Origin of the sequence: Microseira wollei NIES-4236, from assembly GCF_020521235.1 — a bacterium.
GTDB lineage: Bacteria > Cyanobacteriota > Cyanobacteriia > Cyanobacteriales > Aerosakkonemataceae > Microseira > Microseira wollei.
Genome location: NZ_BLAY01000058.1, coordinates 1 through 52,706 on the forward strand (window position 1 = coordinate 1; position 52,706 = coordinate 52,706).

At 45.2% G+C, this 52,706-nt stretch carries 42 protein-coding genes, 3 tRNA genes and 4 pseudogenes; 33 read left to right on the top strand and 16 right to left on the bottom strand.

The annotated features are described in order from the left end of the window. Positions 1–379: 379 nt before the first annotated feature. From MiSe_RS19575 to MiSe_RS19605, 7 genes are all read left to right on the top strand, one after another. Positions 380–1,891, top strand: a complete 1,512-nt coding sequence (locus MiSe_RS19575) for a DUF445 domain-containing protein (RefSeq protein WP_226583954.1) — start codon at positions 380–382, stop codon at positions 1,889–1,891. Positions 1,892–2,682: 791 nt separating this feature from the next. Next, a complete protein-coding gene (rimP, locus tag MiSe_RS19580) occupies positions 2,683–3,144 on the top strand; it encodes a ribosome maturation factor RimP (RefSeq protein ID WP_226583957.1) in 462 nt (153 codons plus the stop codon). A gap of 157 nt (positions 3,145–3,301) precedes the next feature. Then, positions 3,302–4,600 carry a transcription termination factor NusA gene (gene nusA / locus MiSe_RS19585; RefSeq protein WP_226583960.1) on the top strand — a complete coding sequence of 433 codons (1,299 nt, stop codon included), beginning with the start codon at positions 3,302–3,304 and terminating at the stop codon, positions 4,598–4,600. Beyond that, complete coding sequence (locus MiSe_RS19590) at positions 4,590–4,871, top strand: YlxR family protein (protein WP_226583963.1); 282 nt, start codon at positions 4,590–4,592, stop codon at positions 4,869–4,871. The genes nusA and MiSe_RS19590 overlap by 11 nt, the downstream gene beginning before the upstream one ends. Before the next feature lie 332 nt (positions 4,872–5,203). Further along, positions 5,204–8,260 carry a translation initiation factor IF-2 gene (gene infB, locus MiSe_RS19595; RefSeq protein WP_226583966.1) on the top strand — a complete coding sequence of 1,019 codons (3,057 nt, stop codon included), beginning with the start codon at positions 5,204–5,206 and terminating at the stop codon, positions 8,258–8,260. A gap of 77 nt (positions 8,261–8,337) precedes the next feature. Further along, positions 8,338–8,958 (top strand): low-complexity tail membrane protein, encoded by a 621-nt coding sequence (locus tag MiSe_RS19600; protein WP_226583969.1) that lies wholly within the window; start codon positions 8,338–8,340, stop codon positions 8,956–8,958. Positions 8,959–9,014: 56 nt separating this feature from the next. Beyond that, positions 9,015–9,215 (top strand): hypothetical protein, encoded by a 201-nt coding sequence (locus tag MiSe_RS19605; RefSeq protein ID WP_226583972.1) that lies wholly within the window; start codon positions 9,015–9,017, stop codon positions 9,213–9,215. Between the two features lie 349 nt (positions 9,216–9,564). Here MiSe_RS19605 and MiSe_RS53875 read toward each other — a convergent pair. Beyond that, positions 9,565–10,842, bottom strand: a pseudogene (locus tag MiSe_RS53875) (RNA-guided endonuclease InsQ/TnpB family protein). Between the two features lie 49 nt (positions 10,843–10,891). Between MiSe_RS53875 and tnpA the strand changes: the two are divergent. Next, positions 10,892–11,305 (top strand): IS200/IS605 family transposase, encoded by a 414-nt coding sequence (tnpA, locus tag MiSe_RS19615; protein WP_226583975.1) that lies wholly within the window; start codon positions 10,892–10,894, stop codon positions 11,303–11,305. Between the two features lie 39 nt (positions 11,306–11,344). On the opposite strand, the gene MiSe_RS19620 is transcribed toward tnpA, so the two are convergent. After that, positions 11,345–12,061, bottom strand: coding sequence for an alpha/beta hydrolase (locus tag MiSe_RS19620; protein ID WP_226583978.1), 717 nt, complete (start codon positions 12,059–12,061; stop codon positions 11,345–11,347). A gap of 93 nt (positions 12,062–12,154) precedes the next feature. Between MiSe_RS19620 and ybiA the strand changes: the two are divergent. The 7 genes and pseudogenes from ybiA to nadB all read left to right on the top strand — a co-directional run bounded on the left by ybiA (position 12,155) and on the right by nadB (position 16,881). Then, positions 12,155–12,622 (top strand): annotated as a pseudogene (ybiA, locus tag MiSe_RS53880) (riboflavin biosynthesis intermediates N-glycosidase). An 8-nt stretch (positions 12,623–12,630) separates the two neighbouring features. Continuing rightward, positions 12,631–12,993 carry a flavodoxin family protein gene (locus MiSe_RS19630; protein ID WP_226583981.1) on the top strand — a complete coding sequence of 121 codons (363 nt, stop codon included), beginning with the start codon at positions 12,631–12,633 and terminating at the stop codon, positions 12,991–12,993. A gap of 23 nt (positions 12,994–13,016) precedes the next feature. Beyond that, positions 13,017–13,229 carry a hypothetical protein gene (locus MiSe_RS19635; RefSeq protein WP_226583984.1) on the top strand — a complete coding sequence of 71 codons (213 nt, stop codon included), beginning with the start codon at positions 13,017–13,019 and terminating at the stop codon, positions 13,227–13,229. A 55-nt stretch (positions 13,230–13,284) separates the two neighbouring features. After that, complete coding sequence (locus MiSe_RS19640) at positions 13,285–13,923, top strand: competence/damage-inducible protein A (protein WP_226583986.1); 639 nt, start codon at positions 13,285–13,287, stop codon at positions 13,921–13,923. Positions 13,924–14,380: 457 nt separating this feature from the next. After that, entirely contained in the window at positions 14,381–14,632 is a 252-nt protein-coding gene (locus MiSe_RS19645; protein WP_226584060.1) for a cysteine hydrolase family protein, read from the top strand. An 80-nt stretch (positions 14,633–14,712) separates the two neighbouring features. Next, positions 14,713–15,192, top strand: a complete 480-nt coding sequence (locus MiSe_RS19650; RefSeq protein WP_226583988.1) for an isochorismatase family protein — start codon at positions 14,713–14,715, stop codon at positions 15,190–15,192. A gap of 9 nt (positions 15,193–15,201) precedes the next feature. Beyond that, on the top strand, positions 15,202–16,881 hold the full coding sequence (nadB, locus tag MiSe_RS19655) for an L-aspartate oxidase (protein WP_226583990.1): 1,680 nt from the start codon (positions 15,202–15,204) through the stop codon (positions 16,879–16,881). 175 nt (positions 16,882–17,056) lie between these two features. On the opposite strand, the gene MiSe_RS19660 is transcribed toward nadB, so the two are convergent. Then, complete coding sequence (locus MiSe_RS19660) at positions 17,057–17,380, bottom strand: O-antigen ligase family protein (RefSeq protein ID WP_226583992.1); 324 nt, start codon at positions 17,378–17,380, stop codon at positions 17,057–17,059. Between the two features lie 167 nt (positions 17,381–17,547). Here MiSe_RS19660 and MiSe_RS53885 point away from each other — a divergent pair, with 167 nt between their 5' ends. From MiSe_RS53885 to gntT, 4 genes are all read left to right on the top strand, one after another. Next, positions 17,548–18,168 (top strand): RNA-guided endonuclease InsQ/TnpB family protein, encoded by a 621-nt coding sequence (locus tag MiSe_RS53885; RefSeq protein WP_307731473.1) that lies wholly within the window; start codon positions 17,548–17,550, stop codon positions 18,166–18,168. Between the two features lie 19 nt (positions 18,169–18,187). Continuing rightward, positions 18,188–18,655, top strand: coding sequence for an RNA-guided endonuclease InsQ/TnpB family protein (locus MiSe_RS53890; RefSeq protein ID WP_307731474.1), 468 nt, complete (start codon positions 18,188–18,190; stop codon positions 18,653–18,655). Positions 18,656–19,026: 371 nt separating this feature from the next. Further along, positions 19,027–19,767: a hypothetical protein gene (locus MiSe_RS19670; protein WP_226583996.1), complete on the top strand. Its 741-nt coding sequence runs from the start codon at positions 19,027–19,029 to the stop codon at positions 19,765–19,767. Positions 19,768–19,887: 120 nt separating this feature from the next. Continuing rightward, positions 19,888–21,267 (top strand): guanitoxin biosynthesis MATE family efflux transporter GntT, encoded by a 1,380-nt coding sequence (gntT, locus tag MiSe_RS19675; protein ID WP_226583999.1) that lies wholly within the window; start codon positions 19,888–19,890, stop codon positions 21,265–21,267. A 161-nt stretch (positions 21,268–21,428) separates the two neighbouring features. Here the strand turns inward: gntT and solA are convergent, their stop codons facing one another. After that, positions 21,429–22,568, bottom strand: a complete 1,140-nt coding sequence (solA, locus tag MiSe_RS19680) for an N-methyl-L-tryptophan oxidase (RefSeq protein WP_226584003.1) — start codon at positions 22,566–22,568, stop codon at positions 21,429–21,431. A gap of 403 nt (positions 22,569–22,971) precedes the next feature. On the opposite strand from solA, the gene MiSe_RS19685 reads away from it, so the two are divergent. Further along, a complete protein-coding gene (locus MiSe_RS19685) occupies positions 22,972–24,018 on the top strand; it encodes an L-histidine N(alpha)-methyltransferase (protein WP_226584006.1) in 1,047 nt (348 codons plus the stop codon). A gap of 717 nt (positions 24,019–24,735) precedes the next feature. On the opposite strand, the gene MiSe_RS19690 is transcribed toward MiSe_RS19685, so the two are convergent. Further along, positions 24,736–25,161 carry a hypothetical protein gene (locus MiSe_RS19690; protein ID WP_226584009.1) on the bottom strand — a complete coding sequence of 142 codons (426 nt, stop codon included), beginning with the start codon at positions 25,159–25,161 and terminating at the stop codon, positions 24,736–24,738. Between the two features lie 8 nt (positions 25,162–25,169). Here MiSe_RS19690 and MiSe_RS19695 point away from each other — a divergent pair, with 8 nt between their 5' ends. Then, a complete protein-coding gene (locus MiSe_RS19695; RefSeq protein WP_226584012.1) occupies positions 25,170–25,685 on the top strand; it encodes a helix-turn-helix domain-containing protein in 516 nt (171 codons plus the stop codon). Then, a pseudogene (locus tag MiSe_RS19700) lies at positions 25,655–26,068 on the top strand (transposase family protein); the annotation flags it as partial. The gene MiSe_RS19695 and the pseudogene MiSe_RS19700, both read left to right, overlap by 31 nt. Before the next feature lie 51 nt (positions 26,069–26,119). Here MiSe_RS19700 and MiSe_RS19705 read toward each other — a convergent pair. Then, positions 26,120–26,488 carry a hypothetical protein gene (locus MiSe_RS19705; RefSeq protein ID WP_226584014.1) on the bottom strand — a complete coding sequence of 123 codons (369 nt, stop codon included), beginning with the start codon at positions 26,486–26,488 and terminating at the stop codon, positions 26,120–26,122. A gap of 465 nt (positions 26,489–26,953) precedes the next feature. Here MiSe_RS19705 and MiSe_RS19710 point away from each other — a divergent pair, with 465 nt between their 5' ends. After that, the gene (locus MiSe_RS19710; protein WP_444980523.1) at positions 26,954–28,612 is read left to right on the top strand and encodes a DUF1565 domain-containing protein; all 1,659 of its coding nucleotides are present in this window, start codon (positions 26,954–26,956) and stop codon (positions 28,610–28,612) included. A gap of 861 nt (positions 28,613–29,473) precedes the next feature. Here the strand turns inward: MiSe_RS19710 and MiSe_RS19715 are convergent. From MiSe_RS19715 to galT, 4 genes are all read right to left on the bottom strand, one after another. Then, positions 29,474–29,848, bottom strand: coding sequence for a signal peptidase I (locus MiSe_RS19715; protein WP_226584018.1), 375 nt, complete (start codon positions 29,846–29,848; stop codon positions 29,474–29,476). Next, positions 29,848–30,918 (bottom strand): galactokinase, encoded by a 1,071-nt coding sequence (gene galK, locus MiSe_RS19720; protein ID WP_226584020.1) that lies wholly within the window; start codon positions 30,916–30,918, stop codon positions 29,848–29,850. The genes MiSe_RS19715 and galK overlap by 1 nt, the downstream gene beginning before the upstream one ends. Before the next feature lie 229 nt (positions 30,919–31,147). Next, a complete protein-coding gene (locus MiSe_RS19725) occupies positions 31,148–32,251 on the bottom strand; it encodes a M24 family metallopeptidase (protein WP_226584022.1) in 1,104 nt (367 codons plus the stop codon). 467 nt (positions 32,252–32,718) lie between these two features. Further along, on the bottom strand, positions 32,719–33,819 hold the full coding sequence (gene galT / locus MiSe_RS19730) for a galactose-1-phosphate uridylyltransferase (RefSeq protein ID WP_226584063.1): 1,101 nt from the start codon (positions 33,817–33,819) through the stop codon (positions 32,719–32,721). 334 nt (positions 33,820–34,153) lie between these two features. Between galT and MiSe_RS19735 the strand changes: the two genes are divergently transcribed. Continuing rightward, positions 34,154–37,051, top strand: a complete 2,898-nt coding sequence (locus MiSe_RS19735; protein ID WP_226584023.1) for a response regulator — start codon at positions 34,154–34,156, stop codon at positions 37,049–37,051. A gap of 402 nt (positions 37,052–37,453) precedes the next feature. On the opposite strand, the gene MiSe_RS19740 is transcribed toward MiSe_RS19735, so the two are convergent. The 3 genes from MiSe_RS19740 to MiSe_RS19750 all read right to left on the bottom strand — a co-directional run bounded on the left by MiSe_RS19740 (position 37,454) and on the right by MiSe_RS19750 (position 41,368). Further along, positions 37,454–38,572, bottom strand: coding sequence for a glycoside hydrolase family 1 protein (locus MiSe_RS19740; RefSeq protein WP_226584026.1), 1,119 nt, complete (start codon positions 38,570–38,572; stop codon positions 37,454–37,456). Between the two features lie 250 nt (positions 38,573–38,822). Further along, the gene (locus MiSe_RS19745; protein ID WP_226584030.1) at positions 38,823–40,733 is read right to left on the bottom strand and encodes a glycoside hydrolase family 2 protein; all 1,911 of its coding nucleotides are present in this window, start codon (positions 40,731–40,733) and stop codon (positions 38,823–38,825) included. Between the two features lie 326 nt (positions 40,734–41,059). Beyond that, on the bottom strand, positions 41,060–41,368 hold the full coding sequence (locus tag MiSe_RS19750) for an STAS domain-containing protein (RefSeq protein ID WP_226584032.1): 309 nt from the start codon (positions 41,366–41,368) through the stop codon (positions 41,060–41,062). A gap of 681 nt (positions 41,369–42,049) precedes the next feature. Between MiSe_RS19750 and MiSe_RS19755 the strand changes: the two are divergent. Together MiSe_RS19755 and glf are read left to right on the top strand one after the other, a co-directional pair. Then, positions 42,050–43,276: pseudogene (locus MiSe_RS19755) on the top strand (glycosyltransferase family 1 protein); the annotation flags it as partial. Positions 43,277–43,554: 278 nt separating this feature from the next. After that, positions 43,555–44,787, top strand: coding sequence for a UDP-galactopyranose mutase (gene glf / locus MiSe_RS19760; protein ID WP_226584039.1), 1,233 nt, complete (start codon positions 43,555–43,557; stop codon positions 44,785–44,787). Between the two features lie 210 nt (positions 44,788–44,997). Here glf and MiSe_RS19765 read toward each other — a convergent pair whose 3' ends face one another. Continuing rightward, positions 44,998–45,294 carry a DUF3493 domain-containing protein gene (locus tag MiSe_RS19765; RefSeq protein WP_226584042.1) on the bottom strand — a complete coding sequence of 99 codons (297 nt, stop codon included), beginning with the start codon at positions 45,292–45,294 and terminating at the stop codon, positions 44,998–45,000. A gap of 877 nt (positions 45,295–46,171) precedes the next feature. Between MiSe_RS19765 and MiSe_RS19770 the strand changes: the two genes are divergently transcribed. From MiSe_RS19770 to MiSe_RS19795, 6 genes are all read left to right on the top strand, one after another. Next, positions 46,172–46,555 (top strand): hypothetical protein, encoded by a 384-nt coding sequence (locus MiSe_RS19770; RefSeq protein ID WP_226584046.1) that lies wholly within the window; start codon positions 46,172–46,174, stop codon positions 46,553–46,555. Positions 46,556–46,760: 205 nt separating this feature from the next. Next, on the top strand, positions 46,761–47,276 hold the full coding sequence (locus MiSe_RS19775; RefSeq protein ID WP_226584047.1) for a L,D-transpeptidase: 516 nt from the start codon (positions 46,761–46,763) through the stop codon (positions 47,274–47,276). 220 nt (positions 47,277–47,496) lie between these two features. Continuing rightward, positions 47,497–49,314, top strand: a complete 1,818-nt coding sequence (locus MiSe_RS19780; RefSeq protein WP_226584051.1) for an ABC transporter ATP-binding protein — start codon at positions 47,497–47,499, stop codon at positions 49,312–49,314. A 96-nt stretch (positions 49,315–49,410) separates the two neighbouring features. Beyond that, complete coding sequence (locus tag MiSe_RS19785) at positions 49,411–50,559, top strand: hemolysin family protein (RefSeq protein WP_226584054.1); 1,149 nt, start codon at positions 49,411–49,413, stop codon at positions 50,557–50,559. A gap of 63 nt (positions 50,560–50,622) precedes the next feature. Then, positions 50,623–50,708 (top strand) — tRNA-Tyr (locus MiSe_RS19790). 54 nt (positions 50,709–50,762) lie between these two features. After that, positions 50,763–50,834: transfer RNA gene (locus MiSe_RS19795), tRNA-Thr, on the top strand. A 230-nt stretch (positions 50,835–51,064) separates the two neighbouring features. Here MiSe_RS19795 and MiSe_RS19800 read toward each other — a convergent pair. Together MiSe_RS19800 and MiSe_RS19805 are read right to left on the bottom strand one after the other, a co-directional pair. Next, positions 51,065–51,244, bottom strand: coding sequence for a hypothetical protein (locus tag MiSe_RS19800; protein WP_226584057.1), 180 nt, complete (start codon positions 51,242–51,244; stop codon positions 51,065–51,067). A 160-nt stretch (positions 51,245–51,404) separates the two neighbouring features. Continuing rightward, positions 51,405–51,478, bottom strand: a tRNA-Arg gene (locus MiSe_RS19805). A 1,115-nt stretch (positions 51,479–52,593) separates the two neighbouring features. Here MiSe_RS19805 and MiSe_RS19810 point away from each other — a divergent pair. After that, positions 52,594–52,706: reverse transcriptase N-terminal domain-containing protein (locus MiSe_RS19810; RefSeq protein ID WP_226584065.1), on the top strand; the 113-nt coding region annotated here is incomplete at its 3' end.

Below are 52,706 nucleotides of genomic sequence, written 5' to 3' on the forward strand. Positions count from 1 at the left end.
CAACAACCAAGGGCATCCATAGACTTTGCCCCTAACTCGAAGGTTTTAGGACGCCCTGCCCCAAAAACCAAGGGCATCAATAGACTTTGCCTTTAACTCGAAGGTTTTAGGACGCCGTGCCCCAAAATAGGCGTTTTCCATCCCGTCAACGATCCTGGTAGGGAACATCAATAGACTTTGCCCCTAACTCGAAGGTTGGAGAACGCCGTGCCCCAAAAACCAACTGCATCGCACCCAATGGAAAACCGCTCTAAACAGGGGTTGGGGGGGTGAGCTTTTTTAAACCAAGATTACATCACCGATGCAGCTGCGGAAGATCCTCAACATATCTTGTAGTCTGTATTTGGCGCACTTTCAGAAAAAAATTCCCCACTCAATCATGTCATCGCTACAAAAACTAGCCAGAAGAAATTCCCTGGCGCGTCGGAACCTGTGGTTTGAAAGATTGATGGCGATCGCAGCCACCGCTAACTTAGGTTTGCTACTATTTGACCTAAGTTACATACCACTGCGCGACTTCTGGCTACACCGCACCCTACAGGTTTTGGACTTAAAAATACAAATTCCCCTGCCTCCCATTACAAAATGGTACGATCCGCTCAAAGGCATCGAACCTTATCGAGAAACACAAGCATATCTTAAAACAGTAGATCGGTTACAAGCACAGTTGAAAGCACCCAATGCCTTGCAGTCGCCCCAGGTAGAACAAACGCTGCAAGAACTGCGTCGCCAAAGCAGCGAAATGATCGATACAAATCCGTTTCAGATAGCGAACAAAAGCGGCATCCTGGAAAAAATTAAAAATCGGATGCGCGATCGCCTCGACCGAGAATCCGCCCGCCAGTCTTTCAGAATATTTTGGACTCAAGATCATTTCTCGAAGTTTGGGACGCAACAGGAACTCGAATTTTTTAACAACCAAATCCGTCCTTTAATCGAAACTAACTATTTTCGTCAGCTCGGGGAAAACAGCGAATTTGTTGACCTCTTCTTTTGGAGAATCGACCAGTGGTTTGCCCTCTTGTTTGGCTTAGAATTTTTAGCGCGTACCTTATATATCAGCCGCCGCTATACAGGCGTCAAATGGACAGATGCCATGCTGTGGCGCTGGTATGACCTATTCTTAATCTTACCGATTTACTGGGTACAACCCTGGATGGGATTGCTGCGAGTTATCCCGGTAATGATACGCCTTGACGACGCAAAATTAATCAACCTGGAACGGATACGCGATCAAATCAACCGGGGGGTAGTTGCCAATTTCGCCGAAGAAATCACCGAAGTTGTAGTTGTTCAAGTAATAGACCAAATGCAGGGGTCAATTAAACGGGGTGAAATATCCCGGTGGTTGACGCAATCGGAAAATCGGCCTTACATCGATCTCAACAATACTAACGAAGTCGAAGCGATCGCCGACATCCTCACCAAACTCGTCGTCTACCGCATAGTCCCCAAAATCCAGCCCGATATCGAAGCCATCCTGCGCCACAATATCGAAAGCATCCTCAGCAACTTGCCCGCTTACCGCAGTTTACAAGGTATACCGGGTTTAGGCAGCGTCCCGACGCAGCTAACCGATAAATTAGTTACGGAGATATCCCAAGCACTTTACGAAGCTCTCAAAGGGGGCGTAGAAGACCCAGTGAGTGCTAAACTAACCGCGCAACTGGTACAACACTTAGGGGAAGCGATCGCATCGGAAGCCAAAAACCAACATACCCTAGACCGACTGCAAAGCCTGCTTGTAGACATGCTCGAAGAAATTAAAATTAATTACGTCGAGCGCTTATCTCAAGAAGACGTAGAAGCAGTCCTAGAACAGACTCTCAAACTGCGTCAGAGCGCCCATGCCGACGAAGAAAAGCGAATTACCCCTTCAAAACTCGTTTGAGTCGCGCTCGCGCCTGCTGCCCTTTTGGGTGGCAATCCGAACAGCGTCCCCTGGTCAAAACCGATCTGGCCTATCGTGGGTAGGTTAGGATAGACAAAGCGGTGGTAGCCTTTGCTTTTTAACCCGCAGCGCAAACCCGACGCGGCGAATTTATTCGCCGTCAATGCCTGCTAAAATAGGATAGTTAGGTTGGGATCGCCAAAAAATTGGGTCTAAAGCCTCGTCCTTCTAGGACGACTTTATCCACAACTTCTGCTATAATTTAGTTGGTTTCAGGTAGGATATCCGCCAAAACTTGCCCGAAAAATATGGCGCAAACAGTGCCACAAGACAGGTGGGAAAATAGATTTGACCACGAGCAACGATAACTCGTTAAACAGTGCAGTAAGTCAAGATCCAGACTGAACGATCTGAGAAAAAACAATTTGGAGTAATCCAGATAGCGTAGGGCATACGCAAATCTCTTCGGAAATGGAGAAAAGGCTCAGAGATCCAACCATAAGTGGGAGTCTAGATAGCAAGTGATATTCTAGTGTTCTCGGTTGGGACATAATCGTGTAAGACCTAAGTAGGAGCAAATCGAACGGGCAGCGATTAGCTTGGGAACCTAAATGTTTGAGGTGAGGAATATCCTCACTTCAGGCAGGAGAGGATGTCAAAGGTATGGTGGTAGGTACTTCACAATCCCCAATCGTTTAGGTGGGGGAGTGTCAAGTTTCTGGGAAAGGAAGTGGGTGTAGCCCACTTTTTTTATTGCAGTTGTTTCGTAAATTAAACATTGTAACAGGACAATGGCTCATCCTCTGATACCACAAATTATTGACTTGGCAACCGCCGTTGCCGAAGGTTTAGGATTGGAGGTGGTAGGAGCTGTATTTCAGACAAATCAATCACCGCCAGTCCTGCGCGTGGACATCCGCAACCCCGAACAAGATACGAGTTTGGATGACTGCGAGCGGATGAGTCGAGCCTTAGAAGCCGCGCTCGATGCCACAGATATTATCCCCGATGCGTATATCCTGGAGATCTCAAGTCCGGGAATTTCGCGCCACCTGAGTTCAGACCGAGAGTTTATATCTTTCAAAGGATTTCCCGTTCTGATCGAGACGACTGAACCCTACGAAGGTAAAAAATCCTGGCAAGGGAAACTGCTAAAACGGGACGAAGAAGCGGTTTATATCAATCAAAAAGGTCGATCGATCGCGATTCCCCGCTCCTTGATTACCAGGGTGCAACTAGAAGAACAAAGCTAACAGTCAGCCGTCAGGGGATAGGGACTGTTGGCAATTGTGCCAATCGAGGCAGAGCAGCTAAATCCGGTGGTTGTATTTACTATTGCCAACAGCCGCGAAACAACTACTCAAAACTGAAAACTGACAACTGAGTAATAACAAAAGGAGGTTTGTGCCTATGACAATGGTTAGTTTACCAGGACTTAAAGACCTGATCGACAGCATCAGTCGCGAACGAAATTTACCCAGACATGCCGTCCAAGCAGCGTTGCGAGAAGCTCTCTTAAAAGGATACGAACGCTACCGGCGCACCCAAAACCTAGAAAAGCGCCATTATGACGACAACTACTTCGATAATTTAGAAGTCGAACTAAATGTAGACGAAGAAGGCTTTCGCATCCTCGCCACCAAAACCATCGTCGAAAAAGTCAGCAACACCGACCAGGAAATTGGCCTCGACGAAGTTCAATTAGTCGCCGCTGAAGCCCAAGTAGGCGATACGGTTGTCTTAGACATTACACCCGACCAAGGGGAATTTGGTCGCATGGCGGCGATTCAAACCAAACAGGTACTGTCGCAAAAACTGCGCGACCAGCAGCGCAAAATGATTCAAGAAGAATTCCAAGATCTGGAAGGAAGCGTCTTGGAAGCTCGGGTGCTGCGGTTTGAGCGGCAATCCGTCATCATGGCTGTTACCAGCGGCTTGAATCAGCCAGAAGTTGAAGCTGAATTACCCAAGCGCGAACAATTACCCAACGATAACTATCGCGCCAATGCCAAGTTTAAGATTTATCTGAAAAAAGTGCGCGAAGGCCCGCAGCGGGGACCCCAACTGCTCGTTTCCAGAGGCGCCGCCGGATTAGTCGTCGAACTGTTCAGCAACGAAGTCCCAGAAATTGAAGATGAAGTCGTGCGGATAGTCGCCGTAGCGCGGGAAGCCAACCCACCCTCCCGTTATTTGGGGCCGCGGACTAAAATCGCCGTAGACACCCTGGAACGCGATGTGGATCCGGTGGGTGCTTGTATCGGAGCGCGGGGTTCCCGCATTCAAGTCGTAGTCAACGAATTGCGGGGAGAAAAAATCGACGTAATTCGGTGGTCCCCCGATCCAGCTACCTACATTGCCAACGCCCTCAGTCCTGCTAGAGTCGAACAGGTACGTTTGGTCAATCCAGAAGGCCGTCAAGCCCACGTTTTAGTCACAGAAGACCAGCTCAGCTTGGCAATTGGGAAAGAAGGACAAAACGTCCGCCTCGCCGCCCGCCTGACGGGGTGGAAAATAGACATCAAAGATGCAGCCAAGTACGACGCCGCCGCCGAAGAGCAAAAAATAGCCGCCGAAATAGCCAGTCAGGTTGCCCAAAAAGGCGCTACCGATGCAGAAGACTTCGATTCAGACAGAGTGTCAACCTCCTCTCTTGCCGATTGGGAGCGAGAAGACTCTGCAGATCTGAGTGAAGAATCTGATGAAACCTAACTTCCGGCGTTGTGTGAGTTGCCGCCAAGTAGCACCCAAAGAAGATTTTTGGCGCTTGGTCAGAGCTTACCCATCTGGGCAGGTACTATTAGATCAAGGCATGGGACGTTCGGCGTACCTTTGTCGAGACTCACGTTGCCTGTTGGCAGCACAAAAAAAAGATCGACTGGGACGGGCGCTCAAAGCCCCTGTACCCCCAGAAATCTACCAGAAGCTATGGCAACGCTTATCCACCCAGCCAGATGGAGCCAATCCAACCCCATCCACCTGAAGCGATTGAGGAGGAAATAGAAACTGGATTTGGGGTCAGCACCCCATCCAGGCGGGTCAGTGCCACAATAGTAAATAGGTAAAGTGCGATCGTCCGCAGTTGCTTAAAAGTTGGTGCGACATCATAATAACAGCAGCCAAAACCTTGTCTCAACTGACCCGCTTGCTCAAAAGGTGAGCTTCATTAGCAAGGCGGCTAAAACTTTTGTTGTAGTATCCGTTGCACCAAGCAATCTCAACTCCCACAAAGGAGGCAGCATGAGGATGATGTAGATCCAGTTAAAACAGCAGGTCATGGAGCGACCACTGGTAGGACACAAGGGGTAAGCGTGGATGAACAACGGCAAAGTCAGAATTTACGAGTTATCACGGGAATTGAATTTGGAAAATAAAGATATCCTTGCTATTTGCGACCAGCTGCGAATTCCAGTCAAAAGTCATAGCAGCACAATTGGGGAAGCTGATGTCGAACGCATTCGAGCAGCCGCAGAAAAATATACACCCGAACCGGCTGCTTCGGGCAAGTCAGTATCAGCTAACGTGAAACCAAGCTCTCCAGCGATCGCGTCCGGCCCTCGGCCTGTAGCACCTAAAAAACAGCAGCAAATTTTGGAAATAAGACAACACCAAACACCTATCAGCGCAAGCCCGAAACCGTCGGGGGCAACTGTTGCCGTCCCCCCCAGACCACCAGTAGAAACGAAACCAGTTGAGTCTGTACAGCTTGTTTCCTCGCAGATGAAGCCAACTGCACCCAAGCGACCCGTTCGCCCCGAATCGAACAACCCTGTTCGACCAGTCCAACCCCCAACCCCAGCCGCAGAAAAAACTGAAGCTCCCAAGGTTGAAAAACCTGAAAAACCCGAGAAGCCTGAAAAACCACAGGCTGTCGTCCCTCCATCCCCACCGGCTAGGCCAGAAAAACCAAAACTCGTCGAACCACCGTCGAAACCAGCAGCCACGGCACCCAATCGACCTAACAAGCAAAGCTCTTCTACCGATCCAGCCGTTTTACTCAAAAAGCCCAGCAAACCAGTAACAACACCCCAAAAGCCAGGGGAAAAATCAGCAACCGTCGGCAGTGAAAAACCGACTAGACCGAGTCCATCGGTACCGGAACTTCAGCGACCCAAACCAGCGGTTGTGCTGACACCACCCAAGGGCGGCGAGAGGCGAAAGGTAGGGAAAGTAGCAGAAGAAGCTTTACCCCCACCCGACGAATCAGAAACCCTGACTCCCCCTCCCATAACAGAACTGGAACTGAAGCGACCCACGGCGCTGCGTCCGCCTAAGAAAAACAAAAACTGGGAAGAAGAAGTTGAAGAAGAGTCGCCCAAGGCGGCTAAGGCGGCTAAGTCGAAACGCGGCGGGCGGTCGCAAACCATTCTCGATGAGGACGAGGATGTGCTTGATGAACTCGATCTCAACGTCCTGCCAGCAGGAGTTCAGGTCAGCCTTTCCATCGCTCGTCCACCCAAGCCAAAAGGACGGACTGCAACTGCTGCACCCGCAGCAACGGTGGCGTCTCCGGCAATGGCTAAAACTAAAAAGGCTGCGACCAGTCGCGAGCGCTCAAATCAATCTGGCTTTGGCAAGCGCGAAGAAGTCCCACCCAAACGTCCCGACAAGCTGGTGTTAACCGGAAGCATGACGGTTCAGGAACTAGCACAAGAACTAGCTATCCCAGATACCGAAATCATCAAGCGGCTGTTTATGAAGGGAATAGCCGTTAACCTGACTCAAAACCTGGATGTGCCAACGATTACAATGGTGGCGACGGAGATGGGCGTGCCAGTAGAAACGGCTCAAAAAGAAGCCGAAGCTACTAAAGGCACCGAAATGCTCGACGCGGAAGACCTGGAATACCTGCAGCACCGTCCACCCGTGGTCACGATTATGGGTCACGTAGACCACGGCAAAACCAGCTTGCTCGATGCTATCCGGGAAACCAAGGTGGCGGCAGGGGAAGCAGGTGGTATTACGCAGCACATCGGTGCGTACCACGTGGACGTGGAACACAATGGCGAAATGCAGCAAGTGGTGTTCCTGGATACGCCCGGTCACGAAGCCTTCACAGCCATGCGGGCGCGCGGGGCGCGAGTGACCGACATAGCCATTTTGGTGGTAGCAGCAGATGACGGCGTGCAACCCCAAACAGTTGAAGCCATCAGCCACGCCAAGGCAGCAGAAGTGCCGATTGTGGTGGCAATCAACAAAATCGATAAGCCGGACGCCCAACCAGAACGTGTCAAGCAAGAATTAACAGAATATAGCCTGGTACCGGAAGAATGGGGCGGCGACACGATTATGGTGCCCGTGAGTGCCATCACCAGGGAAAATCTGGATACACTGCTAGAAATGATTCTGTTGGTAGCCGAAATAGGAGAACTATCGGCTAACCCAGATCGTGCGGCTAAGGGAACGGTGATTGAAGCCAACCTCGATAAGTCGAGAGGCCCGGTTGCCACCCTGCTGGTACAAAACGGTACGCTCCACGTGGGCGATATCCTGGTCGCAGGCTCCACCTTTGGTAAGGTGCGGGCAATGATCGACGACCGGGGTAAGCGGGTGGAAGCCGCAACGCCGTCTTTCGCCGTGGAAGTGTTGGGACTTTCCGATGTACCCGCCGCAGGGGATGAGTTCGAGGTATTCGCTGATGCAGGGGAAGCCCGGGCTTTAGCCGAAGGGCGTGCGGAACAGCAGCGGCAAACTCGCTTGAGACGAGGCGTCAGCCTGACAACCCTGTCGGCTCAAGCTCAAGAAGGAGAACTCAAAGAACTCAACTTGGTGTTGAAAGCAGACGTGCAAGGCTCTCTGGAAGCAATTCTGGCAGCCCTGCAACAGTTACCGCAAAATCAGGTGCAAATCCGCGTACTGCTGGCTGCACCGGGTGAGATTACCCAAACCGACGTGGACTTGGCAGCAGCTAGTAACGCCGTGATCGTTGGGTTTAGCACGACCCTGGCGAGTGGGGCGCGGCAAGCCGCCGATCAGGCGGGTGTAGATGTACGCGAATACAACATCATCTACAAACTGCTGGAAGACATCCAAGGCGCAATGGAAGGCTTGCTCGAACCAGAACTGGTGGAAGAAGCCTTGGGGACTGCCGAAGTGCGTGCCGTCTTCCCCGTGGGACGCGGTGCGGTTGCGGGTTGCTACGTGCAATCCGGCAAGGTGGTTCGCAACAGCAAAGTGCGCGTGCGCCGTGGCGGTCAGGTAATCTACGAAGGCAACTTGGATTCGCTCAAGCGGATGAAAGATGATGCCAAAGAAGTCAACGCTGGATTTGAATGCGGTATCGGCATTGACAAATTCAACGATTGGATTGAAGGAGACATCATCGAATCGTTCAAGATGGTCACCAAGCGCCGGACACTTACACCTAATTAGGGAATTGCAGATTGCAGATTTTAGATTGCAGATTGAATCTGCAATCTAAAATCTAAAATCTAAAATCTAAAATCGCTATGCGCTCTTTTTGGTCTGAACCTTTTTTGTGGATTCACTTGGCTGGGATAGCGGTTTTACCGCTGTGCCTGGGAGTTTGCCTGTTGGGATTGGCAAGTGGTGAGCCGTTGCTGCCGGTGTGGATGGAGATTTTTTTAGTGGCAGCCGTGGGGATTGTTCCCGTGCTGTGGATGCAACTGATGCGTCCGTTTAACATTTTTAGCGTTTTAATATTCGCCCTCAAGCCAGAGCAATTGACAAGCCAGCAAACACAAATATTAAGTTTGTTTAAAAAAACTGGCAATAAAGTAATGGCTGTGATAGGAGCGATTTTGTTGGGTTGGGTTTTGTGGCAAATCTACAGTCTAGCCCCTAGCGTCCCAGCGCTGGCGCGATTTGCACCGGGATGGCGAGGTGCAGGGTTGTTGGTGGCAGCAATCGCATTTCTGTTGAGCAATCTATTCCTGCAAGTGCCGCTGAGCGTTTGTGGCGTTTTGGTAACAAGCGATTCAACATTTTCTCAGACAGAAGCTTATCCTGGAGAAAAGATCCATCAGGATTTTACAACTCCTGGCTTTCAGGTCAATAGTATTTGGCCTTTCACTTCCGTTGAGACTGCACCAAATTCGCAAGGAGAGTGAGTCGGCAATGGAAGATTCTGGTTCGACTTCCTCTAGTTAAATTTTCTGGGGTACTTATGGCAAATTATTCTGCTGCACCGGAAGCTCAATTAATGGATGATACCCAAATTTGGGATAGTTTGAAAATAGCGATCGCATCGAGTTCTGGTTTTCAGCGCTGGGAACTGGAACGCGGCGTCGATGAGACAGAAGATTGTAGCTTAGATTACCGGGTACGGCGATATTTGCGCGACACCCTGGAGACTTTGGCTTACTAAAAATTGCTTTGTTGTCAGCAATCATTTGACAATTGCCAGGTTTTCTGGTAAAGAATACTGACTGTTGATGCAATTGTTTAATTTCAGGACTTACCCACGACGAGAAAAGAAACCGGGTTTCTCGCCTCGGGTTTGTAAGTCGGATAAACGAGAAAAGAAACCGGGTTGCTCCACTGAGAAACCCGGTTTCTCGCCTGGCGTCCGTAAGTCCGATAAAATTTAAAATCACAAATTTAAATTTTCCCAGATGTCTTGAATTGCTTGCACGCTATCCCTTAAGCGTTGCAGTTGAAGATAGGCGTCTGCCAACCGCTTGGCGTCAACTTGTACCTCTGGAGAGGGATAATTTTCAATTACATGAACTACCCAACGTTGCTAACGCGCTCACGTTGGGTTTCTGTCGTCTCATAGAGGAAATTTGCTTCCAACCTCCCGTGTGCTGGGGACTAGAAGCAGGGATTTCCTCTCCACGACCCGTGTCCGCTAGTTCCTAACGCCCATGACAGCATTACTTTTGCAGCAGCTACATCTCTGTCATCGGTATAGCCGCACTCCGAGCAATTATGCACGCGGAGGGACAGGTCTTTTTTGCGTTGATGACCGCAATTCGGGCAAGTCTGGGAAGGCTTGACTTTCTTGGTTGGAACCTTGACCAAAAATCCACCAGCTTCTTGCAATTTGTACTCGATAGCCTTGGTGAGATTCCCAATTCCAACGTCCAACATTGAGCGATTAAGTCCCGTATGCATGCGCCTTCCTCTTACTACCCTTTTTCGCCTTGCGAGTCATCCCTTTGAGGTTGAGTTCCTCCGTCACGACCATGCTATTACTGCTAACTATTTGTGTCGCCACTTTGTGAGTCCAATCTTGTCTTTGGTTTGCGACCTGGCGCTGGAATTTTGATACCCGCTTGGTTGCCTTTTTCCACCGCTTTGACGCCTTGACTTTTTTCCTAAAATTAGGCGCTCTTTTTCGGCGTTTCCCCTTAGATGCTTCCTTGACTTTTTCCTGACTTTTGGCGAGAAACCTGGGATTTTCTATCAACGTTCCATCGCTCATGGCAACAGCGTGATAGGTGCCAAAATCTAGCCCAACTGCACCTACACCCGTTTCTCTAACTGGGACACACTCAACTGTAATTGATGCGTACCAGATCCCATTGCGATAAACAATCGTGCAAGTAGTGGGCGTTCCCCAAGTCCTTGCCTTGCCCCTCATCTGGATTAACAGCTTAAGGTCGGTGAGTTCTAAGTAGCCATTGTCACCTGTTGTATGAACCTGACAAGATTGATTGTCTGGATAACTCCATCCACTGTGCCGAATTGACTTGAATTTAGGCTTGCCCCTTAGTCCTTTAAAAAAGGATTGGTAAGCTAAGTCAACCCGTTTCAAAGTCGCCTGCAAGGTGTGCTTGCCCGAGTTGTTTATACTCAGGCCAAACTTGTTTGAAAGCAGGAAGTGAGTTTTGTTGTTCTAAGTATGAAACTGAGTGACCAAACTTTCGCAACAGAATTTTACGGTTGTAAATTGCTGCGTAAAGCAATTGATGCATTTTCCTTGCCCACAACAGCTTTTTAACCGCTGGTGGCTTGGGATAAAGTCGAAAAGTTACTCGCCTGACAACCACAAAACTCACCTCCTTTGATATACTTATCCTAGCAACCAGGTATAGGCTTTTGTCTTCCTCTGCCCGTAAAGGCTATCACTCTGTTTTTAGGATTCACCTGCAATTCGTGTTTGTTACCAAGTATAGGCGTAAGGTATTGACAGCTCAAGTCCTAGACCGCATGAGAGAAATTTTGGCTCATGTTTGCGTTAAGACCAAGTGTCAACTGATAGAGTTTAACGGTGAATCAGACCAGGTACACTTATTGATAAACTTACATCCGGATAACAATATCTCAGCTTTCACAGGCAGCCTGAAAAGCGCATCTAGTCGCATCATCAGAAATGAGTTTGAAGAACAGTTGAGCAAGTTTTATAAAAATCCTGTTTTGTGGTCTGGATCTTATTATGTTGCCTCTACAGGAGGTGCGCCCATCGAAAAAATTAAAGCCTATATCAAGTCTCAGGATTCTCCGCAAGAGTGATTGAATTTTTGAGGGGTATCGAAACCCTCAAAAATTCCGCTATCCTTCCCCACCTTGTAAGAAGGTGGGGACAGTCGCGATCAGTTCTATCAGCGATATCTGTCCGTCTCTGGTAGCAGAAAGCACTAAGGCGGAGCGCAATGCTTGTCGGTTTGCTCGATTCGAGCTAGTGCTAACAACTTGACTAATTTGATCGAGTATAAGATCGCCTGCGGGACTGTTTAGCACCCGATCTAATAAGATGGGATTGACATTGACGGGTTGGGTAAGAGTGCGGCGGATATCTTGAGGATTTTGCTGTAAGCGGTTTAAAGAAGTTTCTAGCGAATCAGACACTTTGCCAGTTTCGGCTAAGGTCGATAATTCCCTCACAGAAATCGAGTTTTGTAAGAAGCCGTATTTTAGCACAATCCGGTCGGCAGCGCCAGCATCAGTGCCGTTGAGGCAAACAGCCACAGTTGAGGCGAAAAATAAGGCACGACGTAGGAAAAAGAGTAGCGATCGCATGATAATTTCACAACTATAATAATTCCGACGCTCGCCCCAGTCATATAATTGCCTATTGGGACAGCGCTGTGATATTTTGTTATACCGATACCCTTTTGATTCTTCACCCGCCCAAAGACTGAGTACCCACCAAGCAATATGGCTAAACTGGGCGCATTCAAACCAAGTCAGAGTGAAGACAATATCAGCGACTACTAAAGCTTCCATGCCGCGTAATGATGAATAAGCCTTGATCCATGTAACAGTCACCGCTGCCAATCCCTGACTACCTGGTAAGGTAGATTTTTATAGTCTCACTACTTGTTTTTTTTCACAAGCAACGTACATTGATTAGAGAAAATCATGACTATTTATTTTTTTACTGATAACGAAAAACCATAGGGTTGTTTCTGCAACTTTTCCTCACACGGTTTTGAAATAGACAGACTCTGGTGGTCTACAGCAGAGCATTATTATCAAGCCCAGAAATTTGCTGGCAGTGCCCATGCCGAAACAATTAGATTGGCAAAAACTCCCGAAGAAGCAGCTAAACTAGGTCACGCTTATTTGTACCGTAGCGACTGGAAACAAATCAAATATGATGTGATGCGCCTCGCGGTACTCTGCAAGTTTCAGACTCATGCAGATCTTCGCAAAATTCTGCTAAATACGGGGTAAAAAATCATTATTCAAAAAGATATTGGAGACTACTATTGGGGCTATGGTAAAGATGGCAGTGGCAAGAATTATCTGGGAAAAATTTTAAGTAAAGTTAGAGAAAATTTGCGGAGCGAAAGTTATAAGGAAATGCTTTCAAGACAATATGAGTAAGGTAATTTATGTCTAAATTAGCGATTGTATATTTTTCAGGTTCTGGTAAGACACACTTGATGGCTGAAGCCATAGCTGAAGGAGCTAGTCAAGTGGTAGGAGTGAAGGTTGAGTTGTTGCGAATTGTGGAAGAGCAGATTGTGAATGGAGTGTGGCAAGATGCAGAAATCATAGAAAAGCTTAACCACGCTGATGCAATTGTGTTTGGCTCGCCAACTTATATGGGAGGTGTGTCCGGTCAGTTTAAACTCTTTATTGATGCTGCTAGTGAAGTCTGGTTTAGGCAAGGATGGAAAGACAAAATTGCTGCTGGTTTTATCCATTCCCCAGTTCTGCTAGTGGTGACAAACAAAGCACACTACTTTACCTAGCAATTAATGCGGATCAACATGGTATGATTTGGGTCAACGTTGGAGATTTACCAAGCCATTTTTTGGAAAAAGATGATGGGGTGAATCGTCTGGGGTCGTTTTTAGGAGTGATGGGTCAAGGTACAGGTATCAGTGGAAGCGAAGGCGAACTCAATCTCGCTCCAGGCGATCGACTAACAGCTTTCCGATTAGGACAGCGCATGGCAGAGTCTGCCGAACGTTGGCGAAAAGTTTAAGTACAAGGCGATAAATAAAAATACAGTATTTCAGCCGCATTAAAAGAGAGAAAGTATGGTAAGAGTAGAAATATTGGCAATAGGAAACGAACTTTTAATTGGAGATGTACTTGATACTAATACCCACTGGATTATCAAACAGATCGTTGGTCTGGGTGGAAAAATCAACCGTTCTGTAATCCTCCGGGATAATTTAGATGCAATTGCTACAGAAATCCAATCGGCATTGCAAAGGAAAACTGAGGTGATTTTTACCATAGGAGGAATGGGACCAACAGTTGATGACATGACTATTGAAGCTATAGCCAGAGCAATAAATCAACCTTTAAAAGCTGATGCACAAGCAATAGCTTTTGTCAAGCATAAATATCAAGAATTTGCTAAAAAAGGATATGTTGACGATCCAAGAATGACACCAGCCCGAGAAAAAATGGGTCTTTTACCTATGGGTTCAATTCCGATATACAACCCTGTTGGAGCAGCTCCGGCAGTCATATCAAAAGTAAAAGAAAGCACGCTCGTTAGCTTACCTGGCGTACCTAGAGAACTTAAAGGAATCTTTGAAGAGTCTTTGCTACCTATTCTTGATGAAAAATTTGGTCATAAATGTTTTTTGGATAAAGTTGCAGTTGTCGATAGTAAAGATGAATCTATTATTGCTCCTATTTTAAATAATGTGTCTAAAAAAAATTAGATATTAATTTTATATAATAAAAATCGATATAGATGCAAAAATAAAGGTGACTATTTCTGAATGTGGTAGTTTCAAAGAAGAAGTAGGTAGGGTAATTAATCAAGCAATACAAGACCTTAGAGAAGAGTTAGGTAATGCCGGAATTTTACTAGACCAGATAGAATAGGTAACTTACCGCTTTCTCAGTTTTGACTAGATAACCAGGATATCTTGATGCCGAAAACTTTAACTATACTAACGCAAGTTGCTAGTTATAAACTTTGGCGTTGCTAATTGCTAATTGCTAATTGCTAATCTTGGATTTTTACCAATCGATCCATTAGCCATTAGCCATTAGCCGCTCCCAGAGAGATAACTAGCAACTTGAGTTATACTAGATTCGACCTTAGCAGCCATTGAAGCTGCCTTACCGATTGACCCTCAACCTTACACCATAGGAGATCGCCCTACAGGTTTAATTGTTGTCGATGTCGTTAACGGGTTTTGTACCGTTGGTTATGGCTGTGCAGCACCAACTGAACCCAAGGAACAAATAGAGACGATGGTTACAGAAAGTAACCGTTTAGCCAAAACGTTTACTAATAGAGGTTTACCAGTATTAGCATTTTTAGATACCCACGAACCAGGCAAACCCGAACGGGAGCATGTCAGTTTTGCAAATCTACGCCAACACCCTGAAGGGTGCGGCTATACAAACGAAGCCCGCTAAAGCGGGCTAAAGCTTTTAAAGCCTGCTTTGGCAGGCTTTGTTTGTGTAGCGACACCATGCGCGGGTGTCGGCTACTCTCGTTGACATGCTCCCAACCAGAACCCCCCTATCCCACTCATTGCGAGAAGGGATCTGGAGAAGAAAAGTTAGTTCCTCAACTGGAATGGTTAGAAGATAACCCTCACACCACCTTGATTGAAAAAGACTGTATCAATGGTTTTATCGGTGCGAGCGCAAAAGACACAGGAAATAATACCTTACTAGAATGGGTCAACCAAAATAAACTAGAAGCCTTAGTAGTAGTAGGAATCTGCACCGATATCTGCGTGATGGATTTCGTTGTCACGATGTTATCCGCCAGAAATCACAACCTTACACCCACTCTCAAAGATATCGCCGTTTATACTAAAGGTTGCGCTACCTACGACATGAGCCCAGAAATGGTAACTCAATTGGTTCTACCAAAAACAGCTATTCATTCCCAAGATATAGCCCATCATGTCGGTTTATACACCATGGCGGAACGAGGTGCGCTCATTTCTTCTGAAATATTGTTTTAGGGCTTAGTAATGGTATCCCCAAAAATTCTCTCCCAGTTCGACATTCTGGTAGTAGGTAGTGGTGCAGCTGGACTCTATGCGGCTCTATGCTTACCTACTCACTTACAAGTCGGCTTAATTACCAAAGATGCCCTCAAAACTGGGTCGAGTAGCTGGGCGCAAGGAGGGATTGCGGCTGCCATTGACCCCTCAGACACACCAGAGTTACATTTTGAGGATACCATCAAGGCTGGTGCAGGTCTTTGCGAACCAGAAGCGGTAAAGTTTTTAGTCGAGAATGCTCCTGCTGCGATTAAATCGCTCTTAGAAATGGGAGTAGCCTTTGATCGCCAAGGGGAAAAGCTAGCCATGACTCTAGAGGCAGCTCACTCCCGTCCCCGTGTCCTCCATTCTGCCGATACCACAGGGCGAGCGATCGTCGATACTCTGATTGAACAAGTCTTGCAGCGTCCTAATATCCAAGTAATTTCTCCAGCATTTGCTTTGAGTTTGTGGATTAATGACTCAACTGGTCATTGTCAGGGGATTAGTGTACTTTGCCAAGGGCAAATTAGGTGGATCAAAGCATCTGCAGTCATCTTAGCAACTGGTGGTGGCGGTCAAGTATTTTCCCAAACCACTAATCCGCTGGTAAGTACCGGAGACGGAGTCGCACTAGCTTGGCGTGCGGGAGCTATAGTACGGGATTTAGAGTTTTTCCAATTTCATCCTACCGCTTTAACCAAACCGGGGGCACCCCGTTTTCTGATTAGTGAAGCAGTCAGAGGAGAAGGGGCGCATTTAGTAGATTCCCAAGGGCAGCGCTTTGCCTTTAATTATCATTCTGATGGGGAACTAGCACCAAGAGATGTAGTCAGTCGGGCAATTTTTAGTCACTTACAGCAAACAGTACCAGAGCCATATTGTGTCTACTTAGACTTGCACCCCATCCCCACTGAGCAAATTCGCCACCGTTTCCCCAATATCATCCAAGTTTGTCAACAGTGGGGGATTGATGCGTTTAAAGAACCCATTCCAGTCGCTCCTGCTGCTCATTACTGGATGGGAGGAATCGTTACCGATGTACATAGTGAAACTTCAATTGAGGGACTATATGCCATTGGTGAAACAGCGAGTACAGGGGTTCACGGTGCCAATCGTTTAGCTAGCAACTCTCTATTGGAATGCCTAGTTTTTGCTGCTGAACTGTCTCGGTTGGAAATTGAACCTAATTTGACCCCTGAAGCGTCTCCCTCTGCAATTACCGAGCAACGAGACTGGGAAGGAGAAATGGAGTGGATTACCTCAGTGCGGCAAAATTTGCCCCAACTAATGTGGCAAAGTGCCGGAATTTGTCGCTCCCAAGCAGCATTGGAGGCTGCAATCGTGCAAATTAGTGCTTGGCGTTGTGAATTAGCAGCAAAAGAAGTAACTCAATACCTGCTCAACCTGACACCTAACCTAACGGTGCAATTAACCTCAGCCAATGCTCAACAGCAACTCCGGACTTGTGCCGAAACCCTCAATTTGCTCGATATTGCCTACTTAATCCTCAAAAGTGCTGCTTGGCGCACCGAAAGCCGAGGTGGACATTACCGCAGCGATTATCCCCAAACCTCACCCAATTGGCAAGTGCATACCTTAGTGCAGGGAGAAAGTTGGTCTAAATCACCAATCATTCAACTTGCTCAGATGAGTTCAATTACATAACGCAAGTTGCTAGTTATAAACAAGGGCGTTGCTAATTGCTAATTGCTAATTGCTAATCTAGGATTTTTACTGACATTAGCCATTAGCCATTAGCCATTAGCCGCTCCCAGAGAGATAACTAGCAACTTGAGTTATTACTAACCCGAATCAACGCGGCACCCGGGTTTGGATTGAATCAACCCCGACGAAAGCCCCAGTCATATTGTTGCCTATTGGGACAGCGCTGTGATATTTTGTTATACCGATCCGCAAGTGATTCTTCACCCCCCGAAAGACTGAGTACCCACCAAGCGATATGGCTAAACTGGGCGCATTCAAACCAAGTCAAAGTGAAGACAATATAAGCGACTACTAAAGCTTCAATGCCGCGTAATGGTGATAATTGAATAAGTCTAAAACAAAATACTAGCAGTGCAGCGTAACACAACATGCCCAAAATGCCTATCGATAAAGTTGTGTCCAAAATCAGATTGTGCGCTTTGTAGGTAGGTATTGACATTGTACGTAGCTGTCCGTTTTTACCTTCAACCGCCAGAATGCCCCCACTATAACAGTGAGCGACAGCGAAATGTTTAGTGGGGGATGAATGGCGGACAAGATCTATGGTACTTACTCTTTTCTTAGAAAACTATATCTAATTTTTTTAAAGCATGTTATTGTTGTAACATGCTAACAATAACCTACGAGTACAAGCTAGTACCAACGCTGGAACAAATAAAGATTTTTGACGAGTGGTTGAAAATCTGTAGTTCAGTGTGGAAGTTTGCGCTTAGAGAACGCAAAGATTGGGCTAACTCTAGGAAGTGTGACATAGACCGCTGTAGCATTAATCAGGAATATATTATTCCGGTTGATACGAAACGTCCTACCTATGCTAGTCAGTGCAAGGCATTGACAGCAGCGAAGAAGGAATACCCTGCCTTAAAAATCCCGCAATCTCAAGTGCTGCAACAAGTGTTAAAAAACTTGGAGACAGCATTTGTATCAATGTGGGAACGTGGATTTGGTTTTCCTAGATTTAAGAAACCAGGTAGGATGCGCTCGTTTGTGTTTCCACAAATGAGTCGCGTCGTGGCTGGAGATTATATTGACTTGCCCAAAATTGGTCAGGTTAAGATGATTCTCTCCCGTCCAATTCCTCAAGGATTCGACCTCAAACAGGCTCGAATCGTGAGAAGGGCATCTGGTTATTATGTGATGCTGTCTTTGCAGTGTGACGTACAAGTACCGGATATTCTGCCTCATGGTCACCCGGTAGGAATCGATTTAGGGTTGAACGCTCGTTAAGGCTACATCTGAGGGAGAGTTGATTGCCAGAGCCAAATTTTTTGTTGATGCTTCGCGTAAGCTTAAATTGCTACAGAGAAGACTAAAACACAAGAAGAAGGGTAGTCGTAACTGGCACAAACTCAACCAAAAGATAGCCTTGCTGCATGAACACATCTCTAATTCCAGGAAAGATTGGCACTTCAAGAAGGCTCATTATCTGTGTAATAGCGCCGGGATGATATTTGCTGAAGACTTGAATCTCAAGGCAATGTCTAGAGGGATGCTGTGCAAGCACACTCTAGATGCGGCGTTTGGGCAGTTTCTCAACATATTGCAGTGGGTATGTTGGAAGCGAGATGTCTATTTCGCCAAGGTGAACTGCAATGGTACGTCTCAGATCTGTCCAGTATGTGATGCTGATACGCCCAAAGATTTGAGTGTTAGGGTTCATTCCTGCCCAGAATGCCAGTACCAAACAGATAGAGATGTGGCAGCGCGAGAGTAGTCAAAAAACCTGGATTGAGATTGATAAGTGCTGAGGGACAATCAGTGCTAGAAAATGTCTGTGGAGATGGTCTACCGGGGACAGAAATGTCTAGGCAAGAATCTATGAAGCAGAAACTCCGTAGCGGTGACTTTATGGAATCCCCTTCTATAATTGCGAGCGCGTAGCGTGAAGCAATTTAGGAGGGGAGGATGTCAATCCCAGTTTTATCAAAGGCAGCCTGACTAAGCCTGTCCATTGGCCTTGCCTTGCCTCATTTGTAATACCACAACCCAGTTGCGGTGAGCTTTTACGGAATTGCTTGATTTTTACAGAACAATAGAATATGATGCCAGTGTAAAGTTCGAATTGACCCAGAGTCGCTACGTCAAATGACAGGTTCGTTGTATTCTAACTTAAAAACTGATTCTTCCATGGTTTCCATTTATGAAAAATCAAGCAATAATATTTGGAAAAAATTACTGAATAGACAATTAAAAGCTATAGAAGGTTACGCTTGTCAAGAGTTCTTAGATGGAGTGCAAACACTGAGAGATATCATGGAAACAATACCTGACATAGATAAGCTTTCTGCCAGAATAGACAAACTTACTGGTTGGAAATTATATCCAGTAGGTGGATTAATTGAATCTGAAGAATATTTTAACCTCTTAGCTAACAAGCACTTTCCTGTGGCAACTGTGATTCGTGGTGCTGATAACTTAGACTACTCTCCCATACCAGATTATTGGCACGACATTTTCGGTCATATTCCTTTGATACTTAACCGAATTTATCGAGATTTTGTTGAGTTCATTTCACGTGAAATTGTCAGGGCTAAGGAAACGGATAAAGAAAAGCTATACACCATTTATTGGTACGTAATAGAAGCGGGAGTTTGCCGTGAGAATGGTGATCTTAAGGTTTTTGGTGCCAGTCAATTATCAAGTTATGGAGAAATTGCCTACGTCTTTAGCGACCAACCTCAGATTATTAACTTTGATTTGCTCAAGCTCTGCGATACATCAGTTAATATTCACGAGATGCAATCAACGATTTATGAAATTACTTCCCTTGATTACCTGAAGGAAATCAAACCTCAGATTAAGAGGATGCTTGAACATTCGAAGTAAATAAAAAATCATGTAAGCTGTCGAATGGTGATGCGTATCATGACAATATAATCGCGATACGTATCATGACAATATAAATGAAAACGGCAAAGGTTTCGGGGCTAAAAAGTGAGGTAAAATTTGCAGACATACAACTATATTATTCGTTTTTTCCGACTAGCCATCGCTAACACTCTATCCAATATAATGATACCTCTAGCAGGTTTAATTAGTCTTACCTTTGTCGGCCATTTGAGTAATGCCAGCTACTTATCTGGGATTATCATGGGCGCAATTTTATTTGACTTTATCTACCAGAGTTTGATATTTGTACGCATGGCTACTACTGGACTAACTGCTCAAGCAGTAGGAAGTAATAATCAAGAGGAAGTGCTGTTGATAGGGTTTCGTAATAGCATAGTGGCTCTGGGATTAGGTATCATCATCCTGGTGTTACAGCATCCTTTACAGCAGTTAGGATTTGCTATTTTAAGTGGTACACCAGAAGTCGAATTGGCTGGAATTGATTATTTTAATGCTCGTATTTGGGGAGCACCCGCAGTATTACTCAACTTTGCGATCTTGGGTTGGCTTATGGGACGGGAAGAAGGGGGTAAAGTCTTGCTGTTGTCACTGGTAGGAAATAGTGCAAATATCGCCTTAAGTTATCTATTTGTTGTTCAGTGGAATTGGGCGAGTATGGGAGCAGGCTTTTCCGAAACTTTGAGCCAATATCTAATGTTGTTACTAGGGTTAATTTTAATAGCTGTACAGATTTCACGGACAGACATCCAAACAGATATCAGAGCGATTTTGGAACAAAGTTTCCGATTATCAAATTATAAATCAATCCTGGCTTTAAACACCAACATTTTAGTCAAAACTCTGACAATCATCTTGGCGTTCCTCTTGTTTAATTACTTAAGTTCCGAGATGGGCACAATTACCTTCACTCAAAATGGCTTGATGTTAAATATCGCAATCTTAACCTTCTTCCTTTTGGAAGGAGTGGAAATGGCGACAGAAAGCCTGACAGGAAATGCACAAGGAAAAGGAGAGCAAAAAACTTTCGTTTTTTTGCTGGGGATGTCAGGGGGAACAAACCTTGTGATTGGACTGACTTTTGCCTTAGCTTGTGTTGTTTTCCCCCAAACGATATTGGGGTTGTTAACTAATCATGGGGAATTCATCGAAGGAATTTACATTTATACTCGTTGGTTAATTCTTGTCCTTGGATTCGCATCCCTTTCTTTTACACTAGAAGGCTTTTTCCTGGGTTTAGCAGAAGGACGTATTCTTCGTAACGCCTCTTTAGCTTGTTTTGGATTAGGATTTACCCCTGTGGCTTTTGCAGCTTGGTATTTTCACAGCAATCATCTACTTTGGTTATCGCTATCGATGTTTATGTTAGTCAGAATGCTATCACTGGGAACACAGTTATTATTCAGATACATCGAGGTTGACCTTCAGGATTGGGTGTGGAAAAAATTTATTACTCAATTGGAAAACAAGGAAGAATAATGCACTCTACACAAGAATCAATGTTGAGTGATATAGTTTCCTCTTGCATCGGAATTACTGCGCGTAGGGGCAATTAGCAATTAGCAATTAGCAAGAAAGACCAATCATTCCGATGTAACCGGATTTGATATGAGATTTATGTTTGGTCTTTGGCAACACTTTTAACCAAAACGAAATGCACTAAAGAGGCTAATATCATGTTCGGTTTTATCTTCTAGGGTTAGATCGCACAAAATTTTACCAACAACGTTACCAAATTTGAATCCATGTCCAGAAAAACCTGCAGCAAAGACAATCTGAGGATATTCTGGATGTCGATCAATGATAAAGTGTCGGTCTGGAGTCATGGTATACAAGCAAACCCGTGAAGATTTGGGTACAATATCCAAATCAGGAAGATATTGGGAGTTAAAGTCGCGTAGAAGCTGCACTATATGTTGGTCAGGAGTATAGTTAACCTCAGACACATGATTCACTGGCTGTCCTTCATTAAAATTTACTTTAACTCCAACATCATGATTATAGGGAAATCCATAAATGATATCTCCGAAGAATTCATGTAGGAAACCGATGAAAATAGGAAAATTTCCTACTTCATATGCAGAAATACGATCTGGCTCAAAGCAACTATATTGAGCACGCATGGTCACTAAAGGTAAATTTATGCCTAGTGGTGACAAAACTGATTGTGCCCAAGAGCCTGCTGTTATGATTAATTTATTTGCTATGTAACTATCTGTTTGAGTGGTTATTTCCACATCATAGGCATTTACGGTAACTCTAACAACAGGTGTATCTTCTTTGACAATAGCGCCATGTTGTTTGGCTAAGTGTATATGGGCGAGAACACACTTGGAAGCAGCTAAAAAGCCTATCTCTTGTTGATAGTATACCAACATGTCCTGACTGAGGCAAAACTGCGGGTAGCGAGCGCACAATTCTTGGGCACTTAAGAATTCATAGGGAATATTTGCACTTTGAGTACATTTAATATACTCTGGCAAAATTTTATTTTCCGGTAATCCAAAAAAAAATCCCCCTGTTTTGGTGTATAGGGTTTCCCCAGCTTCAGCTTCGAGGGCTAACCAACCCGGATAAGCAGCCTTTGCTAACTCTATGTAAGTAGGATGATTATAAATATAACGGATGATCCGAGAAGAACCATAAGAACTACCCTTTTGATGATTAATAGCAAACTGTTCCAGCAGTAAAACCCTTTGTCCGGCTTTACTTAAATGATAAGCCGCAGCGCTACCCATAGCACCTGCACCGATGATAATTGCATCAAATATTTGTGGCATATATTTCTAGTGTTTTAAACTATAAAAACTCAACTTGCTAGTTAATCGAAAAGAGCCGACCAGTGTGGGTAAGACAAATATAAGCTCCGTTGCCAAGGCGATCCGCCCGCGCTGGTCGGATCGCTCCTACCCTCCAAGGCTATCTTTGAAGCTATTTTATTATATAAACCCATCCTCTAGTCAACAGAGCGGAAATTTTTGTCAATCGCCTCTCCCTAGCTACCTGTCTGGTAAAAAACTAAGTAATTTAAGTAGCTAAAACGACAAAAATATTACAAAAATACTTAGATAAACCCTGGTGACAGTCTCGGTAGTTTGATCCAAGTTAAGGGCTCGCACTACGCGGGTAAATTAGGTTGGCGATCGCTTGCGATAACTAGCAACTTGAGTTATAATAAATATATTGCCGGAAAAAAAGAAAAAAATGCTTAATCAGTCGCCACAAAAGAATTTTAATTCTTCATTTGCCCAGGATATAGTAAGTTTATTAGTAGGAAGTAAAGGTGGACATTTAGATCCTTACCTATACTCAGATCCAATGTATACTGGCGATCCAGTGAAAGGAGCAATTCTGTTAGCAGAATTTCAAAACTCACCCAACTACTATTTATATAAAGGTGAAACCTATTTATTAACGAAATTTGGGCAAAGAATTGCTAATGTCTTGGGAAAACAGGTGACATTAATTGATTATGGTCCTGGTCCTTCCGAGTCATTTATGCGGAAAACTTTACCATTGTTACAAGCTTTAATAGAGCCACAGGGATATATAGCGATTGATTTATGTATGAGTTATGCAGAGTCAGCCGTAGAAAACTGCCGTAAACATTTTCCAAATTTACCAGCGAACTATCTAATTAAAGATTTTTACGATCGAGAAGTTGATTGCGGAAAATATGACAATCCAGTTATCTATTTCTTAGGTAATAGTATATCTAATTTACACCATAAATCTTCTGGGGAAGACTCCACTTTAGGCGCAAATGCAATGGAGCAAAATGCTTTGACGATTGAACGATTGGGGATAATTCACCAACAATTGGGAAAAGGTGGATTTTTGGTAATTAGTCAGGATGCAAATCAAAATGAAGCCTCAATGATGAAGGCATATGCTAGTAAGAATGGTACGGATTTTGTCCTGAATGTTCTCCACCGCATCAAAAGAGATTTAGAGTTAATTGATTTTGAGCCTAATGCTTTCGATCCATTAATACAATGGGATGATAATACTTATTGTTTATCAATCTATGCTGTTAGCCAAAAACGTCAGACAATTCGGATAGCTGAAAAGGATTATGTCATTGAAGCTAACCAAAAGTTGCATATTTCTAATTCGCACAAATATCCCGTATCTTTCTTTCAGCAAATGGCGAAAGCCGCTGGTTTTACGCCAATTGAGTTTTTCTTAGATCAACAAGATAATATGGCTATTCATGTACTAATTAGTTAACTGATATCTTGCACCAGTAGAAATGCTCGCCTTGTGGTTGATACCAATTGATGAGAGAAAAGGGCGTGAAATGATGGAAATCCCGATTTAGCCTTTAGGACTGGCTGGTAGTGAGGAGCATATCACAGCATTAGTCCAGGTGACCAGACCTACTCAAATTGATGAGATTGCACGGACGATTAAAATCATGTCCGGTTGAATACCCATAGTTAGGACTGACGCCCAGACGCCGGGAGGCACCGGACGAGGAGAATTTTAATTAAGGGTGATTTGCCGGACATCATATAATTCTTTAACTAACAGTTTGCTTGACTTATATTATGACGGTGAAAGTGAGATTATCCCAGAGAAGCGCGATCGATCGGCTGATAAATCTCCTCGTCTTGGTCTTGGCATTGAAGCTAGTTAAACCCAAATTTGCTTCGCGTCTAATAATCGCGCATAAATTCCCTCTTTGTCCAAAGTCCAATACCTAGCAACTTGAGTTAGTACCAAATATCAGAGTGTACTGTTAAAACTAATGTTGCTATCTATATCCGTGTTATAGCCTGACTAGAATAACTAGAATAATAAGCGTTGAAAATGGTTAAAACCGTTGCTGTTAACACAGCAATAGAATATTGCTTTTTATGCATTTTTATTTCCTTGTTGCGTCGGTGAATTTTTAGCCAAAAAATTTTGGATTGTAGTCAAGAGAAGATCTGACAAAACCTTTGTTCACGGTTGAGTGAGATAAAAATCAATAGGAAGTGTGGATACCTCACCTATCCAGATATCTTCCATTTTGATTGGGTCACTTGCTGACGGGGTGGAAGTTGGTTTTTTCCACATGGGTTTGAAATAGACTGTTTCACCCGCAAAACCCGTCTTTTCCCATACAGGATAGGGGTTTTCATAAGTGAATTGAACCCAGTAAGATCCTGTTTTGAAATTACTAAACCACCAATAAGTACCATCCTTCCTCATAAATTCAAAATTGAGTTGATTCTCAAACCAATAAAAATATCCTTGCCGCCAAAATAGTTCACTTTCTCCTGGCATCAATAATTTGAAATCAGAAGATTCAGGAGTGGTGGTTACATTAGACCTCGACAACAAACAAACTATCCCGCGAGCGCGTGGGGTAAAATAGAGTTTTACCATTGCTAAAAATGAGCCTACTGAGAGAATATATAGAAAAGCACCCATCAGAAAGCCAAAGGTTAGTGGGAATAGATTACGAGCAGCTAATAGAGTTGATCGTTCAAGCCGAAAGATTACATAAGGAGAAACAACTTGCAGTAGCACAGAAAAAAACGAGAATAATCAAAGCAGGAGGGGGTAGGCAGCCAAAATTAAGCTTGACCGATCAGGTAATCCTGACATTAGTATATCTGCATCACTTACCGACATTCCAGATGCTAGGAGTTCAGTTTGGAGTAAGTGAATCAGCAGCCAATTATATATTTCACTACTGGCTGGGAATTCTCAGAGAACTGCTGCCAGCGTCGCTAGTAGAACAAGTAAAAAAAAACGCCTCAGAATGGGAATGGATTGAAGAAATATTAAGCCAATTTGAGTTAATAGTGGATTTGGCGAGCAGCCCCGTCAAAGACCAACGGAGTATCAAGATCAAAAAAAGTATTATTCAGGCAAGAAGAAAAGGCATACATTTAAAAACCAATTAATAGTAATGCCTAAAGGCCAAGAGATAGTGGATGTAGTAGTAGGAAAGCCAGTCGCAACCAGCGACATAAAAATTTGGCGATCAAGACGGACAGAGTTAAGTGATAACCAAAAGTTTCAACTCTATAAAGCTTATGTGGGAGATCCAGGGATAGATACACCTCATAAAAAAACTAAAAGTCAAGGAATTACAGTTGAACAAAAACAGGAAAATCAAAAAAAGGCCAAAAAAAGAGTAGTGGTAGAACATCTGATTAGGTTGGTAAAAACATTTCGGATAGCTGCCGAAAGATTTCGATTAAAATCCTCAAGATATGAGCAAGTAATTTTGACAGTATGTGGATTAATCAGATGGCGAATAGGCGCAATAGTTTTAAATAGTTAAAAGCCCTAAAAACTTTGAGTAAATATGATATCAGATTACCTGATAAATCCGCTATAATTTGACTGCAACACTGCCAAAGCCTGATTTAAACGTTGGTTTTGGACTGCCTGCCCTTTCGGGGGCAGGCAGTCCAAAACCAATATTAGAGAGGCTTTGACAGTTTTTGGAGAGGTCTATTGGCATTTGGTCCGTAACGTGGGATTTTTTTCTATTTATTTCAAGGAAGTCTGGAAGTAACGAGAAAAGTAAAAACCGACGAGGATTAGCTGTATTATTAGTAATCCCAATGCCAAACTGAACTTGAGTTTTAGCAGCAGGGCGATTAGGTGGAATTTGCAGTATTCGCTCTGGCATCACTGTTTTAAACTCAATTCCATCCACTTCAACGGCGTTGCTTTCATTCGATTCTCGTGATGTCATATTGGCAACCCTCTCAAGAATTACTGTTATTTTTTAATCTAAGTAAAAGCAAATAAGCAAATAATTATACTTACTTGAGCGGGACTTACGCAAAGAAACTAAGGGCGATCCGAGAAATCGTTGATTTGGCAACCATAGATATGCCTCCCTTCCGCGCTCGCGCTGGCGCGCCGCGGCGCGAACGCGAACGACGGTCGAAATCGGGTTTCTGGCAACGCCCTTGCGTCAGTCCTGTTGATATAACATATTGACTGCCAACATAATTTTTAGCTTGATAAACTTTTTGGATCGCGCATCCCTTTGGTCACTTGAAGTCGAGGAAGCGTACGCAAACATTCCGACCCCACTATAACCCCAGCACCCAGAAATGGTATAACTTTCTCACCACAGTCAGCGTGGAACTCGGCAGGTTAATTGTTGGTCAAATTTAATTCACAACCATTGCAAGCTTCCCCAAACTCCGTTATGCACCATTTTTCCAGGCTAGAGAAGACCTCACTATTGGGCGGGGTAACATCCCCCCTAGTCGCAGTTTTATTAATTTTGACTGCTGGGAGTGCAGTTGCACCCCCCGTAGCAGCCAATTCCAATTCAACGCGCCTCGAAACGGCTCAAGTTCCCGTCGGTGCGAATATTATTTACGTCAACCCCCAAACTGGTAACGACAGTGCGGGTGCTGGTAGTAGCGAAACTGCGCCTTATCGCACAATTAGCTATGCGCTCCAGCAAGCGCAAGCAAATGCGATTATTCAGCTCCAACCAGGCTCTTATACGCCGGATACGGGCGAAGTTTTTCCCCTGACGCTCAAAAGCGGCGTTACTCTGCGCGGCGATGAATCTTCCAAAGGTCAAACGGTGGTAATTATTGGCGGCGGACAGTTTCTCAGTCCGACTTTTTCCCGCCAAAACGTGACGATACTCGCTCAAAACGATAGCCAGATTGCAGGCGTGACCATCACTAACCCGAATAAACGCGGCACCGGAGTTTGGGTTGAATCTACCAATCCGGTTATCCGCAACAATATCTTTATTTCCAATAAGCGGGATGGGATATTTGTTACGGGAACCGCTGACCCGAAAATTGAAAATAACATCTTCCGCGAAAACGACGCCAACGGTATTTCTGTGGCGAAGTCTGCCAAGGGCGAAATTCGCGGGAATTTGTTTGTAAATACGGGTTTTGGGATGGCTATCGGCGGTAATTCCACGCCTTTAGTCGTAGAAAACCGCATTCTGCAAAATACCGATGGAATTTATATTAACGATTCCGCTCGTCCGGTTTTGCGCGGCAATTTAATTGAGAACAACGCGCGGGATGGCGTCATCGCAACGATTAATTCTCAACCAGATCTCGGAACTGCTGATAACCCCGGTAATAACTTGATTCGCGGTAACGGTAAAGCTGACTTGAATAATTCCACCGCGAGCAATACTATTTCTGCTGTGGGTAACGATATCAACCGCAGTCGTATTACTGGACGGGTGGAGTTTGTTGCAGCACAAGTTAACCCGCCTGGTGGGGGTTCGGGGACTTTTGCCGATATCGAAGGTCATTGGGCGAAACCTTATATCGAAGCACTTGCTGCTAAAGGCATCTTAACCGGGTTTTCTGATGGTACGTTTCGCCCCCGCGAACCTGTCAACCGCGCTCAGTTTGCCGTTATTATCAATAAGGCTTTTTCTCCCCCTCCGGTGCGCCCTGCGGTGAGTTTTGCCGATGTGAGCCACAATTTCTGGGCGTTTCAAGATATTCAAGTCGCTTACCAGGGTGGTTTTCTGTCTGGGGTAGATAGTCGCACGTTTCGCCCCGCCCAGGAAATTACCAGAGTTCAAGCACTCGTTTCCCTCGCCAGCGGATTAAAACTGCCTCCTGGGGATGCCAGCATTGTTTCGCTTTACAAGGATGCAGCTCAAATTCCCGGTTATGCGATCGCTCCCATCGCCGCCGCCACCAAGCAGCAGCTGGTGGTCAACTTTCCCCAACAAACTTTCTTAAATCCCAACCAAGTCGCTACCCGCGCTGATATCGCGGCGTTTGTCTACCAGGCACTCGTTAACAAAGGTAGCGCCCAAGCTATTCCCTCGCCTTATGTGGTAAGGGTTTCTCAAACCAACCAACCTTAAGGTATCAGGACTTACGCGCGATGATCCTAGAAACCGGGTCAGGACTTACGCAAAAAAACAAAGGTGATATGAAAAGTCGCGAGATTGACGCATCACCTTTGTTTTTGGCCCCGTGTGCCTAAGTCCTGCGGGTTTCTTTGCGTAAGTTCTGGCTATACCTGTGTTGCGCCGCTTGCTCTTCCTCCGGGTAGAGGCAGCGCGCCATAGAGCTTAATTATCCTAAAGTAAAGCGCCAGTCTGCTTATATTTGCAGATCTGGCGCTCTACGAGTGACTTTATCAAGGTGTCACATTGTTAAGGTTAGGGTCTTTATCAAAGCTGACCCCATTTGAGCATCCCGTAAAGGAGGGTCTTATAGTCAGGGTCTTTATATTGGCTGACCCCGTTTGACATAACTATATTCACATCTATATTGGGAAAACTTAAATTTCATAATATTTTCTTTAGAATTGTCGCCCTTCGTGTCCGATTGTTAAATACTGTAAATTTTAGATGAATTTTACGCTGTATAAAACAATTTTCGCAAAAAGTGTGATAGGGGGGAGACAATCCTGGAGCCGCCATTGCAATCGCCATGATAGCCTATGGCTTCAGAATCAAGCCAAGGGGTGTCAATTTCGGGAAACTATAGCGGATTGCAGCCGCATGAGGTACACCGCACAGCTGTGTACCTCATATCGTTGACCGTTGCATCTAAATGATTAAAATTGGTTGAAGGGGCACGGCGGGAGAAAACCTTCTCGTTAAGGGCAAAGCTGATTGATGCCGTGCCCCTACAACGATCGTTGATACGATTGAAAATTTCTATAATTCCGATGCCTGCTCACCTGCTCACCTGCTCACACAGGCGAGACGCCTGTGCTACCCTGCTATGTCAACGCTATCGCCCTGTTTTGAGGGCCATCTGACGGTCAAAACGGTACAATCAGACTCAGCCAGCCACCAATGACGCACGCCTGGAAGCCAGAGTGCATAGTCACCTGGTTGAGATAGGACGACTTCTCGATCGGAAAATTGCAGGCGGAAGCACCCGCTAATCAGGATAGAAACTGTGGTAGCAGAAGCATTCACGGCCCACTGGGATCTGCCTTCCCCAGCTTTATGGGTCGCCCATTTTACTTCTACATCCGGGGTGGAACGAGGGCTATCGCTTGGTTCGATAAAATGACCGATGAACCAACCCCAGCGACTCGAACCATCAACAGCGGCATTGCCAACGATAACTTCCGACGGCATCAGGTAATCTCCGGAACTAATATGTGTCCTTTATAACCAGCATTTTCGTAACGGGTGAGGATGTTGCAAGCGATCGCATCTGCCTTCCCTTCCTCAACTAGGGCGACGCAAGCACCGCCGAACCCCGCACCCGTCAACCGCGCGCCGAAGACTCCCGGTGTTTCTTGTAACATTGCTACTAGGGTATCCAAGGGGGGGACGGAAACTTCGTAATCATCGCGCAGACTGGTGTGGGAAGCATTCATTAATTCGCCAAAGCGGATCGCCGATACACCGGAGAGTACTTGCAGCACTCTGTTATTTTCTGTCACGACGTGACGGGCGCGACGTCGCAGGGGTTCGGGTAAAATTTCTACAGCTTGCGGATCGGCGATATCTCTTAAAGCTTTAACTTTTAGCAACTTTGCCCCCTCCTCGCATTCCCCGCGACGTTGGTTATATCCACTACCTGCCAGCTTGCGAGGGACGCCGCTATCGATGACCAAAATTTCGGCACCGGCGGGGAAAGGTAATACTCGACGGTAGAGGGTACGAGTATCCAAAAATAACATTGAATTAGTATCGGCTAAACTCGATGCCATTTGATCCATAATGCCGCATTGGACGCCAGCATATTGAATTTCAGCTTGTTGTCCGAATTGGGCAATTTGGATATCATCGATGTTGAGATTTAAGAGCTTACGTAAACTCCTTAATGTCGCGACTTCCAAAGCTGCGCTGCTAGACAAACCCGAACCCATCGGTACGGAAGAAGTCACGTATAAATTTAGCGGCGGTATTGTATATCCGGTTGTTTCCAAAACTCGAATACACCCCAAAATATAGCTAGCAAATCCTTCTGTAGTGGGATGATTTTCTGAAATACTTACCTTTTGGTCGAGTTCTTGGGAATAAAAATGGTGCTGCGAATCGCTGCTGAAACTTAGTTGGACAGTCGTGCGTTGGGGTATTGCCGTTGGGAGAACAAACCCATCGTTATAGTCGGTGTGTTCGCCGAGTAAGTTTACCCTTCCTGGCGCACTTGCTTCTGTTTGTGGTGCGGTATCAAATACCTGCTGAAACTCTGGCATAATAGATAACTCAAAGGGAAAACATTGCTTTTTTTAGTTTTAGATCTGTGGGGGCGGGTTTATATATATTTTTGGCTTCTTTTATGTATTGTTGGTAAAACCCGCCCCTACATTCCAGCAGATTGCAAACTCGTCTGTGGTACAGCCTTTTGGCTGAGTTTGTCTAGCGGCACCCTTAAGGGTGCCGCTAAACAAACTCAGGTGTACCTCGGCTGCAATCTGCTATAAATTATCCCATCTCCAAAGGCAAGGGGCGCAATCTCGCTTCTATTTCAATACTAGGCCAATTGGCATCGAAAGTTAGATTTTCCAACTTTCCATCCGCCAGAATAACAAAAGTATCTTCAATCTTTGCAGCGGGTAAACTTGGATTCCAAGCAACCGCCATATTTTCTGCCAAAGTATCGGTAGTAGTAGGATTTGCGACAATTTCTCGCGCTAGATATCCGGTTGTTCCTCCTTGGTGATGTTCGCGGATGGCATTGGCATATCCATATTTTTCATAAGCTTGTTTCAGCGCATCGTAAACGGAATTAAGCGCTGTTCCTCCTTGGCATAAATTCAGCGCGCAAGCTTCGATTTGTTGGATATCCTGGTGCAATTTTTTGTATTCATCCGCCATAGCGCCAAAACAAACAAATCGGGTAAGATTCGCGTACAAACCATATCCCCTAGCGCAAAATACCATCATCGCTTGGTGTCCAATTTGTTCGCTGCTGGGTGTAGCATGACGATAAAGTGGTAAACGCAAGTCACCAGCAACTAAAGTTAATGCTGGATGTAACCCCCTCGCCCACAATGCTTCTGCACCTGCGCCCGCTAGCTGATATTCTGTCCAAGTAGGCTTAGCGGCTTTTAGCACTTCTGTCATCGCTTCGCTTGCTTTACGCCCGACTTCGCGATATCGCTCTAATTCGCTTGACATTAGTACCCGTTTGTGATTTTGCAGCGATGGGGGCAATCGTTTTTCGATGTGGGGAATGGGGCGATCGCATAAGACTTTCCCCCCATTTGTAGCTTCTCTTACAAAAGATTCCCGCGCCTCTGCATCTGCCCAAGGGTTGATTTGGAATTGAAAATTATCGGAAATTTCCTCATCTTTTAACCGCTGGGCTTCAATTTCATCGGTCAATATCCAAGCATTTTCTAACGTTACCAATACTTCTGCTACTCCGGTTTCTGCAGTTAGCAATACGGTATTTGAACCCCCAGCAGTCGCCCATGCAAACCAGTCCGTACCTTTGAGACGAACGCCTTGTGCTTCGGTTTCTGTTAATGCGTTTCGGATTAATTCTAGTTTGGCAGAAACTTCTGAGGAGAATTTATAATTCATAATTTTCCCTCCTAAATTATCGAATTTTGAAATTTCGCACTAGCAATTCCATCCGCCCGTAGATTAAAATCCAAGGGCTTTTAGCAGCAGTCCTTTCAAAAAAACTGAAGATTGTTTTTTAGTCCACTTAAGTGGACTTGAGCTATAGCTGTGGAAATTGATTTCCGGGCGGGTTTGATACGTGAGTTGTAAAGCGTTGTTCATAACATTTTTGCCTGATGAAATTTCGCGCCATTAATTTTGCTATCCCGGATATTAAAATCCAAGGGCTTTTAGCAGCAGTCCTCTCAAGCGGACTGAAGATTGTTTTTTAGTTTACTTGAGTGGACTTTTGCTATAGCTGTGGAAATTCATTGGCGGGCGGGGGAGGACTGAAGATTGTTTTTTAGTCCACTTAAGTGGACTTGAGCTATAGCTGTGGAAATTGATTTCCGGGCGGGTTTGATACGTGAGTTGTAAAGCGTTGTTCATACTCTCACTGGAGTTGTAAGATTTACATGTACAGCTTGCAATTCTTTCGCCTTATCTTCTGGAAGCGCATCGTTAGCAAACATTCCTGCTGCTAGTTCGGTTCCGGCTAGATATTTTAAGCGATCGCTTGTACGATAAGGTGGATAAAACTCGGCGTGTAAGTGCGCTTCTGGATGATAATTTCCATCGGTTGGTGCTTGAAACCACGCCATTAAATACGGAAAGGGACGATGCCACAAACCATCGTATTTAAGGGTGACTGTTTTTAACGCCCTCGCCAGTCCTTGACGCTGCTTTTCGGTCAAATCTAAAAATGTCGCTGCGGGTTGAATCGGGGCAAGCCAAACTTCGTAGGGATAGCGGGCGCAAACGGGAACGAATGCGATCGCTTCCTCATCCAAATAAAGGATTCGTTGGTTATCTTCTATTTCTTTTTGGATTAAATCTTGCAGCAAACCTCGCTGATGTTCTTGGTAATATTTTTGCTGCATTTCTAACATTCTTGCTGGCACAGGTGGCACAAATGGATAGGCGTATATTTGCCCGTGGGGATGCAGCAACGTTACCCCCATTTCTACGCCTTTATTCTCGAAGGGGAGGACGTATTTTATCTGCGGGGAATCTCCTAATACGCGCGTGCGATCGCTCCACACCTGCAACAATAATTCCAGATGATCCAATTCCAACGTACTGAGATTGGCATTTGGATCTTGTGTAAAAACAACAACTTCGCACGCCCCGTTAGCTGGTAAGGTATCGACAATGCTAACAGGCGCATCCTTTGCCCCCAGAGTCATTGAAGGAAAACGGTTATCAAACACCGCCACGTCATACTTACCTTGCGGTAGTTCTGTCGGAAACTTCGGATCGATAGTCGGTGCCAGGGGGTTATATTCCGGCGGCGGCATGAAAGTGCGCCCCTGACGGTGACTGGCATATGCTATCCATTCCCCCCGCAACGGATGCCAGCGCAAATGGGGGTTTGCCCCCAGAGGTTCATCGCTGGGACTGGGGGCGATAATTCCCTCATCAATCGGATATCGGCTGTATAAGGTCAGTTTGCGACCATCTGGTTTTAACAGCTTCTGGGAGTACATCTTTTGACGAATTTCGGCTTTCACTCTTGAGAGTATAGCTGCCTCGCTTTCCTACCTGCCCCTACCTATAGTTGCAAATTAACATTTGTGAGCGAAAAGCTCAAATTTGATCGGGACTTACCCACGACAAGCCTATCACCAAAGTTTCTTGCTGCGATCTCTAGTTGCCAAACCGACGATTTTTCAGAGAAACTTTGGTGTTTGCGTAAGTTTTATTGATGTTACTTTTTATTTGGCAAAAGCATAAGGAATATTGCTAAACTTGCCAAGATGCTAATTTAAGAAGAGATTAATTTCTACTATCTAAAGATAGATTATCAACACCGGGATTATAGTGAACAGATTATTTATCCGCCGACGCTTGCATAGTACTAAGTCTTTTGGCAACCAATCCTTGCCAGTGTTGGCAGGAATCGCTGTTTTAGCCGCTACCCTGTTCCTCAGACAAGCCGTGATTGCACAGGAGGAGGCTGCAATTGACCGCACGCTGCGCTTGCAAGCAGAGAATGCGAAAATCCAGGTTACAGAAAATCTGCTAGGGCAAACCCAGGCGCTAGTTCGGATGGCTGAGGGTTGGGAGGTGCAAGGAAAGCCGCGTCAGGAATACTGGGAAGCTGATGCAAGGCTTTATGTTCAGGACTACCCCGCTTTCCAAGCGATTGAATGGGTAGATGCCTCTAATTATGTGCGCTGGATTGTGCCACTTAAGGGAAACGAGGCGGCGCTCAACATCAACCTGGGGTTTGAACCGAAACGGCAGATGGCGTTGGAGGGGTCTAGAAACACAAGTCAAATAGTTTTTACCCCTACTATCGAACTCAAGCAAGGTGGCAAAGGATTTCTGCTTTTCGTACCCATCGGCAGCAGACTGGACTTCGGTGGGTATATTGTGGGTGTATTTCAAACTGAAAAATTCTTCGACTACACTTTCAAAGAGTTAGATAGGCGGGTTGGACGTAAATACGGGGTGGCGATTTTTGAGGGCGACCAAGAAATTTATAGTCATTACCACAGCAATAGGCGCAACGAACAGAAATGGAGTCATCAGACGACGATCAATTTTTACGGTATCACTTGGCATCTGCGGATTTGGCCTGAGCCGGAGTTAGTTGAAGAAAAATCTCTACTAGATGAATTAATTTTGGCTGGGGGAGTAACTATAGCTTGCTTGCTTTCTGGGACAATTTTTTTATTTCAAACCAGCCAGCGCCAGGTAAAAAAACTTGATGCAGCCAACCACAACCTCGAAAATGAAATCGTTGAACGCCAACGAGTAGAGGAGGCGTTAAAAAAAAGCGAGAGGCTATTTCGCATCTTGGCTGAAATCTCCCCGGTGGGAATTTTCCGCTCAGATGCTGAGGGACAAATTATTTATGCCAACTCACGCGCTTGTCAAATAGTTGGCGTGACCTTGGAAAAAGTACTGGGATGGAAATGGGGCGATTATCTTCATCCAGAGGAGCGACAACGAGTCTATAAAACCTGGCTATATGCGATCGCTCATCAAGTTCCTTGGCATGAAGAATACCGTTTATTACATCAGGAAGGAAGGGTAATCTGGGTATTAGCCCAAACCGATGTAGAACGGGAAGAAACAGGCACTGTCATCGGATATGTGGGGACTTTAACCGACATCACCGAACGCAAACAAGCAGAATTCGCTCTCCAACAAGCACTAGCAGCAGCCGAAGCAGCTAATCGCGCCAAAAGTGCCTTTCTTGCTTCTATGAGTCACGAACTGCGTACTCCTCTCAATGCGATTCTCGGCTTTAGCCAGATCCTATCTTCGAGCGAGTCTTTGACGCTAGAGGAACGGGAACAGATAGAGATCGTTAATCGTAGCGGTCAGCATTTGCTGGAGCTAATCAACGACATTTTGTCAATGTCCAAAATTGAAGCGGGTCGCATTACCTTAAATGAAAATCGCTTTGATTTGTACGGACTACTCGACTCAGTTAAAGATCTGCTGCAACTCAAAGCCAAATCTAAAGGATTGCAGCTTTTTTTTGCATACGCAAAAGACATTCCCCAATACATTCAAACCGATGAAAGCAAACTCCGCCAAGTCCTGATTAATCTCTTGGGTAACGCGATTAAATTTACCTCGACTGGCAGCGTTACCTTGCGCGTAAAAATAGCAGAGGAGCAGGGGAGATGGGGAGCAGGTGAGCAGTTGAGCAGGGGAGCAGGTGAGCAGGTGAGCAAGGAACTCCAGGAGAATGTATATCCAAATGCCCCTCTGCCCCTCTGCCCCTCTGCCCACCTGCCCACCTGCCCCTCTGCCACTCTGCACTCAAATCATCTCAGCCTTTGGTTTAACGTCGAAGACACTGGGCCTGGTATTGCCCCTGAAGAAATAGACGTTTTATTTGAACCATTTGTGCAAACCAAAACAGGACAAAAATCGATTGAAGGAACCGGCTTAGGTTTAGCTATTAGCCGAGAATTTGTCAGATTGATGGGGGGAGATATCAGCGTCAGCAGCACCCTCGGTCAGGGTTCAATTTTTACCTTTGATATCAAAGTGAGTTTGGTAGATGCGGCTGATATTGAAACAACAGTAACCAGTCTGCGAGTCATTGGTTTAGAGCCAAATCAACCAAAATACCGCATCTTAATTGTTGAGGATATAGAACAGAATCGCCTTCTGCTGTCCCAACTGCTTGCACGCTTGGGATTTGAACTTCGTGAAGCTATCAATGGTCAAGAAGCTGTTGAAATGTGGCAGAGTTGGCAACCAGATCTAATTGTGATGGATATGAAAATGCCAGTCATGGACGGCTACGAGGCAACCAAGCGAATACGCGAAGCACCAAACAGTCAGGATACTGTTATTATTGCCCTGACAGCCAGTGCATTTGATGAGCAGCGAGAAGATATTTTAACAGCTGGTTGTAATGACTTTATTAGTAAACCCTTCCGAGGGGAAATTTTATATGAAAAAATAGCGCTTTACTTAAACATTCGCTATATTTATGCAGGAGAAAATCAAGCTGCTTCAATTCAGCAATCGCTACAGCCTTTGCAGTTGACAAAAGAGGCGCTAAGTGTTATGCCAAATGAGTGGGTGGAAGAGCTATATCAGGCAGCGATCGCACTCGATGAAAGGCGAATTATCGAACTGATTAACCAAATTCCCGCTCGTGAAGCTGTGCTTGCCAAAATTTTAACAGATTTAGTCGATAATTTTCGTCTAGACCTGATTGTCAATTGTTTAAATGAGGAATTTTGAAACGAATAACGCAAGTTGCAAGCTTGCTAATTGCTAATTGCTAATTGCTAATATAGGATTTTTACTCACATTAGCCATTAGCCTCGTGACCCAGGCGGTCGCCTGGGAACGCCATTAGCTGCTATGCATGAGATAACCAGCAACTTGAGTTAATACTAATAAAAGCTTTTATCTATCCCCCTTTCTCGTTTCCTGGCTCTGCCAGGAAATGTCTAATTAGAGGCTCTGCCTCTGTATTATACCAAAGCGAGGCAGAGCCTCTATATCAGAGTTCCCATGCAGAGCATGGGAACGAGTTACGAGTTACAAATATGGTGGAATGGTGCGTTACGCTATCGCTAACTACTCCTAAAGATATTTTAAAAGCCTGCGTAGGCAGGCTTTGTTTGTATAGCCGCGCCTTTAGGCGTTAGGCATTATTCCCTCAAATTGTTGCCTTTGATTCTGCAATTCATCGGCTAAAGGCTGATAAATTTCCCTTTCTCCCACATCATCAGGATAGTCCCAAAGACCGTTGTGGCAGTGGCGGTCATCTTCCCAACCAGGGTGATTGATAATTGGGTATAAACAAATTCCTTCAACTGGAATCCCCATTTTAATTGCCGCCAATACTTCACCGCAGACATACTTAAACCAAAGCGGTCTATAATAATCCTCTGTTCCCGTTTCAGCGATGAACAAAGGACGCTGATACCGCTCTGAAACTTCCTGTAACATGTATCGAAATGGGGTATACAGGGGATCGGTTATTTTCATCGGTTCTTCTTTGTGAATCCACTGATTGCGGTCGTAATAATTCACACCGATGATATCGAGATATTTTTCCTGTCCGCCTAGTTCGGGATGTTGCCTTCCAGCAATCATATCCCAAGCTTGATATTGGGCTAGACGATAATTTTCGGCGATAATGCGATCGCTCAACTTCTTCGGGTCGGCAATAATATTAATCACCGGATCGATCAAGCACATTCTGGCTTTGGGATTCACATCCCAGACTGCTTCTATCGCTGCGATCGCTGCCCGTACCAATTGTACCTTTAGTTCGTCTCCCCGCCCTTTGGCAAACGGATTGATAATTCCCTTATCCCCACCTGCCCAAGAAACAAAGGAAATCTCATTTACGGGTGTAATGAAAGGAATAGCATCGCTTTCATCTTTTAGCAATTGGGTAAAAGCACGCGCCAAACGTTCAAAGCGCTTGACAAATTCCGGACTAAAGATATCAATATCATCAGGCCAGCCATAGTGGAATAAATCCCACATTACCTGCATCCCCATTTTATTCGCAGTCCGCCAAATAGGTAGCACGGTGGCAAAATCAAATTTACCCTGACGTTCGATCAAGTGCCAGCGAATCCCTTCCCTGACGGTAAAAATTCCTTGGTCTTGCAAGCGCTGATAATCAGGGGCAACAAATTGATCGTGGAAGGTAGAAGCAACGACATCTAAGCGCCTACCCGAACGTGTATGGTGGGTGGAACATTCAAATCCACCCATGAAGAAACTATTGAATATGGTCATTGGTGATTGGTAATTGGTAATTGGTCATTGGTAATGGGTAGCGGGTAGTGGGTAGTAGGTAAATTTTTTCTATCTATTACCAATTACCCATTACCCATTACCCATTACCTATTAACGCAAGTTGCTAGTTATAAACAAGGGCGTTGCCAGCTGGCTAATTGCTAATTGCTAATATAGTATTTTTACTGACATTAGCCATTAGCCATTAGCCATTAGCTTCTATTCATGAGATAACTAGCAACTTGAGTTATTACCGATTTGCTGGTAAAAACTCAGCTTCCGGTAATTTTGATTCAACAGGCGGGGGGATGACATCTTCCTCGCGGATAGTCCATCCTAAAGTTGCTGCTGCGATTGCTTCGAGCGGAAACTTCGGCGTCCGGTCGGCATATAATAAACCGTTGGCTTCTTGGAACGTATCTGTCAATTGGGTATAGCAAAAGCCGCTGAATAATTCTACTTTATTCACCGCATTTAGTAGCGCGGTATACCGCATTTGCAACTCAGATGTGTTCGAGGAACGAACGTATCCCCAGACTTTATCCGCTTCGGGGTTATTGCGTTCCGCGTAGGCAATGCCACCAAATTCAGTTAACATGATCGGTTGTCCTCGGTGGGGGTGTCCATCCAAAGTCAGGATGCGACCTCCGGGACGCTTGTGAGCGAACAATTCTGCTAAGTTAACTTGAGGGCCGTAGCGTTTTGCCAAACTGCGGGGATTGTTATCGTAATCGTGGATAGCGAGAATATCTGTCGCCACACTTTCCCAACCATCGTTACCAACAACGGGACGAGTCGGGTCTAAAGTTTTGGTCAAATGATACAGCGCTTGGACACAATGTCGATGGGCGGGGGTTTCAACTAAATTCGGTACGCCCCAAGATTCGTTAAACGGAACCCACACTACAATACATGGGTGGCTAGCATCGCGCTCGATAACTTGGGTCCATTCTTTTGTCAGTCGTTCTACCGCTTTGGGTGTAAATCTGTATGCGCTGGGCATTTCTTCCCAAACTAGCAAACCGAGGACATCTGCCCAATATAAAAAGCGCGGATCTTCTATCTTTTGGTGCTTGCGTACTCCGTTAAACCCCATTGCTTTAACTAATTCCACATCCCGTTGAATTGCTTCATCATCGGGTGGCGTCATCAGGGTATCGGGCCAGTATCCTTGGTCTAGAATTAGACGCAGGTAGTAGGGACGACCGTTGAGCATGAAGCGATCGCGCTGGATACTCACCGCGCGCATTGCTGTATAAGACTTCACCTCATCCAGCAATTTACCTTCGTGCCACAGTTCAATCTCAGCATCAATTAATGTCGGTTTTTCCGGACTCCAAAGCAATTCATTGCGGTAGTCATCAATACCAGGATCGGAAAGCGCAATCCGGCGATGAATCTCTCCGTGAATTACTTCGTAGGTATCGTTGACCAACAGTTGACAACCTGCTGTCAGTTTTACCTTGATTTGCACACCATCTTTAAATTCACCCGCCACAAACGCTTCAAAACCAATTTCCCAGCGTTCAAACTGCGGCGTCCAGCGGATACGATCGATATAGGTGTTGGGGACGCGCTCAACCCAAACGGTTTGCCAAATCCCGCTGGTGCGAGGATACCAAATACTGTGAGGTTCGCGCTGCCAATCTTGCTTTCCGCGCGGTTTTGCTAATTCATGGGGGTCATCTTCTGCCCAAACTGTGACTCGCTGACGCCCATTTTGATGCAAAACTGGTGTAATATCCGCACTAAACGGGGTATGCCCGCCTTCGTGTTCGATGATAAATTGATCGTTTACCCAAACTCTTGCTTTATAATCTACCGCCCCAAAGTGGAGCAATACGCGACCTTCCCCTTCAGGTACGTCAAATTCGCGCTCGTACCAGCAATTCGGATGAAATCCCGTATCGCCAATTCCGCTTCTAGAAGATTCCGGCGCAAAGGGAACTTCTATTGTATGAGTCCATTCAGAAATATCGTTGGGTTGCGCGTATTTACCCAGGTCGTCAAAGGTAAATTTCCACGCACCGTTCAGACAATGCCAATGCGATCGCATCAATTGCGGACGCGGATATGCCGCCCTTGAAGAATTAGCGCCGATACCAGGCTCAGCGGTATCTTTCACGTAACAATTTTCCAGCCACTTACCCAATGATTGCATAAAAACATCTACCCCAGGTTATATTTCTATTCTATCTATTCGTAACAGATAATAAACACCTTTAAGTAAGTTTACAAAAATTTTAATCTTCATTATTGATGAGTTTGCTAAACCCTTAATACAGAAGAGTTCGCTTATACAAGTAAAAAAATAGTAGGGCAGAGATTGCTTACCCTACTACTGATGAATCGACCTGTTATTGATCAGCTTGGACTATCTATGCATTAACGCAATGGCTGCGGCTAATAGCTAAAGGCTAATGTCAGAGACAAGCTATATTAAGTAACTTTTACAAGCAATGAGCAATTAGCAATTAGCAATTAGCCTTAATTAGAAACACTCTCAAAAACTTGATCCAAACCAGTCAGTTCAAACAATATTCTGGCTTGCTCGTTCATCGAGCAGATAAAAAGTTTTCTACCCGCATCGCGAACTGTTTTGAATGCTAACACTAGAGCGAGTAAGCCAGAACTGGTAATACAAGCAACTTCTTTGAGGTCAATCAAAACCGTGTTAAATCCACCCTCAATAATTCTTTCAATTTCTCGATGAAATTGACTGGCAGTTGCACTATCGAAAACCTTGGGAAACTTCACCACTGGAGTGATAATATTCTTATCGACGCTCGTCTTCATTTCACTGACCTCATTTCAACTGTTGCTGATACAATCCGACGTGACTATGCTCGCAAATCACAAATTAATAGCGGTATTCAAAATGAATTTTATTCTGCACAAATACCGCTAACAATCTGTAGATGCTAGGTATACTTGCCTGACATAGTCTTAGTTAAAACATGTTAAGAAGATGTTCAACGTATAACGCGATTGTGCGAATTATTTCATCTATCGTAAGTAGGAATAACTACCTTTAAAATTGGTTGGTAATAGTCAATACAAATATAATAACCGCTGAAAAAACCTCACAGAAGAAACAATTTTATTAATCTAGAGAAGATAAATCAAACGCGGAGCGCCTCAACTGATTGCTAATTGTATACTTTGACGATGCAAGTACCCTCATTTTTATGACTCTAGGATGATTTTTGCTACAAAAACAGAAGAAATTACTTCGCTCGGTAGAAGACTAAAGCCAAAAATCATCGTAAATTTTAATAAAGAGTTGCAAGCGGTTAACTCTTTTGGTAGATGGGTCAAGGGCTAACACCTATCTTTAGGATGAGATCCAAGACAAAGCAAGCTTACACCATCAGGAGGTAGTTAAACAAGCCAGCCTGGGTTTTTAATGCCTTTTAATAGGCATCCAAGTCAATAGACCTGTTAAACCAATCGAATAAAACGTTTCCCAAAAGCAATATGTTTGAACAAGAAGCTAAAATTAACAACTCAGTCAGTCAGGTCGCTTCAAGGGAGGTGAAATCGCCACAAAAGCAGATGTCGAAAGCGGATTTAGGCACATGCAACGCACAGTTACCAGCGGCTCTGGTGTGTTTGTGTCATTTGCGATGGAATTTCGTGTATCAAAGACCGCAACATCTTTTAAGTCGCTGTGCAAAAGAGCGGCGGGTTTTCTTGATTGAAGAGCCGATTTTTAATGCCAATAATTCATCGGGACGATTGGAGATAGGTAAGTGCGAAAGTGGTGTGTGCGTGGTAGTACCGCATTTGCCGGAAGGATTGAGTGAAGAAGAAGCGATTGCAACGCAAAAATCCCTTTTAGACGAACTTTTTCAACAACACCAGATCCAAGACTACATCCTCTGGTACTACACGCCGATGGCGATTCCTTTCACGCGCCACCTAGAACCCCAGGTAGTTGTCTACGACTGCATGGACGAATTATCTGCATTTAAAGGCGCGTCACCCATTTTAAGAGAAAGGGAAGTTGAACTGCTCCAGCGCGCAGACTTAGTATATACCGGCGGACAAAGCCTTTACGAAGCCAAACGCGATCGCCATCCAAATGTGTACGCCTTTCCCAGCAGCATCGACGTACCCCATTTTGCTCAAGCGAGAACATTAACCGCAGATCCCGCAGATCAAGCAAATATTCCCCATCCTCGTCTTGGCTTTTTTGGCGTCATAGACGAACGGATGGACATCGAATTGTTAGCTGGAATCGCCGCAGCAAGACCAGATTGGCATTTGGTCATCATCGGTCCAGTGGTCAAAATCGATCCAAACATCTTACCACGCCCCCAAAATATTCACTATCTTGGGGGCAAATCGTATCAAGAATTACCTGGGTATATCGCCGGGTGGGATGTGGCGCTGCTGCCATTTGCCCGCAACGAATCAACGCGCTTTATTAGTCCCACCAAAACACCCGAATATCTAGCCGCAGGTAAACCAGTTGTGTCTACATCGATTCGCGATGTCGTGCGTCCCTACGGACAAGAAGGGTTAGTTGAAATTGCCGACACGGTAGAAGATTTCGTCGCCGCTGTTGAAAAAGTTATGGCTCGCAATCCGGAAACATCGGGATGGTTGAGTCGAGTTGATGCCTTCTTGGCAAATAATTCTTGGGATCGCACTTGGGCGCAAATGAATCAATTAATCGAGTCCCAAATTAGCGTGAAAAAGACCTGAAGACGCGGATTTTGTCGCGGATACGCGGATGGTATTTGAGAGCTGATAGCTGGTGGGGCGGGTTTTTAGCAATTGTTGATTGTTTTTATGGATTGTTGGTGAAACCCTACCCTGCACAACTAACCATCAGCGATTAGCGATTAGCGATTAGCGATTAGCAATTAGCGATTAGCAATTAGCGATTAGCAATTAGCGATTAGCAATTAGCGATTAGCAATTAGCGATTAGCGATTACCCATTACCGATTACCTATTACCAAACGAGGTGTTCCAATGTTCGATTACTTAATTGTAGGTGCAGGTTTCTCTGGCAGCGTTATTGCGGAACACTTAGCAAGTCAAGCGGGTAAAAAAGTCTTGGTTGTTGACCGGCGCAACCACATCGGCGGGAATGCCTATGACCACTATAACGATGACGGCGTTCTGATTCACAGATATGGCCCGCATATCTTTCATACCAACTCGCGGGATGTGTTTGAGTACCTTTCCCAATTCACCGCTTGGCGTCCCTACGAACATCGCGTTCTTGCCAGCGTAGACGGTCAATTGTTGCCAATTCCGATTAATCTCGATACGATTAACAAGCTTTACAGCTTGAACCTTACCTCATTCCAAGTTGAAGAATTTTTCAAATCGGTTGCCGAACCGAAAGAATATATCCACACTTCAGAAGATGTGGTAGTCAGTAAAGTTGGGCGGGAACTTTACGAAAAATTCTTCCGCAACTACACCCGCAAGCAGTGGGGACTCGATCCATCTGAACTCGATAAATCAGTGATTGCTCGCATTCCCACTCGCACTAACCGCGACGATCGCTATTTTACAGATACCTACCAAGCAATGCCTTTGTATGGTTTTACCCGCATGTTTGAAAACATGCTAAACCATCCGAATATCAAGGTAATGCTAAATACCGATTATCGCGAAATCCAAAAAGTTATCCCGTACCGCGAAATCGTTTTTACCGGACCCGTTGATGAATACTTTGATTACCATTACGGGAAATTGCCTTACCGTTCCCTAGACTTCAAGCACGAAACGTTGAATAAGTCCGTACATCAACCAGCACCCGTTGTAAACTATCCCAACGAGCATCTCTATACCCGCGTCACCGAGTTTAAATACTTGACCGGACAAGAGCATCCTCAGACGAGCATTGTTTACGAATTCCCCCGTGCTGAAGGCGATCCTTATTACCCAGTACCGCGTCCGGAAAATGCCGAACTTTACAAGAAATACAAGGCATTAGCGGATGCAACACCTGGTGTTTATTTTGTCGGCAGGTTGGCGACCTATAAATATTACAACATGGATCAATGCGTGGCTCAGGCGCTGACAACCTACAAACAAATCATCACCAAACAGCGCGATGAAGTCATCAAGGAACCGATCGTTTTATCCAATGGGAAGGAGCCTTCAAGCAGTTCTATGTCCTATTCTGCCCCAGAACCTGTATCGGGAAACGGTAAAGGTAAAGCAGATGCTTACGCTGTGTCTGATAAATAACGCAAGTTGCCAGCTTGCTAATTGCTAATTGCTAATTGCTAATTGATGATTGCGATATCTAGTTAATCTACCATTTTTCGTGAGATTAGCCATTAGCCATTAGCCATTAGCTTCTATGCATGAGATAACTAGCAACTTGGGTTAAATAAGGATTGGGAATTGCTGATTTCAGATTGCAGATTTAATTCCATCTGCAATTTGAAATTTCCTCTATTTTCGACTCGCCCGCTGTTCTAAGCGAAATAGCCAAACCATCAACGCTACGACGCCGACTTGCAGGGCAAAATTAGGCAACGCCGATTCCACTTCTCGACCTGCGGCTAACTGCGCTAGGAATATAAATGCACCGATAAAACCCGAAGCACCGCAAGCTAGATAAACAAATTGCCTCAAACCTCGGTAAGGTGCTTGCGCTTCCGCTTTCAAGCGTGCATATTTTTCCGGGCTAAGGGGTGGTTTGTTTTTGGTGCGATCGCTACTAGATTCGCCCGTACCTGGATCTGCCATTATACTTCCCAATTTAGATTTAAAATTTATTTTAGATTTTAACGGCGCTTGTCAAGCGGGGCGAATTGATCGAGTGCAAAACCGGGACGAAAACCTCCAGTTTTTGCTATATAACGCAAGTTGCTAGTTAACGCAAGTTGCTAGTTATAAACTTTGGCGTTGCCAGCTTGCTAATTGCTAATTGCTAATATAGGATTTTTACCAATCTCGCCATTAGCCATTAGCCATTAGCCGCTCCCAGAGAGATAACTAGCAACTTGAGTTAGTTATGGAATATTGGTATTAGATCCCCCCCAGCCCCCCTTAATCAGGGGGGGCTGGGGGGGATCCCCCTCCCGTCCCCCTTCAAAAGGGGGATGTGAGGGGGATCGCTTTTTTTCTCCGGGGTTTGGGGGGATCGGTTTTATAACTAGCAACTTGCGTTATATAGTCTCAGCGCAAATCATAGACAAATGCAAGAATTTCTCCGATTTTATCTTAATGGGCAGTTTTTTTACTGTTGAGTTCTACAATCTATCCAGGTATACGCGAGCGCAGTTTTGCTTATTGTGACTCGACGGTAATCTGTCAATAGCAATATCTTGATTCTACAGTTTAGCTCTAACCATTTTTCGTTATTGACCTAATCTTTAGATAGAATAAACAAGCAATTTATGTATATAAATATACATAAATCAATTTATTATATAGTTCCTGAGGCAGAGGAGTACAAAAAATAATAAAGTTACTGTTTGATTAGGAAATCACAAAATATGCCTCTAATTTTGGCGCTTAGGTAAGCGAGCCTAGCTCCAATTAATCACTCATAAGTTGTAAGTTTGATTTAAGAAGGTGGCATAGAAGTCGAGAAGCTCACTGTTTTAACGAAGGAGATGTCATGAGTCTAAAAAATAATCCAAAACTGTCAATCAAAAATATTACAAGTTTGGCAGGAGTTGCTATTGCAAGTGTTTTACTGAGCTTCCCTGTCTCAGCTCAGACTACTAGCGCTCAAGGATTTGGTAATCCCGGTACCACTAGCGGTCAGGGATTTGATACTCCCGGTACCACTGGCGGTCAAGGATTTGATACTCCCGGTACCACTGGCGGTCAAGGATTTGATACTCCCGGTACCACTGGCGGTCAAGGATTTGATACTCCCGGTACCACTGGCGGTCAGGGATTTGATACTCCCGGTACCACTGGCGGTCAGGGATTTGATACTCCCGGTACCACTGGCGGTCAGGGAACCACAGGTGGGGGTGTAAGAGGTCTTTGGTAATTTTCCAACCATTTCCTACTTCTACAAACACTCTTCAACCAGACAAAATATTTAATATCACTTCCGTTTAATCGCTTCTCTAATAGTCTTTTGCCTTGGCAAATAATCAAGAAAAATAACAGATAAATGAGAACAAAAGCGGAAGTGATATAAATAATTTATTATTTATATTTACTGGTATAAATACTATTTATATTGAAAAATAATGAAACAATTAGTAGCTTGGGCTAGTTTGATATTAACAATTGGTTTATATTCTAGTCCACCAGTTTCATTGGCATCTGAAGAAACTGTAAGACTTATTAATGTTTCCTCAAATTTAGTCGATCAGCCTACACGCTTAGAGATTAATCTCAGCCGCCGTCAAGTAACTCTATATTACGAAAATATGCCAGTTAAAAGTTATCCAGTGGCAGTAGGGCGTCCGGGTTGGGAAACACCAACGGGTGATTTCCAAGTAATTCAGATGTTTCAAAATCCCAAGTGGATAAACCCTTTAACAGGTAAGCAAATTCCCGGAGGCGACCCACAAAATCCTCTAGGTCGCTACTGGATCGGTTTTTGGACAAATGGTAGAGATTGGATTGGCCTTCATGGTACGCCTAATCCTAATTCAGTAGGTAGAGCGGCGTCTCACGGTTGTATTCGTATGTATAACAAAGATATTGAGGAATTATTTTATCTGGTTACCTTGGGAACAGCAGTAAAGGTAGTGCCATAGGTCCGCTACCAACCCTAATATGGGACAGCTCGATACAGGGACAAGGAGGACAAGGGAGATAAAAGACTCAAGAGTTAGCTTATAACCTACATTCCGCTGTTATCGATGGAATGGGAGATATTCACACCACTTTATAATACATAGTGTAGGTGGTATAATACAAGGAGCCAGCAGGCATTACCCACTAGCTGGGATTAGTTGTTTTTCAGGCGTCAGGGTCATGGCTAAATTTCAGGATCTTCTGGGTTACTTCCGGCCTTACCGGACGACTGCCATCTTGAGTATTGCAGCTGCCAGCATTTTTGAAATTGTCGATTTGGTGGTTCCCTATGCAATTGGACAGATTTTAAACGTTTTGTCGGGTCAACCCGTAGATGGGGCGATCAGTGGGGCGAGCGCTCGCGTTTCTGCATTAACTGGGATTCCTGTCAATAAGTATTTATCCCTAGCGGTGTTGATGGGATTGATATTTGTGGTGACGGTAATGAAAGCGCCGGTACAGGTGTGGCTAACGTGGTGGTTTCACTGGGATATTGCGTTGCGATCGCGGCGCGACCAGTCGGAAAAAGCCGTGGAAAAAATCCTCACCCTACCCCTAGAATTTTATGACGAACACAACCCCGGACGGATTGCCGGACGCATCGCCAGAGGACTGGACAACCACATGTGGAGCTATCCCGAAATTGCGGGGCAGCTAATTCCTAAATTAGGCCGAATTATGGGTATTTTTGCGATAATTTGGTTTATTGAGCGGCGAATAGCCGTTTTATTCCTAATTTCGTTCGCAATCATCCTCAGTTTCAGCCTTAAAGGACTAAAACGCCTGATCGATCGAGAACGAATCCTGGATAAATACAGCGAAAGTACCGACAGCCGCACATCGGAAATCATCACCAACATCAAAACCGTCAAAGCCTTTGCCACTGAACCCGCAGAACTAGCGAGCCAGCAGCGGCGTTTAAATCGACAAACAAAGGTATTTCTCGGTCGCATCCACAGAGGTTACGTCAACCTAACCACCTGGCAAAAAACCGTCGTCGAGATGTGCGTTTTTTTCATCCTGGGTCTGACGCTGGCTGGTACTGTGGGAGGAAGCATGTCTCTGGGACACTTCGTTACCACCTTAACCGTCTCCAGCATGGCTTATGCCGAAGTGGAACCGATTTGTATCGTCGCCGAAACCTTTGCCAGACGCTACGCCTCGATGCTGCGATATCACGAATTTATGCAGCAAAAAGCGGGGTTAGATGCAGCCAGCTTAGTTGGCGCTTCAGCAGAAAGAGTATCGCCTTACCACTTTAGTGGCAAAGTCGAATTTTCCCAGGTTAGTTTCGGATACGACAAAGAAAGCCTGGTTTTAGAAGATATCAACCTGCTGATCGAACCCTATCAAACCGTAGCCTTAGTAGGTCGTTCCGGGTCGGGTAAATCTACCTTAGTCAAACTGCTGTTCCGGTATTTTGAACCTACCCAAGGACGCATCCTGATCGACGGTGAAGATATTCGCAGCTTGGATGTTACGGGTTACCGGCGGCGGCTGGCAATTGTCCACCAGGAGGTAGATATCTTCAACGGCACGCTGCTGGATAATTTGACTTACGGCAACCCCAAAGTCTCGTTTGAGCAAGTCGAGGCAGCTTGTCGAATTGCCAAAGTTGATGAAGTGATTCGGCAGTTGTCCCAAGGGTACTATACGGTAGTGGGAGAAAGAGGCGTGCGGCTATCTGGCGGTCAAAGACAGCGTCTAGGAATTGCCAGAGCGCTATTAGTCGATCCGGATCTGCTAATCTTTGACGAAGCGACTTCGAGCCTAGACTACGAATCCGAGCGCTCGATTCAGCTAGCAATGCAGGGCATCTTGGGGACTCGCACTACAATTATCATTGCCCACCGACTGAGTACGGTGCGCGAAGCCGATAAAATAGTAGTTCTCGATCGCGGTCGAATTGTAGAAGTGGGTAACCATACCGAACTCTTGCGCCGCGAGGGGATATATCGGCGTCTGCACTCGCTGCAAGAGACAGGCGAACTAATTTGAGCTATCGGAGATGGGGAGATGATGGAGATAGGGGAGATCAGGAAGTAATTATTTACCCTCGTTCCCCCTTCCCCATCTGACTGCTAATACTTTGCTGTGATTTACTTACCCCTACGATCGTACGTTCTGGCGACCTCTGAAATCGGCCCTTTTTTGGGAAATATCTGGATCGATATCGCGGTATTGGGATTGATGCTGTTGCTTTCGGCTTTTTTCTCAGGGTCGGAAACCGCGATTACAGGACTCGATAATTTTAAACTCAGGGCGCTGATTAAAGAGCAGGGAGAAACCCGCCGGATTTTTACCCTGGCTTTGGAAAACAGAGCCAGGTTTATTACTACCCTTTTGGTGTGTAACACCTTGGTGAATAATTTTTCTGCGATTCTGACCAGCAATTTATTTGCCTTGTGGTTGGGTAATGCTGGAATTGGAATTGCTACTGGCGTCGTGACGTTTCTAGTGCTGATTTTTGGCGAAGTGACGCCCAAATCTTTGGCTATCGGCAATGTGATGCCGGTTTTTAAGTTGGTAGTTCGTCCGATTTACTGGCTTTCGATTGCTTTGTCGCCGGTGATTTATTTGTTTGAAACAATTGCCCAGAGAGTGATTCGCCTGTTTCAGGGGGGTGTTGTTCCAGAGGGCGAGTCTTTAAAAGACCTGGAATTGATGATTGAAATTTTAGGCGGTAAGGGGCATTTGGATTTGGATCAGCACTCCTTGCTGAATAAAGCCTTGAAGCTCGATAGCAAGAGCGCTCGCGATTTGGTAAAACCCAGGATAGAGATGCAGACGATTTCCCGCGACGCGACTTTACAGGATTTGGTCAATCTTTGCTTAGAAACCGGGTATTCCCGCATTCCGGTGCAGGAAGAGTCGAAAGACCAAATTGTCGGAATTGTTCACCTCAAGCGAGCGCTTCAGTATTTGAAATTTTTGCAGAAAGAAGGTTACGACAATGGCTCGGTAACCGAGGTGATGGATTTGCCAGTTTTTGTGCCGGATACTAAACGAGTCGCTAATCTGCTCAAGGAGATGCTGCAACGGCGCTTGCATATCGCGATTGTGGTGGACGAGTACGGCGGTACGGTGGGACTGCTGACCCTGGAAGATATTTTGGAAGAGCTGGTGGGAGAAATTTATGACGAGAGCGATTTTCCGGCGCGCACTTCTGATCGAGGTGCGAAGTCTTACAGCCAGCGCGATCGTACCACCGGCGGCTCGCCGCCCCGATGCCACAAAAATTAATTTACTCAAACCCCTTGCCATCTCAAAAATTGTTGTGCTACTATTATTAATCGTGGTTGACATGGGTCGGTGTCCGAGTGGTTAATGGAGGCGGACTGTAAATCCGCTGGCTTGCGCCTACGCTAGTTCGAATCTAGCCCGGCCCACCACAAAATATGGTAGATTTTAGATGGTGAATCTGAAATTTGCACATACAGCAGAGTGCCCGTGTGGCTCAGTGGTAGAGCACGCCCTTGGTAAGGGCGAGGTCACGAGTTCAATCCTCGTCACGGGCTTTGATAAAAAAGACGAAATAATAAGTATTTGAGCCAATTAAATGGTTGAAAAAGTACTTTTTTACACATGTTGCGCTGTATCTTGACTATGATTTGACTATGATAGCGAGCAAAACTGGCTGTACTTGAAAAGCAGATTAAACCCTGTCCCTATCAATCATTCGATCAAGCTATAAAAATTCGGATAGCTTTATGAGAAAAAACAACCAGTTCCCAAGCTAAAGACGTACTCATGTATCTTTCAGCCGCATGTAAATAGGGAATAGAGCATCGCTTGGTTCTGAATAACCAGTTTGAGGCAATGTATAAAGAACTACCCAAATATAACTGGCACAGGACTTACGCAAGGGCGTTGCCAGAAACCCGGTTTCGACCTTGATCTCTGGTTGCCTTTCCCAACGATTTTTCATAGAAACCGGGAATCTGCACACCTACCCGGTTAAATAAATTAAGCGGGTTAGAGCAGCTTAAACAGTTATAGCGGCGGCAGGACTAGATGCTCTGGGGGATTAGACCAAGTAGACTCAATCAAATTGCTCGTAAAGGGAAGGGAATATGGTTGATTTTAAACGGGTGCGGCAGGACTCGAACCTGCGGCAGACTGCTTAGAAGGCAGTTACTCTATCCACCTGAGTTACGCACCCAACCACCTGTGTGCCATATTATCAAAATTGAGCGAGATTTGTGCAGCCATAGGGGGTGTACTAGACCTCGACCAAACTTTTAGGGCTTCTGGCGCTGTAGCAGCTTATAGTATGTGTACGCCTAAATAGTCCGGAAGGCTTAGAGACGCGTATTTTTACGGGAATCTAAGCCGATCCGGGGGGTTTTAACCGCCTTGCCGTAGTAGAATTGCTTCATCGATAGCATTGCGATCGCAGATCAAGGTTTTGCTTGATGAGCGCAAGGTTGAAAGTACCGGCGCTTTTCTGACAGGTTTAACCAGGATGGCTTTTGATGCAGAATGCAGTTCAACCGCATTCAGCTAAGGAATCCGCCTTGCTAGGGGCACCAGAGCCAATATCGACAATCTGCCTTTGCGAGTCTTCGCGTCTTTTAGTTTGTGCAAAAAGGTTCGCCAGCAGAGCAGATCCCTAGGGATTCCTCTCTGGCAACAGCCAGATAGCCGTTCCGCAAGGTTAAGGGCGACAAGCTAGGGTTTTGGTGAGGTGGAATCTCCCGTTTTTGGACAGGGAGAGGATGGGTGCGATTCGTTGTAACGTGAATCACGGTAATCAGTCCGTACATAACGTTGCCAACCAACTGCAAAAAGAAGGTTGAACTCTCGGTCGGATGAGGGTGCAAGTCCCTCCTCTTTGACTCATAGATGACTCCCTATCTGCCCACACTGACCAGACTCGGATTCTGTCCGGTGAAGCTGGGAACAGGGCGCAACCAGACATCTGTTATGGGATGACACTGGCGCTAATGGGGAGGTCCCAAGGTGAAACAGAGCCTAAAAAAGCAACTTACTCCCAGGCGAGACATAACATAAAAACCTCGACCTGACTGGAGACAAAATCGAATTCCCGCCGCATTCTCCATCCGATAGCGGCAAGAGTCTAGGGAATCCAGTAGTTGAATTGGCTACACCTAACGGAACGAACAATCTAACCGAGGGAACGAAGAAAAACGAATTAAGGGTCTAGGGGAGGTCGAACCCCGACGTAGGCCGGACGAGCAGCTCAATCCCCTGATTCGGGTAGGATAGACCGTAATTGGTCTCTCGGTGTTCAGAGTAAAGGAACTGGAGCAGAGCATGATTAGACACAGCAGCAATGCTAGTGAATCCTGGAAGAATCTACCGTGGAAGAAATTCCGCAGAAATCTCTTCCGCCTACAAAAGCGAATTTACAAAGCTATTCAAGTTGG

What these genes read in the sequence shown, in the direction of transcription:
- MiSe_RS19670 (WP_226583996.1), top strand. Translation starts at nt 19,027, where the DNA reads ATGACAGGTTCGTTGTATTCTAACTTAAAAACTGATTCTTCCATGGTT.
- MiSe_RS19630 (WP_226583981.1), top strand. Translation starts at nt 12,631, where the DNA reads ATGTCTAAATTAGCGATTGTATATTTTTCAGGTTCTGGTAAGACACAC.
- MiSe_RS19765 (WP_226584042.1), bottom strand. Translation starts at nt 45,294, where the DNA reads ATGGCAGATCCAGGTACGGGCGAATCTAGTAGCGATCGCACCAAAAAC.
- MiSe_RS19605 (WP_226583972.1), top strand. Translation starts at nt 9,015, where the DNA reads ATGGCAAATTATTCTGCTGCACCGGAAGCTCAATTAATGGATGATACC.
- MiSe_RS19705 (WP_226584014.1), bottom strand. Translation starts at nt 26,488, where the DNA reads ATGACATCACGAGAATCGAATGAAAGCAACGCCGTTGAAGTGGATGGA.
- MiSe_RS19710 (WP_444980523.1), top strand. Translation starts at nt 26,954, where the DNA reads ATGCACCATTTTTCCAGGCTAGAGAAGACCTCACTATTGGGCGGGGTA.
- MiSe_RS19725 (WP_226584022.1), bottom strand. Translation starts at nt 32,251, where the DNA reads ATGAATTATAAATTCTCCTCAGAAGTTTCTGCCAAACTAGAATTAATC.
- galK (WP_226584020.1), bottom strand. Translation starts at nt 30,918, where the DNA reads ATGCCAGAGTTTCAGCAGGTATTTGATACCGCACCACAAACAGAAGCA.
- solA (WP_226584003.1), bottom strand. Translation starts at nt 22,568, where the DNA reads ATGCCACAAATATTTGATGCAATTATCATCGGTGCAGGTGCTATGGGT.
- MiSe_RS19780 (WP_226584051.1), top strand. Translation starts at nt 47,497, where the DNA reads ATGGCTAAATTTCAGGATCTTCTGGGTTACTTCCGGCCTTACCGGACG.
- MiSe_RS53885 (WP_307731473.1), top strand. Translation starts at nt 17,548, where the DNA reads ATGCTAACAATAACCTACGAGTACAAGCTAGTACCAACGCTGGAACAA.
- MiSe_RS19800 (WP_226584057.1), bottom strand. Translation starts at nt 51,244, where the DNA reads ATGAAAAATCGTTGGGAAAGGCAACCAGAGATCAAGGTCGAAACCGGG.
- MiSe_RS19740 (WP_226584026.1), bottom strand. Translation starts at nt 38,572, where the DNA reads ATGACCATATTCAATAGTTTCTTCATGGGTGGATTTGAATGTTCCACC.
- MiSe_RS19695 (WP_226584012.1), top strand. Translation starts at nt 25,170, where the DNA reads ATGAGCCTACTGAGAGAATATATAGAAAAGCACCCATCAGAAAGCCAA.
- glf (WP_226584039.1), top strand. Translation starts at nt 43,555, where the DNA reads ATGTTCGATTACTTAATTGTAGGTGCAGGTTTCTCTGGCAGCGTTATT.
- MiSe_RS19750 (WP_226584032.1), bottom strand. Translation starts at nt 41,368, where the DNA reads ATGAAGACGAGCGTCGATAAGAATATTATCACTCCAGTGGTGAAGTTT.
- MiSe_RS19775 (WP_226584047.1), top strand. Translation starts at nt 46,761, where the DNA reads ATGAAACAATTAGTAGCTTGGGCTAGTTTGATATTAACAATTGGTTTA.
- MiSe_RS19590 (WP_226583963.1), top strand. Translation starts at nt 4,590, where the DNA reads ATGAAACCTAACTTCCGGCGTTGTGTGAGTTGCCGCCAAGTAGCACCC.
- MiSe_RS19715 (WP_226584018.1), bottom strand. Translation starts at nt 29,848, where the DNA reads ATGCCGTCGGAAGTTATCGTTGGCAATGCCGCTGTTGATGGTTCGAGT.
- infB (WP_226583966.1), top strand. Translation starts at nt 5,204, where the DNA reads ATGAACAACGGCAAAGTCAGAATTTACGAGTTATCACGGGAATTGAAT.
- MiSe_RS19690 (WP_226584009.1), bottom strand. Translation starts at nt 25,161, where the DNA reads ATGGTAAAACTCTATTTTACCCCACGCGCTCGCGGGATAGTTTGTTTG.
- MiSe_RS19770 (WP_226584046.1), top strand. Translation starts at nt 46,172, where the DNA reads ATGAGTCTAAAAAATAATCCAAAACTGTCAATCAAAAATATTACAAGT.
- rimP (WP_226583957.1), top strand. Translation starts at nt 2,683, where the DNA reads ATGGCTCATCCTCTGATACCACAAATTATTGACTTGGCAACCGCCGTT.
- MiSe_RS19575 (WP_226583954.1), top strand. Translation starts at nt 380, where the DNA reads ATGTCATCGCTACAAAAACTAGCCAGAAGAAATTCCCTGGCGCGTCGG.
- nadB (WP_226583990.1), top strand. Translation starts at nt 15,202, where the DNA reads ATGGTATCCCCAAAAATTCTCTCCCAGTTCGACATTCTGGTAGTAGGT.
- nusA (WP_226583960.1), top strand. Translation starts at nt 3,302, where the DNA reads ATGACAATGGTTAGTTTACCAGGACTTAAAGACCTGATCGACAGCATC.
- galT (WP_226584063.1), bottom strand. Translation starts at nt 33,819, where the DNA reads ATGTACTCCCAGAAGCTGTTAAAACCAGATGGTCGCAAACTGACCTTA.
- MiSe_RS19600 (WP_226583969.1), top strand. Translation starts at nt 8,338, where the DNA reads ATGCGCTCTTTTTGGTCTGAACCTTTTTTGTGGATTCACTTGGCTGGG.
- MiSe_RS19745 (WP_226584030.1), bottom strand. Translation starts at nt 40,733, where the DNA reads ATGCAATCATTGGGTAAGTGGCTGGAAAATTGTTACGTGAAAGATACC.
- MiSe_RS19660 (WP_226583992.1), bottom strand. Translation starts at nt 17,380, where the DNA reads ATGTCAATACCTACCTACAAAGCGCACAATCTGATTTTGGACACAACT.
- MiSe_RS19635 (WP_226583984.1), top strand. Translation starts at nt 13,017, where the DNA reads ATGATTTGGGTCAACGTTGGAGATTTACCAAGCCATTTTTTGGAAAAA.
- MiSe_RS19640 (WP_226583986.1), top strand. Translation starts at nt 13,285, where the DNA reads ATGGTAAGAGTAGAAATATTGGCAATAGGAAACGAACTTTTAATTGGA.